At 62.3% G+C, this 57,671-nt stretch carries 45 protein-coding genes, 4 tRNA genes and 1 pseudogene (2 of these 50 only partly in view); 23 read left to right on the forward strand and 27 right to left on the reverse strand.

Features of this window, described 5'->3' with window-relative positions; genetic code table 11:
- Both AC0IYS_RS14940 and AC0IYS_RS14945 read right to left on the reverse strand, forming a co-directional pair.
- Window positions 1-104, reverse strand: the start of a protein-coding gene (locus AC0IYS_RS14940) for a hypothetical protein (protein ID WP_229210457.1). The gene continues 124 nt to the left of window position 1, outside the view; the window shows 104 of its 228 coding nt (coding positions 1-104); its start codon is at window positions 102-104; its stop codon lies beyond the left edge, outside the window.
- 109 nt (window positions 105-213) lie between these two features.
- Window positions 214-2,190, reverse strand: a complete 1,977-nt coding sequence (locus AC0IYS_RS14945; protein ID WP_471705885.1) for a glycoside hydrolase family 97 protein — start codon at window positions 2,188-2,190, stop codon at window positions 214-216.
- Window positions 2,191-2,395: 205 nt separating this feature from the next.
- Between AC0IYS_RS14945 and AC0IYS_RS14950 the strand changes: the two genes are divergently transcribed.
- The gene (locus AC0IYS_RS14950) at window positions 2,396-2,719 is read left to right on the forward strand and encodes a hypothetical protein (RefSeq protein ID WP_471705886.1); all 324 of its coding nucleotides are present in this window, start codon (window positions 2,396-2,398) and stop codon (window positions 2,717-2,719) included.
- A 142-nt stretch (window positions 2,720-2,861) separates the two neighbouring features.
- Here AC0IYS_RS14950 and AC0IYS_RS14955 read toward each other — a convergent pair whose 3' ends face one another.
- From AC0IYS_RS14955 to hpnC, 3 genes are all read right to left on the reverse strand, one after another.
- Window positions 2,862-3,041 (reverse strand): hypothetical protein, encoded by a 180-nt coding sequence (locus tag AC0IYS_RS14955; protein WP_471708965.1) that lies wholly within the window; start codon window positions 3,039-3,041, stop codon window positions 2,862-2,864.
- A 140-nt stretch (window positions 3,042-3,181) separates the two neighbouring features.
- Window positions 3,182-3,673, reverse strand: coding sequence for a DUF1579 domain-containing protein (locus AC0IYS_RS14960; RefSeq protein WP_471705887.1), 492 nt, complete (start codon window positions 3,671-3,673; stop codon window positions 3,182-3,184).
- An 83-nt stretch (window positions 3,674-3,756) separates the two neighbouring features.
- A complete protein-coding gene (hpnC, locus tag AC0IYS_RS14965; protein ID WP_471705888.1) occupies window positions 3,757-4,599 on the reverse strand; it encodes a squalene synthase HpnC in 843 nt (280 codons plus the stop codon).
- A gap of 155 nt (window positions 4,600-4,754) precedes the next feature.
- Between hpnC and AC0IYS_RS14970 the strand changes: the two genes are divergently transcribed.
- The 12 genes from AC0IYS_RS14970 to AC0IYS_RS15025 all read left to right on the forward strand — a co-directional run bounded on the left by AC0IYS_RS14970 (window position 4,755) and on the right by AC0IYS_RS15025 (window position 18,648).
- Window positions 4,755-5,903 carry an efflux RND transporter periplasmic adaptor subunit gene (locus AC0IYS_RS14970; protein WP_471705889.1) on the forward strand — a complete coding sequence of 383 codons (1,149 nt, stop codon included), beginning with the start codon at window positions 4,755-4,757 and terminating at the stop codon, window positions 5,901-5,903.
- Window positions 5,900-9,001 (forward strand): efflux RND transporter permease subunit, encoded by a 3,102-nt coding sequence (locus AC0IYS_RS14975; protein WP_471705890.1) that lies wholly within the window; start codon window positions 5,900-5,902, stop codon window positions 8,999-9,001. The genes AC0IYS_RS14970 and AC0IYS_RS14975 overlap by 4 nt, the downstream gene beginning before the upstream one ends.
- Window positions 9,002-9,232: 231 nt before the next feature.
- Window positions 9,233-9,319, forward strand: a tRNA-Leu gene (locus tag AC0IYS_RS14980).
- Window positions 9,320-9,351: 32 nt separating this feature from the next.
- Window positions 9,352-10,692 (forward strand): trigger factor, encoded by a 1,341-nt coding sequence (gene tig / locus AC0IYS_RS14985; protein WP_471705891.1) that lies wholly within the window; start codon window positions 9,352-9,354, stop codon window positions 10,690-10,692.
- Between the two features lie 97 nt (window positions 10,693-10,789).
- Entirely contained in the window at window positions 10,790-11,416 is a 627-nt protein-coding gene (gene clpP / locus AC0IYS_RS14990) for an ATP-dependent Clp endopeptidase proteolytic subunit ClpP (protein WP_315219061.1), read from the forward strand.
- Between the two features lie 170 nt (window positions 11,417-11,586).
- Complete coding sequence (gene clpX, locus AC0IYS_RS14995) at window positions 11,587-12,855, forward strand: ATP-dependent Clp protease ATP-binding subunit ClpX (RefSeq protein WP_315393403.1); 1,269 nt, start codon at window positions 11,587-11,589, stop codon at window positions 12,853-12,855.
- A gap of 274 nt (window positions 12,856-13,129) precedes the next feature.
- Complete coding sequence (gene lon / locus AC0IYS_RS15000) at window positions 13,130-15,541, forward strand: endopeptidase La (RefSeq protein WP_471705892.1); 2,412 nt, start codon at window positions 13,130-13,132, stop codon at window positions 15,539-15,541.
- Window positions 15,542-15,753: 212 nt separating this feature from the next.
- Window positions 15,754-16,026, forward strand: coding sequence for an HU family DNA-binding protein (locus tag AC0IYS_RS15005; RefSeq protein ID WP_090319067.1), 273 nt, complete (start codon window positions 15,754-15,756; stop codon window positions 16,024-16,026).
- Window positions 16,027-16,086: 60 nt separating this feature from the next.
- Window positions 16,087-16,162, forward strand: a tRNA-Val gene (locus tag AC0IYS_RS15010).
- A 44-nt stretch (window positions 16,163-16,206) separates the two neighbouring features.
- Window positions 16,207-16,283: transfer RNA gene (locus AC0IYS_RS15015), tRNA-Asp, on the forward strand.
- 40 nt (window positions 16,284-16,323) lie between these two features.
- Window positions 16,324-16,400, forward strand: a tRNA-Asp gene (locus AC0IYS_RS15020).
- Between the two features lie 337 nt (window positions 16,401-16,737).
- Entirely contained in the window at window positions 16,738-18,648 is a 1,911-nt protein-coding gene (locus tag AC0IYS_RS15025) for a SurA N-terminal domain-containing protein (protein WP_471705893.1), read from the forward strand.
- A 194-nt stretch (window positions 18,649-18,842) separates the two neighbouring features.
- On the opposite strand, the gene AC0IYS_RS15030 is transcribed toward AC0IYS_RS15025, so the two are convergent.
- The 3 genes from AC0IYS_RS15030 to AC0IYS_RS15040 form a co-directional block, all read right to left on the reverse strand.
- A complete protein-coding gene (locus tag AC0IYS_RS15030) occupies window positions 18,843-21,341 on the reverse strand; it encodes a TonB-dependent receptor plug domain-containing protein (RefSeq protein ID WP_471705894.1) in 2,499 nt (832 codons plus the stop codon).
- A gap of 298 nt (window positions 21,342-21,639) precedes the next feature.
- Window positions 21,640-22,701: a tRNA 2-selenouridine(34) synthase MnmH gene (gene mnmH, locus AC0IYS_RS15035; protein ID WP_471705896.1), complete on the reverse strand. Its 1,062-nt coding sequence runs from the start codon at window positions 22,699-22,701 to the stop codon at window positions 21,640-21,642.
- Window positions 22,698-23,360, reverse strand: a complete 663-nt coding sequence (locus tag AC0IYS_RS15040; RefSeq protein WP_471705897.1) for an arylesterase — start codon at window positions 23,358-23,360, stop codon at window positions 22,698-22,700. The genes mnmH and AC0IYS_RS15040 overlap by 4 nt, the downstream gene beginning before the upstream one ends.
- A gap of 31 nt (window positions 23,361-23,391) precedes the next feature.
- On the opposite strand from AC0IYS_RS15040, the gene AC0IYS_RS15045 reads away from it, so the two are divergent.
- On the forward strand, window positions 23,392-24,132 hold the full coding sequence (locus AC0IYS_RS15045; protein WP_471708877.1) for an ABC transporter ATP-binding protein: 741 nt from the start codon (window positions 23,392-23,394) through the stop codon (window positions 24,130-24,132).
- A gap of 5 nt (window positions 24,133-24,137) precedes the next feature.
- Here the strand turns inward: AC0IYS_RS15045 and AC0IYS_RS15050 are convergent, their stop codons facing one another.
- Window positions 24,138-25,688 carry an NAD(P)H-hydrate dehydratase gene (locus AC0IYS_RS15050; RefSeq protein WP_471705898.1) on the reverse strand — a complete coding sequence of 517 codons (1,551 nt, stop codon included), beginning with the start codon at window positions 25,686-25,688 and terminating at the stop codon, window positions 24,138-24,140.
- Between the two features lie 106 nt (window positions 25,689-25,794).
- Here AC0IYS_RS15050 and AC0IYS_RS15055 point away from each other — a divergent pair, with 106 nt between their 5' ends.
- Entirely contained in the window at window positions 25,795-29,403 is a 3,609-nt protein-coding gene (locus tag AC0IYS_RS15055) for a hydantoinase B/oxoprolinase family protein (protein ID WP_471705899.1), read from the forward strand.
- Entirely contained in the window at window positions 29,387-31,459 is a 2,073-nt protein-coding gene (locus tag AC0IYS_RS15060; RefSeq protein ID WP_471705900.1) for a hybrid sensor histidine kinase/response regulator, read from the forward strand. The genes AC0IYS_RS15055 and AC0IYS_RS15060 overlap by 17 nt, the downstream gene beginning before the upstream one ends.
- 333 nt (window positions 31,460-31,792) lie before the next feature.
- On the opposite strand, the gene AC0IYS_RS15065 is transcribed toward AC0IYS_RS15060, so the two are convergent.
- On the reverse strand, window positions 31,793-33,433 hold the full coding sequence (locus tag AC0IYS_RS15065) for a response regulator (RefSeq protein WP_471705901.1): 1,641 nt from the start codon (window positions 33,431-33,433) through the stop codon (window positions 31,793-31,795).
- A gap of 265 nt (window positions 33,434-33,698) precedes the next feature.
- Here AC0IYS_RS15065 and purL point away from each other — a divergent pair, with 265 nt between their 5' ends.
- Both purL and AC0IYS_RS15075 read left to right on the forward strand, forming a co-directional pair.
- Entirely contained in the window at window positions 33,699-37,763 is a 4,065-nt protein-coding gene (gene purL / locus AC0IYS_RS15070) for a phosphoribosylformylglycinamidine synthase (RefSeq protein ID WP_471705902.1), read from the forward strand.
- Window positions 37,764-37,908: 145 nt separating this feature from the next.
- Complete coding sequence (locus AC0IYS_RS15075) at window positions 37,909-38,979, forward strand: PEP-CTERM sorting domain-containing protein (protein ID WP_471705903.1); 1,071 nt, start codon at window positions 37,909-37,911, stop codon at window positions 38,977-38,979.
- 6 nt (window positions 38,980-38,985) lie between these two features.
- On the opposite strand, the gene AC0IYS_RS15080 is transcribed toward AC0IYS_RS15075, so the two are convergent.
- Entirely contained in the window at window positions 38,986-39,654 is a 669-nt protein-coding gene (locus AC0IYS_RS15080) for a DNA alkylation repair protein (RefSeq protein WP_471705904.1), read from the reverse strand.
- 238 nt (window positions 39,655-39,892) lie between these two features.
- Here AC0IYS_RS15080 and AC0IYS_RS15085 point away from each other — a divergent pair, with 238 nt between their 5' ends.
- Both AC0IYS_RS15085 and AC0IYS_RS15090 read left to right on the forward strand, forming a co-directional pair.
- A complete protein-coding gene (locus AC0IYS_RS15085) occupies window positions 39,893-40,324 on the forward strand; it encodes a YeeE/YedE family protein (RefSeq protein ID WP_471705905.1) in 432 nt (143 codons plus the stop codon).
- Between the two features lie 10 nt (window positions 40,325-40,334).
- Window positions 40,335-40,751 carry a DUF6691 family protein gene (locus AC0IYS_RS15090; protein ID WP_471705906.1) on the forward strand — a complete coding sequence of 139 codons (417 nt, stop codon included), beginning with the start codon at window positions 40,335-40,337 and terminating at the stop codon, window positions 40,749-40,751.
- Between the two features lie 79 nt (window positions 40,752-40,830).
- Here the strand turns inward: AC0IYS_RS15090 and AC0IYS_RS15095 are convergent, their stop codons facing one another.
- The 6 genes from AC0IYS_RS15095 to AC0IYS_RS15120 all read right to left on the reverse strand — a co-directional run bounded on the left by AC0IYS_RS15095 (window position 40,831) and on the right by AC0IYS_RS15120 (window position 45,410).
- Window positions 40,831-41,607, reverse strand: coding sequence for a peptidylprolyl isomerase (locus AC0IYS_RS15095; RefSeq protein WP_471705907.1), 777 nt, complete (start codon window positions 41,605-41,607; stop codon window positions 40,831-40,833).
- Between the two features lie 99 nt (window positions 41,608-41,706).
- Window positions 41,707-42,483, reverse strand: a complete 777-nt coding sequence (locus AC0IYS_RS15100) for a peptidylprolyl isomerase (protein ID WP_471705908.1) — start codon at window positions 42,481-42,483, stop codon at window positions 41,707-41,709.
- 120 nt (window positions 42,484-42,603) lie between these two features.
- Complete coding sequence (locus AC0IYS_RS15105) at window positions 42,604-42,876, reverse strand: BolA family protein (RefSeq protein ID WP_315219041.1); 273 nt, start codon at window positions 42,874-42,876, stop codon at window positions 42,604-42,606.
- Window positions 42,873-43,502: a septation protein A gene (locus AC0IYS_RS15110; protein WP_471705909.1), complete on the reverse strand. Its 630-nt coding sequence runs from the start codon at window positions 43,500-43,502 to the stop codon at window positions 42,873-42,875. Before AC0IYS_RS15110 ends, AC0IYS_RS15105 begins: the two co-directional genes overlap by 4 nt.
- 18 nt (window positions 43,503-43,520) lie before the next feature.
- Window positions 43,521-43,919: a peptide-methionine (R)-S-oxide reductase MsrB gene (msrB, locus tag AC0IYS_RS15115; RefSeq protein ID WP_315219039.1), complete on the reverse strand. Its 399-nt coding sequence runs from the start codon at window positions 43,917-43,919 to the stop codon at window positions 43,521-43,523.
- A 12-nt stretch (window positions 43,920-43,931) separates the two neighbouring features.
- Complete coding sequence (locus AC0IYS_RS15120; protein ID WP_471705910.1) at window positions 43,932-45,410, reverse strand: protein adenylyltransferase SelO; 1,479 nt, start codon at window positions 45,408-45,410, stop codon at window positions 43,932-43,934.
- Between the two features lie 148 nt (window positions 45,411-45,558).
- Here AC0IYS_RS15120 and AC0IYS_RS15125 point away from each other — a divergent pair, with 148 nt between their 5' ends.
- Window positions 45,559-47,232 (forward strand): 3-(methylthio)propionyl-CoA ligase, encoded by a 1,674-nt coding sequence (locus AC0IYS_RS15125; RefSeq protein ID WP_471705911.1) that lies wholly within the window; start codon window positions 45,559-45,561, stop codon window positions 47,230-47,232.
- A gap of 60 nt (window positions 47,233-47,292) precedes the next feature.
- Here the strand turns inward: AC0IYS_RS15125 and AC0IYS_RS15130 are convergent, their stop codons facing one another.
- The 9 genes and pseudogenes from AC0IYS_RS15130 to AC0IYS_RS15170 all read right to left on the reverse strand — a co-directional run bounded on the left by AC0IYS_RS15130 (window position 47,293) and on the right by AC0IYS_RS15170 (window position 54,154).
- The gene (locus tag AC0IYS_RS15130) at window positions 47,293-47,586 is read right to left on the reverse strand and encodes a hypothetical protein (protein WP_471705913.1); all 294 of its coding nucleotides are present in this window, start codon (window positions 47,584-47,586) and stop codon (window positions 47,293-47,295) included.
- Window positions 47,583-47,837 (reverse strand): hypothetical protein, encoded by a 255-nt coding sequence (locus AC0IYS_RS15135; RefSeq protein WP_471705914.1) that lies wholly within the window; start codon window positions 47,835-47,837, stop codon window positions 47,583-47,585. The genes AC0IYS_RS15130 and AC0IYS_RS15135 overlap by 4 nt, the downstream gene beginning before the upstream one ends.
- 57 nt (window positions 47,838-47,894) lie before the next feature.
- Window positions 47,895-48,134 (reverse strand): hypothetical protein, encoded by a 240-nt coding sequence (locus AC0IYS_RS15140; protein WP_471705915.1) that lies wholly within the window; start codon window positions 48,132-48,134, stop codon window positions 47,895-47,897.
- A 614-nt stretch (window positions 48,135-48,748) separates the two neighbouring features.
- On the reverse strand, window positions 48,749-49,444 hold the full coding sequence (locus tag AC0IYS_RS15145) for a DUF4197 domain-containing protein (protein WP_471705916.1): 696 nt from the start codon (window positions 49,442-49,444) through the stop codon (window positions 48,749-48,751).
- A 60-nt stretch (window positions 49,445-49,504) separates the two neighbouring features.
- Window positions 49,505-50,044: a chemotaxis protein CheW gene (locus AC0IYS_RS15150; protein WP_471708878.1), complete on the reverse strand. Its 540-nt coding sequence runs from the start codon at window positions 50,042-50,044 to the stop codon at window positions 49,505-49,507.
- 45 nt (window positions 50,045-50,089) lie between these two features.
- Window positions 50,090-51,046: pseudogene (locus tag AC0IYS_RS15155) on the reverse strand (chemotaxis protein CheW); the annotation flags it as partial.
- The gene (locus AC0IYS_RS15160; protein WP_471705917.1) at window positions 51,033-51,608 is read right to left on the reverse strand and encodes a chemotaxis protein CheD; all 576 of its coding nucleotides are present in this window, start codon (window positions 51,606-51,608) and stop codon (window positions 51,033-51,035) included. The pseudogene AC0IYS_RS15155 and the gene AC0IYS_RS15160, both read right to left, overlap by 14 nt.
- A complete protein-coding gene (locus AC0IYS_RS15165) occupies window positions 51,605-52,447 on the reverse strand; it encodes a CheR family methyltransferase (protein WP_471705918.1) in 843 nt (280 codons plus the stop codon). The genes AC0IYS_RS15160 and AC0IYS_RS15165 overlap by 4 nt, the downstream gene beginning before the upstream one ends.
- Before the next feature lie 9 nt (window positions 52,448-52,456).
- Window positions 52,457-54,154 carry a methyl-accepting chemotaxis protein gene (locus AC0IYS_RS15170; protein ID WP_471705919.1) on the reverse strand — a complete coding sequence of 566 codons (1,698 nt, stop codon included), beginning with the start codon at window positions 54,152-54,154 and terminating at the stop codon, window positions 52,457-52,459.
- A gap of 291 nt (window positions 54,155-54,445) precedes the next feature.
- Between AC0IYS_RS15170 and AC0IYS_RS15175 the strand changes: the two genes are divergently transcribed.
- Both AC0IYS_RS15175 and AC0IYS_RS15180 read left to right on the forward strand, forming a co-directional pair.
- Complete coding sequence (locus AC0IYS_RS15175; protein ID WP_471705920.1) at window positions 54,446-56,533, forward strand: 3-hydroxyacyl-CoA dehydrogenase NAD-binding domain-containing protein; 2,088 nt, start codon at window positions 54,446-54,448, stop codon at window positions 56,531-56,533.
- Window positions 56,534-56,738: 205 nt separating this feature from the next.
- Window positions 56,739-57,386, forward strand: a complete 648-nt coding sequence (locus AC0IYS_RS15180; RefSeq protein ID WP_471705921.1) for a PEPxxWA-CTERM sorting domain-containing protein — start codon at window positions 56,739-56,741, stop codon at window positions 57,384-57,386.
- Between the two features lie 67 nt (window positions 57,387-57,453).
- On the opposite strand, the gene AC0IYS_RS15185 is transcribed toward AC0IYS_RS15180, so the two are convergent.
- Window positions 57,454-57,671 carry the end of a lipase family protein gene (locus AC0IYS_RS15185; RefSeq protein ID WP_471705922.1) on the reverse strand. Its footprint extends 1,015 nt past the window's final position, so only the last 218 of its 1,233 coding nucleotides appear in the window; its start codon lies beyond the right edge, outside the window — the gene reads right to left on this strand; the stop codon is at window positions 57,454-57,456.

Consider the following 57,671-nt stretch of genomic DNA (forward strand, 5'->3'; position numbering starts at 1 on the left):
CTTTGCTGCAAGCGAACGCCCAGTTCCACAATCTTGGATGTTTCAGTATCCGGGCGCTGCGACTGGCCCATCGCCATGCCGAAGTAGGAATTATGTGACAACATGATGACACCTCGTAGTTTTTTCCGAACATACCACGAGATGCCATTATTGTGCAGTGGCAACGATCTAATTGCGCGCGGCTTGCAGCTTACTGTTGAGTTAGGCCCGGCCTCATGGCTTGATGACGGCCACGGCGCCACCCGACGGGGCCAGCTTCAGCGTCAAGCTTGTGCTCGCGGACACTTTGCTGTCGCTCGTCTTCAGGCGGGTCGGATCTGCGCCGTCCTGCAGCACCTGCGCGTTGAATGCGCCTTTGCCCAGGAACGACAGCGGCACCTTCAACGTACGGCCCGCCTCGTTGGTCATGGCGCCGATGTACCAGGTGTCGCCCTTGCGCCGTGCCGAGACGATGTACTGGCCGATGTCGCCGGACAGGATGCGGGTCTCGTCCCATGACGTCGGCACCGTCTGGATGAACTCCGCGCCATCTGCGTTGGCGTAGGCGGCCGGGGCGTCCGACACCATCTGGAACGGGCTGTCATAAACCACGTACATGGCGACGGCCTGGCCGCGCGTGGTCATCACCATCGGCTCGTGGTTGCGGTGCTTGAAGTTGGCCGGCGTGGTGTTGCGGAAGCCGCCTGGCGTGTAATCCATCGGCCCCAGGATCATGCGGGTGAACGGTAAGGTGACGTTGTGGCCCGCCGTGATGCGCGCGCTCCACTTGTTGTTCTCGGCGCCCAGCACGCCTTCTTGCGTGATGTAGTTCGGCCAGGTGCGGTTCAGGCCGGTCGGAGGATAGGCGCCGTGCAGGTTGACCATCAGGTGGTGCTTGGCGGCCTTTTCCAGCACTTTGTGATACCAGTCGACCATTTCCTGGTCGTTGCGGTTCATGAAGTCCACCTTGACGCCCTTGATGCCCCAGGCTTCATACTGCTTGAAGGCCGCGTCCATCTGGTTGTCGAGTTGCTGCCATTGCAGCCACAGCCACACGCCCACGCCTTGCGACTTCGCGTACTGGAGCAGGGCGGGCATGTCCATTTCCGGCTTGCCGCGCGTGACGTCGGCGTCCGCGTTCGGTTCGATATCGCTGCCCACCGACCATCCCTCGTCGATCAGGATATCGTCCAGCTTCATGCGCTTCGAAAAGTCGATGAATGCCTTGTAGGTGGCGGTGTTGACGCCCGCGTTCGGCACGTCGACGGCCCAGTCGTTCCACCAGTCCCACGACGTTTTGGCCGGCTTGATCCAGCTGGTGTCCTGGATTTGCGACGGCGCGGCCAAGGTGGGAATCAGCGACGAGGCGGCCAGGTCGCCCGGCGCGTCGGCCAGCATCACCACGCGCCACGGCGTCTGGAAGCCCTGGCCCTTCAACTGCACGCTGGCGGAGATGGTTTTGCGGGAGCGGAAGTTGCGGTCGTTGTCGAAGCGCGGCGGCAGCGTCACCGCCACGCCCAGGCCGGCGTCGCCGCGTCCGGACAGGAAGAAGCCGGGATAGTCCTTGACGTCCGACTCGGCGATCGCGAAGGTGGTCTGGCCGGCGCCCGTCTTGCAGACTAGCGGCGAGATGTAGTGGTGGAAGTTGCGCAGTTTGGACGCCTTGGTCTGGTCGTACTCGGCCTCGAAGCTGGTATCGAAGCGGCCCATGTTGGCGCCCCAGCAATCGTAGTCCTTGGCGAAGTTGAACTGCGTGCTCTCGCTTTTCACCTTGACCGCCTTCAGGCCGGGTTGTTCGGGCAAGGTGTAGCGGAAGGCGACGCCGTCGTCGTAAGCCCGCACCAACAGGTGGAAGTTGAACGGTTTGTCGGCGGCAGCGAACGCCAGGTCGGCGTGGGTATAGCGGTCGGGCGCGCTGCGCGCCTTGCCGACCACGATGTCATACGTCTCGTTGACGTTGCCGCCGGTGCGGCCGGTCAGCTTGGCGCCGGGGCCGATGGTGCCCATGTCCAGGTTGAGCCCGAGCGGCGAAGGCTCGATGATGACCTTGCCGTTGCGGCTGACCGAATAGGTCAGTTTATCGCTGTCGATGGTCACCACGTTGCTGCCGGCGGGTGACTTGACGGTGATGGTTTCGGCGTTGGCGCTCGCCACGGCGGCAACAACGGCGGTCATCGCGATGAATGTGGCCGCGCGGACGTGATCTGTCATGTTGGGGGTCTCCGATTTTTATGATGGATGGTCTAATTGCCTCTCATTCTCCAAGAAACTTGCCACTACGGCAATTGCGAATTTCACCAAGCGACGGCATGGAAAACCGCAAATGTCGGACATGGCTTGCTGTTTGGCGATTGGGCTGCGACGCGTGGTCGACGAAATTCGATAAAATGCTGCTTTATCCTTACTAGATGAAGTCATGCCAGACATTAAAGAATCCGATTGGAGACATGTGCGGGATCTGAAGCCGGTTCTGCTGGATCGTTATTGCAGGCGGATACTGTCAGAATTTGAAAAGATAGCCTCCAAGCACGACGAGCCGGCGCACCCGCGCTACCTTGCCTTGTTCAAATTAGTGGACGAGCGCGACCGCGAGCTCGGCGACATGTTTAACGATTTAAAACGCTCAAACGCCATTTTCAAGATCTTATTTTTGCGACAGAATGGCGTGTTTACTGAGGCGGAATTTGCGGGCTTCAGCGAAGAGACCCAGAGTCGGATTACGCTTCTGCAAGGCGACTAACCAGCGGGGCCGGGGCCGACATTCATTCGGACATTCACTGTGGGCGGCGGAACTTTTTTGCGCGCGAAAGTTCGTAAATGTCCGAATGTCGGGCCTGACCCCTCGGGGGGGCGTTGATCCTGCGGTTTGCGGCCGGTAGTATTTATGAAGACGCACGCAGAAATTTTCCGGCCTTTGCTTCCAGTAACTTGATTAGCTCAGGCTGCATGTATTCGTAGTCGTCTGGAATATCCAGCCAGCCAGCGAATATTTGTTCAGCGGTAGGGCTGCGCAAGCGATTCTGGCTGCATATAAATAGTGCTTTTTTCATTTTTGCGTTCATGTTCGAGTGCCGCGAATCAGGACCATGTCCAGCGTTAGTCGAGCTCATGTCCGAATGACAGACTTGACCCCGCAGCGAGTTTGGTAAACCTTCGAGAATGGCGTTGTGAAAATTCGATGTGTGGACATCGCTGTTCTCCTCTACGTGCCGATCCTGAAGAATTCCATCTTCCAATTGGTTTCCCAGGTGCGTCCGGCGTCGTTCGAAAATGCTTGTTCCCAGCGCGGATTTTCGCCCGGCGTCGCGGTCCAGGTAAAACGGACCTTGATCGCTTTCCCGTCCAGCATATCGTCGGCGAAGAATAAGCCGATGTGCTTGTCGAACTTGCCCACAACCGGCGTGTCGAGTTGCGTGGGATTGCGGCCGTCCAGCCACCAGATCGACCACTGCCCGGATTTGCGGCAATACGAACGCATCGCCACCGCGCGTACCGAGCCTTGGGGGAAGTGCAGGATGTTGTCTTCCAGATTGCCGAAGCCGCCAAGTATCTTGCTCGTCGAGGACAAGCCTTCAAAATCCGTCCATTCGGCGCAGTCGCACAAGCGCACATTGAGACGGTGGTGTTCGACGCGCCAATCGCCGATGATGAAATCGAAATCGGCGGGCGCATCGGAATCTGGCGGCAGAGGCATCTTGCTGGCTTTCTCAACTTTTGGTCAAGACGCAGTATAGAAGCACCGTTATCCTTCTGGCAAGCCCGCGCGGGCGGCGGTTTTTACGCCGCGCTCAGTACTCGCTTCAGTTGCCTTTTCATGCGCACCGACGCCCAGAACACGCTCAGCCAATCCCGCTTGGTCAGCTTTGGACGATGCAGGAAGACATCGTATTCCGCCTGTTCAATGGCATCCAGAATGCGCAGGCCGCCTTGCACCATCATCCGCAGCTCGAAGCCGATCCGCCCCTTCAGCCGCAGCGCCAGCGGCGCGCCGCTCAGCATCAGGGCGCGCGCGCGCTCGACCTCGAACTTCATCATCGAGCGCCAGCGGGGGCGGGCGCTGGCCTGGTCCAGCGCTCCGGGCAGGATGGCGTAGCGGTTCAGGTCCTCCAGCGGTATATAAATACGCTCCTTTTGCAGGTCGATCGCCACGTCCTGCAGGAAGTTGATCAGTTGCAGCGCGCTGCAGATCGCGTCCGAGTCGCGCAGGTTTTGTTCGTCGGCCGCGCCATATAAATGCAGCATCAGGTGGCCAACGGGATTCGCCGAGCGCGAGCAATAGTCCAGCACCGCCTCATAGGTCTGGTAGCGGCTGACCACTACATCCTGCTTGAAGGCCGACAGCAAAGCGTACATCGGCTTGAGCGGCAGTTCGTACTCGCGCACCACCTGCGCCAGCCGTTCGAACATCGGCGCGTGGCCGCTGTCGCCGGCGGCGATGCGGTCGAGCGCGGCTTCGTAGGCGCTCAGCGCGGCCAGCCGCTGCTCCGGCGTGGCGTCGCCCTCGTCGGCGAGATCGTCGGCGCTACGGGCGAAGGCGTAGATCGCTTCCACCGCCGGACGTAGACGACTTGGTAACAAAATGGAAGCAACAGGGAAATTCTCGTAGTGATCGACAGACATAAACACCCAGCCTAAAGCAATATTTTAGATTAATGACGCAAAAGTCATTTGCAAACGGATTTGCTCGGCTTATAATTAATTAACGGAAAGTCATTTATTTCCAACCCGTAATAGTAGTGCCAACTACCCTCCAGAGCAAGAAAAAGGAAAGTACTGTGGTCGCCCCAAAAATCCCGCGTCAGATTTCCCCTCTTTTAATGGCGTTGCTGATGGCCGCCACCGTGGCCGCCTGCTCCAAGCCGCCCGAGAAAACCGAGGACATCCGTCCGGTGCGGGCCATCGTGCTCACTAGCAGCGACGTCGATGTCAACGCCGAGTTCTCCGGCGAGGTCCGGGCCCGCGTGGAATCGCGCCTGGGCTTCCGGGTCGCCGGCAAGATCGTCAGTCGCAAGGTCGATGTCGGCACCCTGGTCAAGAAAGGCCAGGTGCTGATGCAGCTCGATCCGCAGGATTTGCAATTATCGCAGGCGCAGTCGCTGGCGGCGCTGCGCTCGGCTGAAACCAGCCGCGACCTGGCCAAGGCCGAGTTGAAGCGGTATCAGGAGCTGCGCACCAAGAACTTCGTCAGCCAGGCTGTGCTCGACGAGAAGGAGTCCACCTTCAAGTCGGCGCAGTCCAATGTCGAGGCGTCCCAGGCGGCTTATCGCGGGCAATCGAACCAGGCTGGCTACTCGTCGCTGGTGTCGGATGTCGATGGCGTCGTGACGGCGGTGTCGGCCGAGGCGGGGCAGGTGGTCCAGCCCGGCACCGAGGTGGTGCGGGTGGCCAAGTCCGGCGACAAGGAAATCGTCATCGGCTTGCCGGAGGATAAAGTCGATTCGCTGCGTAAGATTTCGGACGTGCATGTGCGGCTGTGGGCCGATCCGACCAAATCGGTGGTCGGCAAGATCCGCGAGATTTCGCCGGTGGCCGATCCGGCCACCCGCACCTACACGGCCAAGGTGACCATTCCGGACAGCCTGGCCGAAGCCAAACTGGGCATGACGGCCGTCGTTCAGTTCGCGTCGAAAACGGCGACGCCTCAGATCAAGGTGCCGCTGACGGCCTTGTTCAACGAGAAATCGGTGACGTCGGTGTGGGTGGTGGAGGGCGGCGTCGCCAAGCTGGTGCCGGTCACGGTCACCGGCGCGGCCGGCAACGACTTGATCATCGGCAGCGGGGTCAAGCCGGGCCAGACCATCGTCACGGCGGGCGTGCATCTGCTCAAGCCGGGCCAGAAGGTCAAGATCCTCGGTAACGATGTGCCGGTGGCGGCACCGGCACCCGCCGCTCCTGCCGCGCCCGCAGCCGGGGCCGCCAAATGAAGGGCTTCAACCTCTCACGCTGGGCGCTCGAACATATTCCGCTGACCCGCTACCTGATCGCGGTCTTGCTCATTGGCGGCGCCCTCAGTTATAGCAACCTGGGCCAGGATGAGGACCCGCCGTTCACCTTCCGGGCGATGGTGGTGCGCGCCAACTGGCCGGGCGCGACTGCATTGCAGGTGGCCGAACAGGTCACCGACAAGCTGGAAAAGAAGTTGCAGGAAACGCCAGGCATCGATGAGATCAGCAGCTATTCGAAGCCGGGCGAGACCCTGATCATTCTTAAACTGCTCGAATCGACGCCGCCGAAAGAGGTCGCGCAATCCTGGTACCAGGTGCGCAAGAAGATCGGCGACATGCGCGGCACCTTGCCGCCCGGCGTGCAGGGGCCGTTCTTCAACGATGAGTTCGGCGATACCTACGGGTCGATCTTCGCGCTGTCCGGCGACGGTTTCACCTATGCCGAGATGAAGGACTACGCCGATTTCGTGCGGCAGCAATTGCTGGGCGTGAAGATGGTGTCCAAGGTCGAGTTGTTCGGCGTGCAGGACGAGAAGATCAACATCGAGTTCTCGCACAAGAAGTTTTCCCAGCTGGGCATCCCGATCGAGACCATCGCCAACCAGATCGCCACGCAAAACAGCGTCGAGTCGACCGGCGTGCTGGTCACGCCGACCGACAACCTGCAGGTGCGCGTGACCGGGGCATTGAAAACGGTCAAGGATCTGGAAGAACTGGAACTGCGCGCCAACGGCACCACGTTCCGCCTGGGCGACTTCGCCACCATCAAGCGCCAGTACCAGGACCCGCCGGGCGACAAGATGCGCTTCAACGGCAAGGAAGTGATCGGCTTGGGCGTGTCGATGGAGAAGGGCGGCAATATCATCGAACTCGGCAAGCACATGGAGAAGACCGTGGCCGAGATGAAGGCCAAGCTACCGGTCGGTATCGAGCTCGAGCGCGTCTCCGACCAGCCCGAGGCGGTCAAGGCGTCCGTGGGTGAGTTCGTCCATACGCTGATCGAGGCCGTGCTGATCGTGCTGGCCGTCAGTTTTGTCGCGCTCGGCCTGCACACCAAGCCGTTCCGGCTGGACGTCCGTCCGGGTCTGGTGGTGGCGCTGAGCATCCCGCTGGTGCTGGCCGTGACCTTCCTGTTCATGCGCGTGCTCGACATCGACCTGCACAAGATTTCGCTGGGCGCGCTGATCATCGCGCTGGGCCTGCTGGTGGACGACGCCATCATCGCCGTCGAAATGATGGTGCGCAAGATGGAGGAGGGCATGTCGCGCTTCGACGCGGCCACCTTCGCCTACACCTCGACCGCTATTCCGATGCTGACCGGCACCCTGATCACCGTCGCCGGCTTCCTGCCGATCGGCCTGGCCAAGTCGGCCGCCGGCGAGTACACGTTCTCGCTGTTCTCGGTCAACGCGTTGGCGTTGATCATTTCATGGGTGGTGGCCGTGACGTTCACGCCTTACCTCGGCTTCATCTTGCTGAAGGTCAAGCCGCATGCGGACGGCGCCAGCGAGCACGACCTGTTCGACACGCCCGGTTTCCGCCGCTTCCGCGCGGTGGTCAACTGGTGCGTGGAGTTCCGCAAGACCACCATCGTGCTGTCGCTGGCGGTGTTCGCGCTGGGGGTGTATGGCTTCAACTTTATCGAAAAGCAGTTCTTCCCGGATTCCAGCCGCCCCGAATTGATGGTCGAGATGTGGAGCCCGGAGGGTACGACCTTTGCCGCCAACGAAGCGCAGGTGAAAAAATTCGAGGCCTTCATTCGCAAGCAGCCCGGCGTGGTCAGCGTGACCAGCTATGTCGGCACCGGCAGCCCGCGCTTCTATTTGCCGCTGGACCAGATTTTCCCGCAGACCAACGTCTCGCAGATTGTCGTGTTGCCGAAGGATTTGAAGGCCCGCGCCGAGTTGCGCCAGAAGATCGTCGATGTGTTCAAGGTCGATTTCCCCGAGGTGCGCGGCAGGGTCAAGCTGCTGCCGAACGGACCGCCGGTGCCGTATCCGGTGCAGTTCCGCGTGACGGGCACGGAAGTGGCGAAAGTGCGCGCCATCGCCGACCAGGTCAAGGACATCATGCGTGACAATCCGAACACCCTGGGCGTCAATGACAACTGGAACGAATCGATCAAGGTGCTGCGTTTGGACCTGGATCAGGACAAGATGCGTGCCGTTGGCGTCACATCGCAAACCGTCATGCGCGCTGCCAACACGATTCTGTCCGGAACCACCGTCGGGCAGTTCCGCGAGGACATCAAGCTGGTCGATATCCAGATCCGCCAGCCCATCGACGAGCGCAACACGATCTCGATCCTGAACGACACGAATATCCCGACCGCGAGCGGCAAGTTCGTGACGATCAGCCAGCTTGCGCGGGCACACTTCGTGTGGGAACCGGGCGTGGTGTGGCGGGAAGGGCGCGAATGGGCGATCACCGTGCAGGCCGACGTCGGGGACCATATTCAGGGGCCGACCGTGTCCGGCCAGATCGATCCGAAGCTCAAGGCACTGCGCGACGCGCTGCCGGCCGGCTACAAGATCACCGTCAAGGGGGCGGCGGCAGACAGCGGCTCTGCCGAGGCGTCGATCGCGGCCAACCTGCCGCTGGCGATCTTTATCATCTTCACCTTGCTGATGTTGCAGCTGCACAGCTTCTCGCGGGCGCTGCTGGTGTTCCTGACCGGCCCGCTGGGCGTGGCAGGGGCAGCGATGGCGTTACTGTTGCTGGGGCGTCCGCTGGGCTTTGTCGCCAACCTGGGCATCATCGCGCTGTTCGGCATGATCATCCGCAACTCGGTGATCCTGGTCGACCAGATCGAGCAGGACATCAAGGCCGGCCACGATCCGTGGACGGCGATCGTCGAATCGGCGGTGCGTCGTTGCCGTCCGATTATCCTGACGGCGGCCGCGGCGGCGCTGGCGATGATCCCGCTGTCGCGCTCGGTGTTCTGGGGGCCGATGGCGGTGGCGATCATGGGCGGCCTGATCGTGGCGACCGCGCTGACCTTATTGTTCCTGCCGGCGCTGTATGCGGCGTGGTTCAGGGTGAAAAAGCCGACCGGCGACGCTGTTAAAACCCATTAACAGCGGGGTCGTACCCCAGGGGTACGACCCCAAAACCGGCCGGTTTGCGGGTTAAATAGGCAAAAATGGACGAAAAACAGCCGAATGCCGGGGTTAGTTTAAAAATCACCACATTTCGCTAAAAAACCCGTTAGAATACCGCGTTGAAGTTGAAAGCTCCCACGGAGAATAGTGGGGCCGGGGCGACCGTTTTCACTTACGAGTCGCCCTTTGCTTTTGTGCAAACATGCCGCGAGGATGGCGAAATTGGTAGACGCACCAGGTTTAGGTCCTGACGCCAGCAATGGTGTGGGGGTTCGAGTCCCCCTCCTCGCACCAACTGTATCACTATTTTTTTGGACGATTTTTACATGGCAACTGCAGTCGAAACCTTGGGCAAACTCGAACGTCGTATCACGATCTCCTTCCCGCTGACCGAAGTCCGCAGCGAAGTTGAGAAGCGCCTGAAAGTGCAAGCCAAAACGGCTAAGGCACCAGGCTTCCGTCCGGGTAAAGTTCCTCTGAAAATGGTCGCAGCACAGTACGGTTATCAGATCGAGACCGAAGTGTTGAACGACAAAGTTGGCCGCGCTTTCAACGACGCCGCAAACGAAGCCCAGCTGCGCGTAGCTGGCTACCCGAACATCCAGCCTAAGGAAGACTCGCCAGAAGGCGTGCTGACCTTCGACGCGACGTTCGAAGTCTACCCGGAAGTCGTCGTTGGCGACCTGACCACGGTGGAAATCGAAACCGTCAAGGCCGACGTCTCCGAAGCCGAGATCGACAAGACCATTGAAATCCTGCGCAAACAGCGCGTGCACTTCCACACCAAGGGCGAAGCCGGCGAACACGGCGACGGCGGCGACCCGGTCGCAGCCAACGGCGACCGCGTGACCGTCGACTTCGTCGGCTCGATCGACGGCGTTGAGTTCCCAGGCGGCAAAGCTGAAGACTATCCGTTCGTGCTGGGCGAAGGCCGCATGCTGCCGGAATTCGAAGCCGCGACCGTCGGCCTGAAGGTTGGCGAAGCCAAGACCTTCCCACTGGCTTTCCCAGAGGACTACCATGGTAAAGACGTCGCCGGCAAAACCGCGTCGTTCACCATCACCCTGAAAAAGCTGGAATGGGCGCACCTGCCGGAAGTCGATGCCGAATTCGCCAAGTCGCTGGGCGTGGCCGATGGCGACGTCGCCAAAATGCGCGAAGATATCAAAGTGAACCTGGAACGCGAAGTCGCCGGCCGTGTCAAAGCCCGCAACAAGGAAGCCGTCATGGATGCGCTGGTGAAAACCGCCACCCTGGACGTGCCGCAGTCGCTGATCGCCCAAGACAGCGAGCGCCTGGCCGAAATGACCCGCCAGGACATGGAACAGCGCGGCATGAACGTCAAGGACGTTCCATTCCCGCAAGAACTGTTCGCGGAAAAAGCCGAGCGTCGCGTACGCCTGGGCCTGATCCTGTCGCAACTGGTCGGCGAGAACAAGCTGCAAGCCCAGCCTGAGCAGGTCAAAGCGCAAGTCGAAGACTTCGCCCAGAGCTACGAAGACCCGCGCGAAGTGCTGAAGTACTACTACAGCGACCGTCGCCGTCTGGCCGAGGTGGAAGCTCTTGTATTGGAAGAAAACGTCGTCAACTACGTCCTGGGCCTGTCGAAGACTTCGTCCAAGGTTGTGGCCTTTGACGAACTGATGGGAAGCAACGCTCAAGCGTAATTCAGCACGGCCGAAGTGTTAATGGTGCTGACAAGTTTGCTGTAACGATTTGTAGTAGTATTGTCACTCCGGCCTAGCTGCTTCACAAGGAAATAGAATGACTGGTTTTAACCGTAATCCGGCGCTGGACACTGAAATGCTCGGCCTGGTGCCGATGGTGGTCGAACAAAGCGGTCGCGGCGAGCGTTCGTACGATATTTACTCGCGCCTGCTCAAGGAACGCATCATCTTCATGGTCGGTCCCGTCAACGACCAGATGGCGAACCTGGTGGTCGCCCAGCTGTTGTTCCTGGAAAGCGAAAATCCGGACAAGGATATCTCGCTGTACATCAATTCTCCCGGTGGTTCGGTCTCGGCCGGTCTGGCGATCTTCGATACGATGCAGTTCATCAAGCCTGACGTGTCGACACTGTGCACCGGCATGGCCGCCTCGATGGGCGCCTTCCTGCTGGCCGCCGGCGCCAAGGGCAAGCGCTTCTCGCTGCCGAACTCGCGCATCATGATTCACCAGCCGTCGGGCGGCTCGCAAGGCATGGCGTCGGACATCGAGATCCAGGCCAAGGAAATCTTGTATCTGCGCCATCGCTTGAACGCCATCATGGCCGAACGCACCGGCCAAACCGTCGAGCAGATCGCCAAAGACACCGATCGTGACCGTTTCATGTCCGCGGAAGAGGCTGTAGAGTACGGATTGATCGACAAAATGTTGTCCAACCGGGCTTGATGCTTTCATTGCAGCATTGCTGCGCAGCATAGCTGAGTAACGCCCGGGCGATCAATCGTTCGGGCGTTTCGTTTTTATTTCGGGTAGCATGTCGTGGTAGGCGGACTTTTCCGGAACGCCACGCACGCTGCAACAGCAAAGCCATTCTGTAACTCAAAGAAAACTGCCCCATGTCAGACAAAAAATCCTCCAGCGGCGAAAAATTACTGTACTGCTCGTTTTGCGGCAAGAGCCAGCACGAGGTAAAGAAACTCATCGCCGGCCCGTCGGTCTTCATCTGCGACGAGTGTATTGACCTGTGCAATGACATCATCCGCGACGAGACCTCCGCGATCGAATCCGTCGCCGGTGCCAAGTCGGACCTGCCGACCCCGCATGAAATCAAGGACTTGCTGGACCAGTACGTCATCGGCCAGCAAACCGCCAAGCGCATCCTGTCGGTGGCCGTGTACAACCACTACAAGCGTCTGAAGCACCTGGGCAAGAAAGACGACATCGAACTGGCCAAGAGCAACATCTTGCTGGTCGGTCCGACCGGCTCGGGCAAGACCCTGCTGGCGCAGACCCTGGCGCGCATGCTGAACGTGCCGTTCGTCATCGCCGACGCCACCACGTTGACCGAAGCGGGCTATGTGGGCGAAGATGTTGAGAATATCATCCAGAAACTGTTGCAGAGCTGCAACTATGACGTTGAGAAAGCGCAACGCGGCATCGTCTATATCGATGAGATCGACAAGATCTCGCGCAAGTCCGACAACCCGTCCATCACGCGCGACGTGTCGGGCGAGGGCGTGCAGCAGGCGCTGTTGAAGCTGATCGAGGGCACGATGGCGTCGGTGCCGCCACAAGGCGGGCGCAAGCATCCTAACCAGGACTTCGTGCAGATCGACACCACCAACATCATGTTCATCTGCGGCGGCGCGTTCGACGGCCTGGCCAAGGTCATCGCCAACCGTTCGGAAAAGTCCGGCATCGGCTTCTCGGCCAGCGTCAAGAGCAAGAAGGAACGCAACGCCAGCGAAGTGCTGTTGGAAGCGGAACCGGAAGACCTGATCAAGTTCGGCCTGATTCCGGAATTGGTCGGCCGCCTGCCGGTCGTCGCCACCCTGTCGGAACTGACCGAAGAGGCGCTGATCCAGATCCTGATCGAGCCGAAGAACGCGCTGGTCAAACAGTACTCGAAGCTGCTGGACATGGAAGGCGCCGAGCTGGAGATTCGTCCGGCCGCGCTGCACGCCATCGCCAAGAAAGCGCTGGCGCGCAAGACCGGCGCGCGCGGCCTGCGTTCGATCCTGGAACACGCTTTGCTGGACACGATGTACGAGCTGCCAAATGAAACCAATGTCACCAAAGTGGTGATCGATGAGAATACGATCACCAGTGGCGCGAAACCTTTATTGATTTACCAGGACCAGGCCAAAGCCTCTGGTGAGAATTAAATAACTTGTGCACACTTGCCGCACGCCGACGCAAAATTCATTTCGCATCCGTGGGGCAAGGCGGTACAATTTAAATCAATAAAAGAGCAGGCTTCATTCGAAAAGCCACACGTGACAGCCGCTGTCGCGCGTGGCTTTTTTATTGGATGGTTCTTTTAGAATGGGCTGGCTACATTGAAAAGACTCTTTTTAAGAGAATTATTTCTGTCGTCCGGTCTTGTGATTCGGCATATCAGCGCCCACATCATAATCACGCTTTCACATAAGGTACGCCATGACAACTTCCAAATTAACAGAGCAAACTCAACTGCCGTTATTGCCCCTGCGGGACGTTGTAGTTTTCCCGCATATGGTGATACCGCTGTTCGTAGGTCGCCCGAAATCGATCAAGGCGCTGGAAGCCGCAATGGAGCAGGGCAAGAGCATCATGCTTGCCGCGCAAAAAGCTGCGGCCAAGGACGAACCTTCTGCGTCCGATATCTATGAGATCGGCTGCGTGGCCAATATTCTGCAAATGCTGAAGCTGCCCGACGGTACCGTGAAGGTGCTGGTCGAGGGCTCGCAGCGCGCGCGCATCAACCGCATCACCGACGCGCCGACGCACTTCGTTGCCGACCTGACGCCGCTCGATTCCGAGCTGGGCGACGATTCGGAAATCGAAGCGATGCGCCGCGCCATCGTTCAGCAGTTCGACCAGTACGTCAAACTGAACAAAAAGATCCCGCCTGAAATCCTCGCTTCGCTGTCGGGCATCGACGACGCCGGCCGCCTGGCCGACACCGTCGCCGCGCACCTGCCGCTGAAGCTCGAGCAGAAACAGGTGATCCTGGAAATCTTCAGCGTCGCCAAGCGTCTGGAACATCTGCTGGGCCAACTGGAAGGCGAACTCGACATTCTGCAGGTCGAGAAGCGCATCCGTGGCCGCGTCAAGCGCCAGATGGAAAAATCGCAGCGCGAGTACTACCTGAACGAGCAAGTCAAGGCCATCCAGAAGGAACTGGGCGAGGGCGAGGACGGCGCCGACCTGGACGAGCTGGAGAAAAAGGTCGCGCTGGCCAAGATGCCGAAAGAGGCATTGGACAAGGCCACCGCCGAACTCAAAAAACTCAAACTGATGTCGCCGATGTCGGCCGAAGCCACTGTCGTGCGCAACTACATCGACACCCTGGTCAGCCTGCCTTGGAAGAAAAAATCCAAGGTCAACAACGACCTGACCAACGCTGAAAAAGTGCTCGAGGGCGATCACTACGGCCTGGATAAGGTTAAAGAACGCATCCTGGAATATCTTGCAGTGCAACAGCGCGTCGACAAACTGAAAGCGCCGATCCTGTGCTTCGTCGGTCCTCCTGGTGTGGGTAAAACCTCGCTGGGCCAGTCGATCGCCCGCGCCACGAACCGCAAGTTCGTGCGCATGGCGCTCGGCGGCGTGCGCGACGAGGCCGAGATCCGCGGCCACCGCCGTACCTACATCGGCTCGATGCCGGGCAAGGTGCTGCAGTCGCTGGCGAAAGTCGGCGTGCGCAATCCGCTGTTCCTGCTGGACGAGATCGACAAGATGGGCGCGGACTTCCGCGGCGATCCGTCGTCGGCCCTGCTCGAGGTGCTGGACCCTGAACAGAACCACACGTTCTCGGACCACTACATCGAAGTCGACTTCGATCTGTCCGACGTGATGTTCGTGGCGACGTCGAACTCGTACAACATCCCGCCGGCGCTGCTGGACCGCATGGAAGTCATCCGCCTGTCCGGTTACACGGAAGACGAGAAGACCAGCATCGCCCAGCGCTACCTGTTGCCTAAGCAGATCAAGAACAACGGTCTGAAGGAAGACGAGATCGCCGTCAGCGAAGCCGCCTTGCGCGACATCATTCGCTATTACACCCGCGAAGCCGGCGTACGTTCGCTGGAACGCGAAGTGTCGAAGATCTGCCGCAAGGTCGTCAAGATGCTGCTGCTGAAGAAGTCGGAGAAGAAAGTCGCCGTCACGCCGAAAAACCTGGACAAGTTCCTGGGCGTGCGCCGCTACGACTTCGGCGTCGCGGAGAAAGAGAATCAGATCGGTCAGGTCGTCGGTCTGGCATGGACCGAAGTGGGCGGCGATCTGCTGACCATCGAGGCGGTGCAGATGCCGGGCAAGGGCGGCGTGATCCGCACGGGTACGTTGGGCGACGTGATGAAAGAGTCGATCGAAGCGGCCCGCACCGTGGTGCGCAGCCGTGCCAACCGCCTCGGCATCAAGAACGAAGTGTTCGAGAAGAGCGACATCCACATCCACGTGCCGGAAGGCGCGACGCCGAAGGACGGTCCTTCGGCCGGCGCGGCGATGACGGTGGCGATGGTGTCGGTATTCACGGGCATTCCGGTGCGCGCCGACGTGGCCATGACGGGCGAGATTACGCTGCGCGGCGAAGTGTTGCCGATCGGCGGCCTCAAAGAGAAGCTGCTGGCGGCCCAGCGCGGTGGCATCAAGACCGTGCTGATCCCGGAGCAGAACGTCAAGGACCTGGCCGACATCCCGGACAATGTCAAAAACAAACTGGAAATCGTGCCGGTGCGTTGGATCGACAAAGTGCTGGAAATCGCGCTGGAACGCCTGCCGGATCCGTTGACGGAAACCGCGCCGGTGGAAGCGGTGGCCGCTGCGGCCGCCAAAGCCGACGGCCAAACAGAAGTGGTAAAACACTAACTTTTGTTCAGCATTAGTATCTGGTATTGCAAAAACAGGCGCTTTTATAGCGCCTGTTTTTTATTTTGGCCCACTTTTCTACAGTGCAGCGCTTGACACGACACGGGGCTGGCTTGTTTAATACGGCCTGAGATTTTTCTCGGCCGGCGCTGCGGTTTTAAATACCGGAGTTTAGCGGCTAAACGATATAACCTTTGTGACGGGGAATTGCTTTGAATAAGACTGAATTGATCGACCATATTGCCACTTCCGCTGACATCTCGAAAGCTGCCGCTGCGCGCGCGCTGGACGCGGTGATCGACGGCGTGACCACGACCCTGCAAAACAACGACAGCGTGACCCTGGTCGGCTTTGGTACCTTCTCCGTGAGCGAACGCGCTGCCCGTACCGGCCGCAATCCGCGCACCAAGGAAGAGATCACCATCGAAGCAGCAAAAGTTCCTAAATTTAAAGCTGGCAAAGCTTTGAAAGATGCTGTAAACTAACGGACTTCGGTGAGCGGCTCATGTAAATGCGTGGCTCACTAGATGAAAAAGCGGCAAAACGGGCGGTTAGCTCAGTTGGTAGAGCGGAGCCCTTACAAGGCTTAGGTCGGGAGTTCGAGCCTCTCACCGCCCACCAGTTTTGCGGCAGTAGCAGTAAAGTGTTGTACCCAGTGTTTTGTTGGAGCGGTAGTTCAGTTGGTTAGAATACCGGCCTGTCACGCCGGGGGTCGCGGGTTCGAGTCCCGTCCGCTCCGCCAACAAAATGCTAATGAGTTTGAGTAATACGCAAGACCCAAAGGAGCGGTAGTTCAGTTGGTTAGAATACCGGCCTGTCACGCCGGGGGTCGCGGGTTCGAGTCCCGTCCGCTCCGCCAAGAACAAGATACCCCGCAGCTTATAATGAGCTGCGGGGTTTTTCTTTTGTGCGCCGGGTTTATTCGGCCACCCCAACTTGAATATCGCAACGCCGGCTTTATATTAGCCGCATCGTGCGCATATATTAACTTTGTGGTGAATATGTTCACGTCCCCGCTCCGGCCCGGAGCGGGGCGAGCGGTGGCGCTGTTGCGGCTCGCCCGGGAGGTGCCGTTCTGTCATGATTTACCCTTGCTATAGAGGGTGCCTCACTGTAAAATCCGCCAACCGGAATTGGCGAACGCGAGTTCGCCTTTTTTGTATGTGCAAGTTCCACTCAATCCGAATTGGCTGACCATGTTTGAATTTATTCGTACCCATCAACGCTTGATGCAGATTCTCCTGGCGATCATCATCGTACCTTCGTTCGCGTTAGTCGGTCTCGAGGGCTACAAAGGCTTCGGCGATGACGCCACCACGATCGCCAAAGTCGCCGGTCAACCGGTGAGCCAGCAAGAGTTCGACAACGCGCTGCGCAACCAGCTCGACAGCTATCGCCAGCGCATGGGCGAGCAGTTCGACCAGAAGATGTTCGACACGCCTGAATTCAAGCAAAACCTGCTCGACCAGCTGATCGCCGAACGCGCGATCGCCGCCGAAGTGACGCGCGCGAACCTGAGCGTCAGCGACGTCCAGCTGCAAAAGGCCATCACCGAGCTGTTCGGCGGTCCGGGCACCTTCGACATGGAGCGCTACAAGCAGATCCTGGCATCCCAGGGCCTGACCCCGGCCATGAACGACGCCCGCATGCGCCGCGACCTGGCCCTGCAGCAGCTGGCCGGCTCGGTGCAAAGCACCGGTTTCGCCCCGCGCACCGTCGCCAAGACGTTGTCCGACATTGGCGCGCAGGAACGCGAAGTGCAGGAACTGCTGCTGCCGGTCGCCGATTTCGTGCCGCAGGTCAAAGTCACCGACGCGATGGTCAAGGCCTACTACGACAAGAACGGCAAGTTCTTCGAAGTGCCTGAACAGGCCAAGATCGAATACGTGGTCCTCAACAGCGACGCCGTGATGAGCCAGATCGCCGTCACCGACACCGAAGTCGCCACCTACTACAACGCCAACCAGGCCGCTTTCACGACGCCGGAAACGCGCCGCGCCGCGCACGTGTTGATCGGCCTGAAGAAGGGCGCCAGCGCCGCCGAGACCGCCGCCGCCAAGGCCAAGGCCGACGCCATCGTCGCCGAATTGCGCAAGAACCCGGCCGACTTCGCCAAGGTCGCCAAGGCCAAGTCGGAAGATCCGGTCTCGGCCGAGCAGGGCGGCGATCTGGACATCGTCACCAAGGGCGTGCTGCCGGCGCCGGTCGAAGCTGCCGTCATGAAGCTCAAGCAGGGCGAGATCAGCGACGCGGTGCAATCGGAGTTCGGCTTCCACGTGCTGACCGTCAGCGCGCTGACCCCGGCCGTCGTCAAGCCGCTCGACGCGGTCAAGACCGAGGTGGCCGAGGCGCTGAAAAAGCAGAAAGCCGCCAAGAAGTATTCGGAAATGGCTGAGGCGTTCACCAACACCGTCTACGAGCAGTCCGACAGCCTGAAACCGGTCGCCGACAAGCTGGGCCTGAAAATCGAAAGCGCCGCCAACGTCTCGCGCAATCCATCGCCGATGGCCGGCCCGGCGCCGTACAACAACGCCAAGTTCCTGGCCGCGCTGTTCTCGAACGACTCGATCAGCAGCAAGCGCAACACCGAAGCGGTGGAAGCCGCGCCGAGCACCTTGATCGCCGGTCGCATTGTCGAATTCAAGCCTGCGTCGAAGCGTCCGTTGGCCGAAGTCGATGCCGCAATCCGTCAGCGCGTGACGATGGAAGAAGCCGGCAAGCTGGCCACCAAGGCCGGTGCCGACAAACTGGCGGCCTTCAAGAAATCGGGCGACGCCGCCGGCTTCGGCGCGGCCAAGCTGGTCTCGCGCGCCAAGGCCGAAGGCATCAACGGCCTGGCCATGCAGGAAGTCATGAAAGCCGACACCAGCAAGCTGCCGGCCTACGTCGGCGTGGACGTGCCGGGCATGGGCTACGGCATCTACCGCATCGGCAAGGTGCAGCAGCCTGCCGAGCAGGACGCCGAGCGCCGCAAATCGGAAGCCGAGCAGATCAACAGCATCGTCGCGCAGCAAGAGATGTACGAATACATCCAGTTGCTCAAGCAGCGCGCCAAGGTCAAGATCCTCAAGCCGATCCAGACTGCGGTGGTCACCGAAGTGAAATAAGCCTGAGCTAGCAAGACAAAAAAAGCCCCGAACGCCAAAAACGTTCGGGGCTTTTTCATTAGCCAAAGCATGAATTAACGAGGTGACACGTAGGGCGGATTAGCGAAGCGTAATCCGCCTAGCTCCGCCGGTAGCCCATGCCGCAGACGGCCCAGCCCGTGTAGAAATGGTGGACCTGACCCCGGAGTGCCAGATCAGAAGGTGTAACCGACCCGCGCGTAGTAGTAGCCACCATTGATGCCGATCGGCGAGAACGATGGATACTGCGTTACCGCCGCCGTGTTCAGCGCCGCGCGCGCCGCCGCCACATACGCCTGGTTGACCTTGTCCGGATACTTGTTGAACAGGTTGTTGGCGCCGGCCGACACCGTCACCGCTTTCGTTACCCGGTACGATACCTCCAGGTCCGTCGTGAACAAGGTGTCGATCTTGGTCTCGAAGTAGGTGACGTTGTTGAGCGAGCTATAGCCCGACGACGGCCCGTAAATCGATTCCCGCAGATTGACGGTCCAGTCTCCCTTCTTCCACAGCCCGCCCAGGTTGATGCGCACCTTCGGCGACGAGTTCTCCAGGGACGCGATGGCCGACTGGTCGAGCAAACGCTGCGGCAGCAACTGCGACGGCGCCTGGTTGACCTTGGTCACCGTGACCTTGTTGTAGTTGGCCGCCGCCGACCAGTCCACCCGGCCCAGGTCGCCGAAATTGCTGCCGTACGACAGCACCGCCTCGATGCCCTTGTTGCGGGTGTTGGCCGCGTTCGAGAACACGCTGATGCCGGTGCGCGTGACGGTCGGGTCGAGGATGTTGCCGTTGGCGCGGATGGCGGCCACCACGGCCGGCGAATTGACCGTGTTGCCCGAGCCGAACAAGGTGCCGCTGCCGACGATGCGGTCGTGGATGCTGATGCTGTAGGCGTCCACCGTCACGGTGGCTTTGGGCACCGGATGGAACACCATGCCCAGGCTGTAGTTCTGCGACTTTTCTGGTTTTAAGCCATTGATGCCCACCAGCGCGGCGGCCGGCGAGTTCGGCGCGAGCTGCACCGAGGCCTGCGTCGGCGAGACGTTGGTGGCCGAGTAGTACTGCTCGGCCATGGTCGGCGCGCGGAAGCCGTTGCTGACCGTGCCGCGCAGCGCGAACGCCGGCGTGAAGTCGTAGCGGGCCGTGAACTTGCCCACGCGCGCGCTGCCGAAGTCGCTGTAGTCCTCGAAGCGGGCGGCGACGTCGATCTTCAGGTTGGCGACCGGCGAACCGGCAACGTCGATGTAGACCGATTTGTTGTTGCGGTCATGCTTGCCCGCGTCGGTCAGCGAGAAGCCGGGATACGATTGCGAGCCTTCCTTGTAGCGCGAGGCGGCGTCGCCGGCGCCGATCTCGTAACCGTCGCGGCGGTACTCGACGCCGCCGGCCACCGACAGCGGAGAGGCCCAGCCGACGGCGAATTCGCGGTTGACCTCCAGCGAGGTGGTCCACTGGGTGGCGGTGAACGTGCCCGCATGGAACAAGGTCGGCGAGGCGCCGGTGTCGTTGAACAGCGAGATGTTGCCGGAGTTTTTGACGCCGATCTTGGCCTCGTCCTTGCCGTAGGTGCTGCTCAGGTCCCAGTTCCAGCCGGCCAGCTCGCCCTTGGCGCCGCCGGTGAAGCCGTAGTCGGTCTCGTCCAGCGTCTGTTTGGGATTGAAGCCGTTCGGGTACATGCGCGGAATGCGGTTCGGCACGCGGTAGTTCTGGAACGAGTCGGCTTCCTTCTTGCCGTAGGTGGCGATGGTGTAGAGCTCGGTGCCGCCCAGGTCGACGCCGCCGTTCAGCGACAGCAGGTTGAGATGGTAGGCGGCGTCGCCGGAAATCTTGTTGGCGTACGGGTAGCCGTCGGCCTGGGTCAAGGTCGGCATCGACGCCAGGTTGGCCGCGTTGGTCACGCGCGGATCGATGTCCGAGCGCATGCTGTGGCCGTGGTACTTGGTTTCGCCGGTCAGGTTCAGGTAGCTGTTGGCGCTCGGCTCGAAGCCGATGTTGAAGCTGGCGTCGCCGGTCTTGCCGCCCTCGTCGAAGTAGCGGCCGGCGGTGCCCGTCAGCGAGCCGCCCGAGCTGTCCTTTTTGAGGATGATGTTGATCACGCCGGCGATCGCGTCGGTGCCGTACTGGGCGGCGGCGCCGTCCTGCAGCACCTCGATGTGGTCGATAGCGGCCACCGGGATGAAGTTCAGATCGGTGGCGGCGCCGCCCTGGAACGGGCCGGCCAGCACGGCCAGGTTGGCGGTGGTGTGGCGGCGCTTGCCGTTGACCAGCACCAGCGTGTTGTTCGGGCTCAGGCCGCGCAGGCGGGCCGACAGGGTCATGTTGGCGGTGTCGCCGCCGAAGGCCTGGGCGGTGAAGGAGGGCAGGTTCTGCGCCAGCGCCTGGATCAGGTCGGGCTGGCCGGTGCGTTCCAGCGAGCCGGAATCGAGCACCTGGATCGGCGATGCGCTGTCGACGGCCTTCAGGCCGCCCCGGCGGGTGCCGGTGACGATGACGGCGGAGATGTTGTCGCCGGCGGCGGCGGGGGCTGGCGCTGCGGCTTCTGCAGCCTCGGCGGCAGCGATAACGTCGGCGTCGGCGTCGGCGGCCATGACGTTCGCGGTCGCGCCGGCGGTCAGTGCCAGCAGTACGGCCTGGGTCAACAGGCGTTTTTTCGTGTGCATCGGATGCTTCATTGGTGCCGCTCCTTCAGGTTTAAAAATTTAGGCGCAAGTGTCCCCAGACCCCGTCGCGGGGTTTTCTTTTGGGTTCGTGGTTGTGGGGCGCCGGCATGAAACTGGCGTAAGGGACAATTACCTTATCGCAAGATGTGTGCCAAGATAGCAAACTGAAAGCTGCGTAAGCACTTTAGCGGATTGGCGGGGCGGCCGCCCGGGAGGAGGATTTTTTGTGCAGAAATCCGCATGCGCCGCTTTGTAACAAAGTTGTTACAAGCGGCGTTGGGGGATGCACTGTTTTGGTGTGGCGTGGCGGTTACTGCGTCGTGGCGATCAAATTCGCCGCCGCCTTGTCGAAGGCGGTTGTGTCGATATCGTCAAGCTCAAGCACTGTGGCCTCGCCGAATTTGACGAAGTTGCGGTCGATCGAGCGCAAATATGCCGGGTCGTAGTGCCGCTCCAGCAATTCCTCGACCAGCGGCGCCATTTTTCCGCCATCGGACATGGATTGCCAGCGGTTGATCGTCTCGCGCCCGTGCAGCGCCGTCAGATGTTCCAGCTGCTCGTTCAGCGACGCCGGACTGACCAGGAAATGCTGGTAATCCTCCATCAGCAAGCGTACGCGATTGGCGCGCGACAACGTCAGCGAGATGCAGTCCGACGCCCGCATCGTCTCCATCAGCGCCGTCGGCACGCGCAGGTTGCCGACCTTCTTGCTCTCCGATTCCACAAACACGGGCAGCGCCGGGTCGAAGCGGCGCACGGTATCCCAGATGGCGGTCTCGAAGGCCTTCTGGCTCGGCTGCGGCTGGCTGGGCAGGTTGCCCAGCACCGAGCCCCGGTGCGCGGCCAGCTGTTCCAGGTCCAGCACTTGCGCGCCATGCGCGTGCAACACCTCCAGCAAACGGCTCTTGCCGCTGCCCGTGGTCCCGCACACGACCTTGAAGCGCAGCGGCGGCGCCACTTCCAGCGCGGCGTTGACGTGCGCGCGGAAGGCCTTGTAGCCGCCGTCGAGCTGCACCACCGGCCAGCCGACCTTGGCCAGGATGTGCGCCATCGAGCCGCTGCGGTTGCCGCCGCGCCAGCAATAGACCAGCGGCCGCCATTCGCGCGGCTTGTCGAGCCATAGCCGCTCGAGGTGGTTGGCGATATTGGCCGCCACCAGCGCCGCGCCGACTTTCTTGGCCTCGAAGGAGTTGATTTGCTTGTACATGGTGCCGACGCGGATGCGTTGCTCGTCGTCGAGCACCGGCGCGTTGATGGCGCCGGGCAGGTGGTCGAGCGCGTATTCGGACGGGCTGCGCGCGTCGATGATGGCGTCGAAACTGCTCAATTGATGCAGCACCTCGTCGATGCCGAGAATTTCCGGATACTTCATTTTGCCTTGATGGTTTTTTGCAGCACCGGCCAGATATTGGCCAGGATGATCGGGTGGGCCTGGGCCAGCGGGTGCAGCCGGTCGGGCTGGAACAGCTGGGTCTTGTCGGCGACGCCTTCGAGCATGAAGGGCACCAGCGGCGCCTTGAATTCCTTGCTCAACTTGCCATACATGGCGAAGAATTGCTCTGAATAGTCGCGTCCGTAGTTGGGCGGGATGCGCATGCCGACCAGCATGACCTTGGCGCCGGCCTTGGTGGCGGCCTCGTTCATGGCGCGCAGGTTGGCTTCGGCGGCCTTGACCGGCAGCCCGCGCAGCCCGTCGTTGGCGCCCAGTTCGATGACGACCAGCGCCGGTTTGTACTTGGCCAGCAGGGCCGGCAGGCGGGTGCGGCCGCCGCTGGTGGTCTCGCCGCTGACGCTGGCGTTGACCAGCACGGCGTCGATGTTCTCGTCCTTGAGCTTTTTCTCGGCCAGCGCCACCCAGCCTGCGCCGCGCGCCAGGCCGTATTCGGCCGACAGGCTGTCCCCGAGCACAAGCACGGTTTTTGGTGCAGAATAGGCGCTCGCCGCTGCCGACAACATGAGCAGGGCGGCCAGTGCGTGTACACTTAGTTTCTTCGATAAATCTGTTACCAACTTACTCAATACATTTCGCATGCCCGATTTCCCTAAAGCGTCTTCCAATTTCGTGCCGGATGGTCCCGGCGGCGGTGGTTATAACACGGCGGGCACGGCGCCCGCCGCGCAGCCGGCCTCGCTGCTCGCTAGTCCCGCCATCGCCGTCAGCGGCCTGGCCAAGCGGGTCGCCGATGCCAGTGGCGAACTGACGATTTTGCACGAGGTGGATTTTACCGTGCAAAAAGCCGAGACGCTTGCCATTGTAGGCGCTTCCGGATCGGGCAAGTCCACTTTGCTCGGTTTGCTGGCCGGCCTGGATACCCCGAGTTCCGGCAAGGTGGTGCTCGACGGCGTGGACATCTACGCGCTCGACGAGGACGGCCGCGCCGCGCTGCGCAAGGAAAAGCTGGGCTTCGTGTTCCAGTCGTTCCAGTTGCTGGCGCATTTGACGGCGGTCGAAAATGTCATGTTGCCATTGGAATTGAGCGGCGCCACGCATGCGCGCGAAAAGGCCGAGGCGATGCTGGACCGGGTTGGCCTTGGCAGCCGCTTGAAGCACTATCCCAAGTACCTGTCCGGCGGCGAGCAGCAGCGGGTGGCGCTGGCGCGCGCGTTCGTCACCGAGCCGCCGCTGTTGTTCGCCGACGAGCCGACCGGCAGCCTGGACGCGGCCACCGGCGAGTCGGTCATCAAGTTGATGTTCGAATTGAACCGCCAGCATGGTTCGACCTTGGTGTTGGTCACCCACGACCAGTCGATGGCCGCGCGTTGCGGCCGCACCATCACCATCGCCGCCGGGCGCTTGGTGTGACGGGGTTACCTGCCGTGGTGCTGCACCATCCGGTTCAACGCCACGCGGATCGCCGGTATCAATTCGCCGGCGGTGAGGCCGATCGGCCCGGCGCCGTCGGCCACCAGCACATCGGCCGCCATGCCGTGCAGCCAGGCCGCGCCCAGCGCCGCCTCCCACTGCGGCCAGCCCTGCGCCATCAAACTACCGCATAAACCGGCCAACACATCGCCGGTTCCGGCTGTCGCCAGCGCCGGATTGCCGGTCGTATTGATGACCACCGCGCCGGTGGGCGCCGCGATCACCGTCCCCGAGCCTTTCAACACCACCACCGCGTTCAACGCCGCCGCCAGCTTGCGCGCCGCCAGCACCCGGTCGGCCTGCACCTCTCCAACGGAACACTCCAGCAACCGCGCCGCCTCCAGCGGATGCGGCGTCAGCACGGCCGGGTGCTTGCGCTGGCCCAGCGCCGCGCGCAACGGTGGCGTGGCCGCGATCAGATTGAGCGCGTCGGCATCGGCCAGCAAGGCGCCGTCGCAGGCGATGGCGCGCGCCAGCAAATCGGCCGCCGCCGACGACGCCCCCAGCCCGGGCCCGATCACCAGGGTGGCTGTCTCCAGATCGAAATCTTCCGCGCCACGGCACATCAACTCCGGCTGGCCGGCGTCGCAGGGCAGCGGCTCGCCGACAAACAAGGCGTACACCCGGCCGGCGCCACTGTGCAGCGCCGCGCGCGCGGCCAGCAACGGCGCGCCGGCCATGCCGCGCGCGCCGCCGATCACCGCCACGTTGCCGTAGCTGCCTTTGTGCGAATTGTGCTGGCGCGGGCGCAGGTGGCGCGCGAACAGCTTGACGTCGTTCACATGCATGCTGGCCGGCGGGAACAGGGCGGCATCGATTTCCAGCCGCGAGACATCCACCAGGCCGGCATAATCGCGGCCCTCGGCGGTGTGCAGGCCCGGCTTGTCGGCGATGAAGGTGATCGTGTGCGTGGCGCGCACGGCCACGCCGTCCGGCCCGACGATGGCGCCGGTGTCGGCGTCCAGGCCGCTGGGCACGTCCAGCGCCAGCACCTGGCACTTGAGCAGGTTGACCGCGTCCACCAGCGCCCGCATCGCGCCGCTCAGCGGCCGTTTCAGGCCGATGCCGAACAAGCCGTCGACCACCAGGTTCCAGTCGGTGCCGGCCACCAGCGCCTCGGCGCCGCCGGCCGTTTCCGCCGCCTCGGCGGAACCATCGGTATCGGTGACATCGGCAAAGCGCACGTCGCTCACGCGCGCCCGTTGCAGCGCGGCCTGGCGCTCGACCGAAGGTTCGCCGGTGGGCGGGTAGTGCAGCACGGTGACGTTGGCGCCGGCGTGGGCCAGGTGCGCGGCCGCCTCCAGCGCGTCGCCGCCGTTATTGCCGGGACCGGCAAGCACCAGCACCCTGGCATGGTTGGTGGAGAACGGCAGCATGTCGAGCGCCGCGTTGGCGCCGGACTGGCCGGCGCGCTGCATCAGCGCGCCGTCGGGGAGTACCGCTGCCGCGGCGTGTTCGATGGCGCGGATTTCGGCCACGGAGTAGAGTCTATTCATGCTGTTATCTTAGCATCAAAATTTGTCCTGCACCGCAGGAACGACGCTTCCACCCGTGCCGCCCACACACTACAATAGGCGCTTCACTTGGCGTTTTGAGGCATGCATGGATTGGCAATTCTGGATCGACCGCGGCGGCACGTTCACCGACATCGTGGCGCGTCCGCCCGATGGCCGCCTGCGCACGTTGAAGTTGTTGTCCGAGAATCCGGAACACTACGCCGACGCCGCCATTGCCGGCATCCGCCAGATGATGGACATTGCAAAAGGCAAGCCTATCCCCGTGGCGCAGATCGGCGCCGTCAAGATGGGCACCACGGTGGCCACCAACGCGCTGCTCGAGCGCAAGGGCGAGCCGACCGCGCTGGCCGTCACGCGCGGCTTCCGCGACGCGCTGCGCATCGCCTACCAGAACCGTCCGCGCCTGTTCGACCGCCACATCGTGCTGCCGGAACTGCTGTATCAACACGTGATCGAGATCGACGAGCGCGTCGGCGCCCATGGCGACATCGTCACCGCGCTCGACCTCGACGCCGCCCGCGCCGGCCTGCAAGCGGCCTACGACCAGGGCCTGCGCTCGCTGGCGGTGGTGTTCATGCACGGCTACCGTTACCACGAGCACGAACACCAGGTGGCCGAGGCGGCGCGCGCGATCGGTTTTACGCAGGTGTCGGTGTCGCACGAGGCGAGCCCGATGATGAAGCTGGTCGCGCGCGGCGACACCACCGTTGTCGACGCCTATCTGTCGCCCATCCTGCGCCGTTACGTCGACCAGGTGGCCGGCGAGATGCCGGGCGTGAACCTGCAGTTCATGCAGTCGAGCGGCGGCCTGACCGACGCGCGCGCCTTCCAGGGCAAGGACAGCATCCTCAGCGGCCCGGCCGGCGGCATCGTCGGCATGGTGCGCGCCAGCCAGCTGGCCGGTTTCGACAAGGTGATCGGCTTCGACATGGGCGGCACCTCGACCGACGTGTCGCATTACTCGGGCGAGTTCGAGCGCGTGTTCGACACCCAGGTGGCCGGCGTGCGCATGCGCGCGCCGATGATGAGCATCCACACGGTGGCCGCCGGCGGCGGCTCGATCCTGCATTTCGACGGCAGCCGCTACCGCGTCGGCCCGGACAGCGCCGGCGCCAAGCCCGGCCCGGCCAGCTACCGGCGCGGCGGGCCGCTGGCGGTCACCGACTGCAACGTCATGCTCGGCAAAATCCAGCCGCAGCATTTTCCGCAGCTGTTCGGCGCCGACGGCCGCCAGGCGCTCGACGCCGACACGGTGCGCGCCGGTTTCGGCGAACTGGCGGCGCAGATCACCGCCACCACCGGCCTGGAGACGAGCGCCGAGCAGGTGGCCGAGGGCTTTATCGAGATCGCCGTCGGCAACATGGCCAACGCCATCAAGCAGATCTCGGTGCAGCGCGGCCACGACGTGACCGACTACACGCTCACCAGCTTTGGCGGCGCCGGCGGGCAGCACGCCTGCCTGGTGGCCGACGCGCTGGGCATGAAGACGGTGTTCGTCCATTCGCTGGCCGGCGTGATGTCGGCCTACGGCATGGGCCTGGCCGACCAGACCGCGATGCGCGAGGCGGCCGTCGAGGCGCGCCTGACGGAGCAATCGCAACCCGGGCTGGCCGCGCGCCTGGACGCGCTGGGCGAGCAGGCCCGCGCCGAGCTGCACCGCCAGGGCGTGGCCGACGAGCGCATCGCCCTGATCCGCCGCGCGCACCTGCGCTACGAAGGCACCGATTCGGCGCTGATCGTGCTGTTCGATACCAACGACAGCATGCAGGCCCAGTTCGAAGCGGCCTACCGCAAGCGCTATTCTTTCCTGATGGAGGCCAAGGCGCTGATCGTCGAGGCGGTGTCGGTGGAGGCGGTCGGCAAGTCGGACGCGCCGGCCGAGCATGTCGAAGCGGCGCCGCGCCGCGCCGCCGGCCTGGCGCCGGACGCCATCGTGCCGATGTACTCGGGCGGGCGCTGGCGCCAGACCAGCCTGTACCAGCGTTCGGCCACCCGCATCGGCGACATCGTCAACGGCCCGGCCATCATCGCCGAGGCCAACGCCACCACCATCGTCGAGCCGGGCTGGCAGGCCGAGGTCTCGCCGCACGACCACCTGGTGCTGCGGCGCGTGGCGGCGCTGCCGGAACGGCGCGCCATCGGCACCAGCGCCGATCCGGTGATGCTGGAGATCTTCAACAACCTGTTCATGTCGATCGCCGAGCAGATGGGGCTGCGGCTGCAGAACACCGCGTACTCGGTCAACATCAAGGAGCGGCTCGACTTCAGCTGCGCCATCTTCGACGCCGACGGCAACCTGATCGCCAACGCGCCGCACATGCCGGTGCACCTGGGCTCGATGGGCGAGAGCATCAAAACGGTCATGCGCGAGAACGCGGGCAAGATGCGCGCCGGCGACGTCTTCATGCTCAACGATCCGTACAACGGCGGCACCCACCTGCCCGACGTCACCGTGATCTCGCCGGTGTTCGACCAGGCGGGGCGCGACATCCTGTTCTATGTCGGCTCGCGCGGCCACCACGCCGACATCGGCGGCACCACGCCCGGCTCGATGCCGCCGGACTCGCGGATCATCGAGGAAGAGGGCGTGTTGATCAATAATTTCAAATTGGTCGACGGCGCCGATGGCGGCCGCCTGCGCGACGCCGAAACGCGCGCCCTGCTGGCCGGCGCCCGCTACCCGGCCCGCAATCCGGACCAGAACATGGCCGACCTGCGCGCGCAGGTGGCCGCCAACCAAAAGGGCGTCGACGAGCTGCGCAAGATGGTCGCGCACTTCGGCCTGGACGTGGTGCAAGCTTACATGGGCCACGTGCAGGACAACGCCGAGGAGGCGGTGCGCCGCGTGATCGGCTCGCTCAAGGACGGCGCCTACACGCTGCCGCTCGATAACGGCGCGCAGATCCAGGTGGCGGTGCGGGTCGACCAGGCCAGCCGCAGCGCCGAGATCGATTTCGCCGGCACCTCGGCCCAGCTGGACAACAACTTCAACGCGCCGTCGGCGGTGTGCATGGCGGCGGTGCTGTACGTGTTCCGCACCCTGGTCAACGACGAGATCCCGCTCAACGCCGGCTGCCTCAAGCCGCTGAAGGTGATCATCCCGCCGGGCTCCATGCTCAATCCGCATTATCCGGCGTCTGTCGTCTCGGGCAACGTCGAGACCTCGACCTGCATCACCAACGCCTTGTACGGCGCGCTGGGCGTGATGGCGGCGGCGCAAGGCACGATGAACAATTTCACCTTCGGCAACGCCAAATACCAGTACTACGAAACCATCAGCGGCGGCTCCGGCGCCGGGCCGGGCTTCGACGGCACCAGCGTGGTGCAGACCAATATGACCAACTCGCGCCTGACCGATCCCGAGATCCTCGAGTTCCGCTTCCCGGTGCGGCTGGACAGCTACGAAATCCGCGACGGCAGCGGTGGCGCCGGGCGCTGGCGCGGCGGCGACGGCGGCGTGCGCAAGGTGCGCTTCCTCGAGCCGATGACGGCGGCCATCCTGTCGAACAACCGCATCCACGCGCCGTTCGGCATGGCAGGCGGCGCACCGGGCGCGCTCGGGCGCAACACCGTGCTGCGCGCCGACGGCGGCGTCGAGCGGCTGGGCCACATCGGCAAGGTCGACATGCATGCCGGCGACCTGTTCGTGATCGAAACGCCGGGCGGCGGCGGCTATGGTGAACCGCTTGACTGACGCGCGCGACAGCCCCGTCAGCTCGCCCGGGTTCGCGCCCGGCGGCGTGATGGCCGCACGCGTGGCCGCGCACGACTGGGGCGCCACGCCGCTGGGGCCGATCGAAGGCTGGCCGCCGGCGTTGCGCATCACCGCCAACCTGGTACTGGCCTCCCATTTCCCGTCCTGTCTGGTGTGGGGCGAGCACAAGGTCATGATCTACAACGACGCCTTTTGCCCGATCCTGGGCCGGAAGCCGGACGCGCTGGGGCGCTCGTTCCAGCAGGTGTGGGAAGAGGTGTGGGACAGCCTGGACCCGATCTGGGCGCTGACCAGGCAGGGCCGCTCGACCTTCATCGAAGACTATCCGCTGGTGGTCAACCGCAGCGGCGCCAGCGAGCAGGCCTATTTCACATTTTGCTACAGCCCCGTTTTCGACGAGCACGGCCACATTGTCGGCATGCTCGACACCGTCATCGAAACCACCGAAAAAGTCCAGGCCATGCGCGAGGCCGCCCGCTTCTCGGTCGCGCTGGAGGACGAGCTGAACGCGCTGACGCAGGACCGCGACCGCATCTGGCAGCTCTCGAGCGATCTGATGCTGTTGCTGGATGCCGACGACGCGGTGGCGGCCGTCAACCCGGCGTTCACGCGCACCCTGGGCTGGAAGGAGGGCGAGCTGTCGGGCCGCCCGTTCATCACGCTGGTGCATCCCGCCGAGCGCGATCAGGTCGCCGCGCGCGTGGCGTTGATACGGGCGGCGGCCGCCTCGTCGCGTCTGGAGATCCAGCTGCGCCACAAGGACGGCCATTTCGTCTACATCGTCTGGACCAGCGCCCTCAACGGCAACTATCTGCTCGGCATCGGCCGCGACAGCACCGCCGAGCGCGCGGCCGCCGCCGTGCTCAAGCGCACCGAGGCCGCCCTGCAGCACGCGCAGAAAATGGAGGCGATCGGCAAGCTGACCGGCGGCGTCGCCCACGACTTCAATAATCTGCTGCAGATCATCTCCGGCAACCTGCAGTTGCTGTCGGCGGTGCTGGGCGCCGGCCACGGCGCGCTGCGCTATGTCGAGCGGGCGCTGACCGGCGTCACGCGCGGCGCCAAGCTGGCCAGCTATCTGCTGGCGTTCAGCCGGCGCCAAGCCCTCGAGCCGGAGGTGGCCAGGATCGACGGCCTGCTCGCCGGGATGGACGACATGCTGCGCCGCACGCTCGACGGCCAGGTCGACATCGAAACGCGCATCGGCGACGGCTTGTGGCTCACCTTCGTCGACACCGCGCAACTGGAAAACGCCGTGCTCAACCTGTGCATCAACGCGCGCGACGCCATGGACGGCAGCGGCAAGCTGACCATCGTGATCGACAACGCGGTGCTCGACGACGACTATGCCCGCGCCCACGTCGAGGTGGCGGCGGGCGAGTATGTGATGATCGCCGTCGGCGACACCGGCAGCGGCATGCCGCCCGAGGTGCTGCAACGGGCCTTCGATCCCTTCTTTTCCACCAAGGCCGAGGGCAAGGGCACCGGGCTGGGGCTGTCGATGGTGTTCGGCTTCGTCAAGCAATCGGGCGGCCATGTCAGCATCGCCAGCGAGGTCGGCGCCGGTACCACGGTGCGGCTGTATCTGCCGCGCTGCCCGGAAGCCGCAGCCGAGGCCGCGCCGGCGGCGGGGGAGGTCGAGGGCGAGCCGACGCTGGCCGGCGGCGGCGAGACCGTGCTGGTGGTCGAGGACAACGACGCGGTGCGCGACATCGCCGTCGAGATGCTGGGCGAACTGGGTTACACGGTGCTGGAGGCCCCCGACGCCGTCGGCGCAATGGAGATCGTCGACAGCGGCGTGCCGATCGACCTGCTGTTCACCGACGTCATCATGCCGGGGCCGCTGCGCAGTCCGGAACTGGCGCGCCGCGCCCGCAGCAAATTGCCCGGGCTGGCGGTGCTGTTCACCTCCGGCTACGCCGAAAACGCCATCGTCCACGACGGTCGGCTCGATCCGGGCCTGGAGTTGCTGGGCAAACCGTACACGCGCCAGTCGCTGGCGCGCAAGATCCGCCAGGTGCTCGACCGGCGTTGATGTCAGGCCGGCGTCGCGCCGCATTCACGCAGGCAGGGGGCGGTCGCCGGGCGCGTCAGGCGATACCGCGGGCACCACGATGCGATACCACCGATTCGCCGCTTGTTGACGGGGCGACAAGGGACGTAACCTGCGCTTTTGATTGGTTAACGGGGGGATAGAGTGCGAACGCTCATCAGGATTCTGCGCGAGGGCAAATCGCCGAATGCGGCGGTATTTTCCGCTTTCGTGCTCTGCGGACTATATTTTGTCTCGTGGTTTCTGATCACCCATTGGTCCAACTTCCCTGGAACGATGATTTTCTATCGCTAGGCGCGCGCCGCCCCGGCGGCGTCACGCCGTGGTGGCGATACCGTACTTGCGTTGGGTGTGATAGTACTGCGCCTGCAGCGCCTCCAGCGACGGATGGGCCGGGTCGATCTTGCGCATGCGCTCGAGCAGCCAGGCGCATTGCTCGGCCAGCGGCACTTCCCAGCCCAGATCGTCCAACTGCTTCAACATCGCCGAGGCCGCCGCCGGCAACAGCGACATGTTGGCCGGCGCCTTGCGCAGGCCGGCGTTGAGCGTGTCGACGGCGCCGCGCAGGTCGCCCTGGCCGCGCATCGCGGCCGCGTCGGACAGCAATTCGCCAACCTGCATCTTGATCTGTTCGCCCATGCCCTCTGCCAGGTCGTGGCGGCCGGCTTGTTCAAACACCTGCACGGCGTCGTCCATCGTCACGCCGCTGTCGGTATCGTTCATCAGGTTGAGCATGACGTTCGACGCCTGCTGGTCGAGTTTAATATTCAGGCAGCTGTGCACAAGGCCGATCTTCAGCCCGGTCGACAGGCCGCGCGCGCTTTCGATGGCGTTGACCGCAGTCGTCAGCTCGGTCGCGGCGCCCACCAGGTTGCCCGTCATTTCCTGCACCATGCCGGCGGCGATGGCGCGGCAGGCCTCGGTGTTGGCGTTGCCGCGCAGTGAGCGCTCCATGTCGCGGATCACGCCGCTGGCCTGGTTGGCGTCGCCCTTCTTGACCAGCGTCTTGACCAGCTTGACGTGGTCCTCGGGGTCGCGGAACTCCGAGTACTTGGCCTTGGCGACGACCTGCTTGAAGGCCTTCTCGGCCACGCCGACGTCGCCCGTCTCCAGCGCCACCTCGCCCAGGTGGCGCAGCCGGCGCACCATGTTGGGGGAGATGCCGACCGCGTCCTCCAGCACCTTCTTGGCCGACTCCTGCTGGCCCAGCGCCTCGTGGGTGCGCGCCAGCAGATCGTAGGCGGCCATGAACTTCGGATGCTCCTCCAGCAGGTTGACCAGCGTTTGCTGCGCCTCGACGAATTTCTGCAAGCCGAACTGGCAGCGCGCCATGCCCAAGTGGGCCCAGGCGGTGGGGCGGGTCATCAGGATGGTTTGATAGACGAATTCGGCCTCCACCAGGTCGTCGATCGACACCAGCAGCTCGGCGCGCAGCCGGGCGTAATCGTTGGCGTAGCGGGGATGCTTGTCCTCGCCTTCCTTGCAACTGGTGATGGCCTTGCGGATGCTGCCGGCGGCAAGCTGCTGGTACACCGGCCAGAACACCTCGCGCCGGTCGACGGCGCGGCCGATGCGCTGGAGCAGCGAATCGACGGTGAATGGCTTGAGGATGTAATCGGTCGGCGCCAGCTCGACGGCGCCGATGACCTTGCTGTAGACGCCCTCGGAGGTGAGCATGATGAAGATGGTCCACTGCGCGATCAGCTTGTGGTGGCGCAGGTCTTCGAGCAGTTGCTGGCCGTCCTGGCCATTGGCTTCGCCGCTGCCGTTGCCCAGGTCGTACTCGCACAGCACGATGTCGTATGGCTTTTTGGACAACTGCCGGATCGCGGTGCCGGAACTGACCGCATATTCGATCTTGGTGATCGACGATTGGTTCAGCATATTGTGCAGGCTGCCGCGCATACCCGGGTTCGGGTCGACGATGAGCACCGACAAATCGCTATATTCCGCCATGATGAAACCCCTGCTTATAGTGGGTCAAGCATACCCCAAGGCAAGTAAAAATGTTACAGAAACCCGGTGTTTGGCCAGGAAACAGGAAGTTTTCTGGGGCAAAGGGGCCTTGAATGTTGCTTCGGAGGCAGTTTTTGGGTGGAAATGGCGCTGTATGGAGAAGCTGCTAACGGGTATAATGCGCGCAAAGGAACACTGCAAGAATTAGCCTCATGCCTCATCGCCCTTTAATCCGCAGCCTTGCTGCATCAACCATCCTCCAAATATGTTGATTCTGCCGGGCTCCAACGCCCTGTCCGCATTCCGTAGCCAACGCCTGTTGACCCAACTGCAAGCCGCGCTGCCGTCCGTCGCCGCCGTCCAGGCGCGCTATGTCCACTTCATCGATGCCGCCCAGCCGCTGTCGGCCGACGACACCAGCCGCCTTGGCGGCCTGCTGACCTACGGCGAGCCGGCCCACGCCGACAACACCGAAGGCGCGGTCGAAGAGTTCTTCGTCATCCCGCGTTTCGGCACGATCTCGCCGTGGGCCTCCAAGGCCACCGACATCGTCCACAACTGCGGCATGACGCACGTCAAGCGCGTCGAGCGCGGCATCGCCTTCCGCATCAACCTGAAGACCGGCATTTTGGGCAGCAGCATCGGCGCGCCGAAGAAGCTGTCGGACGCGGAAGTGCAAACCGTCGCGGCCCTGCTGCACGACCGCATGACCGAATCGGTGCTGCGCTCGTCGGAGGAGGCGGCAGGCCTGTTCCGCAGCCTGGACGCCAAGCCGCTGGAGTCGGTCGATGTGATCGGCATGGGCAAGAACGCGCTGGAGAAGGCCAATACGGACCTGGGCCTGGCGATGTCGGACGACGAGATCGAGTACCTGGACGCCGCCTTCACCAAGGCCGGCCGCAATCCGACCGACGTCGAACTGATGATGTTCGCACAGGCCAACAGCGAGCATTGCCGCCACAAGATCTTCAACGCCGACTGGACCATCGACGGCGTGGCGCAGCCCAAGTCGCTGTTCGGCATGATCAAGAACACCCACCAGTTGCAGCCGAAGGGCACCATCGTCGCCTACAGCGACAACTCGTCGATCATGGAAGGCGCCGAAGTGATGCGCTTCTTCCCGCAGGGCGAGGCGCAGCAGTACGCGCCGATGACGGAGTTGACGCACACCCTGATGAAGGTGGAAACCCACAATCACCCGACCGCCATTTCGCCGTTCCCGGGCGCCTCCACCGGCGCCGGCGGCGAGATCCGCGACGAGGGCGCGACCGGCCGCGGCGCCAAGCCGAAGGCCGGCCTGACCGGCTTCACGGTCTCGAACCTGCTGCTGCCTGGTGCCGTGCAGGCCTGGGAAAACGATATCGACGTGACCGCGCCGCTTAGTGGTCAAAGCGGTTACCGCGACAGCGCGTCCGCCAAGGCCTACGGCAAGCCTGACCGCATCGCCTCGGCGCTGCAGATCATGATCGAAGGTCCACTCGGCGGCGCCGCGTTCAGCAATGAATTCGGCCGTCCGGTGCTGGGTGGGTACTTCCGCACCTACGAACAGAATATCGGCAAGCAGTTCGCCGGCGCCCAGGACACCGTGTTCGGCTACCACAAGCCGATCATGATCGCCGGCGGCATTGGCAATATCTCCGGCCAGCACACGCACAAGAACGACATCCCGGTCGGCAGCCTGCTGGTGCAGCTGGGCGGCCCCGGCATGCGCATCGGCATGGGCGGCTCGGCCGCGTCGTCGATGGCGACCGGCACCAACACGGCCGACCTGGACTTCGATTCGGTCCAGCGCGGCAATCCGGAAATGGAACGGCGCGCCCAGGAAGTGATCAACGGCTGCTGGCAGTTGGGCGCGAACAATCCGATCATCTCGATCCACGACGTTGGCGCCGGCGGCTTGTCGAACGCCTTCCCGGAGATCACCAACGACGCCAAGCGCGGCGCGATTTTCGACCTGCGCAAGATCCCGCTGGAAGAAAGCGGCATGGCGCCGAAAGAAATCTGGTCCAACGAATCGCAGGAACGCTATGTGCTGGCCATCGCGCCGGAGAGCCTGCCGATGTTCAAGGCGCTGTGCGAGCGTGAGCGCTGCCTGTTCGCTGTCGTCGGCACCGCCACCGAAGAGCGTCAATTGAAGCTGATCGATCCGGAGCTGGGCAACGAGCCGGTCGACATGCCGATGGACGTCCTGCTAGGCAAACCGCCGAAGATGCAGCGCGACGCGCATCACGTGCAAAACGACTTCCCGGCCATCGACCTGACCGGCATCGAACTGGAAGAAGCGGCCAAACGCGTGCTGCTGCTGCCGACCGTGGGCGACAAATCCTTCCTGATCACCATTGGCGACCGCACCGTGGGCGGCATGTCCGTGCGCGACCAGATGGTCGGCCCGTGGCAGGTGCCGGTGGCCGATTGCGCCGTCACGGCGATGAGCTTTAAAGGTTATCTGGGCGAGGCGATGGCGATGGGCGAGCGTACGCCGCTGGCCGTCATCAACGCCGCCGCGTCGGGCCGCATGGCCGTCGCCGAGTCGATCACCAACATCGCCGCCGCGCCGATCAAGGACATCTCCGACATCAAACTGTCGGCCAACTGGATGGCCGCCTGCGGCCAGCCGGGCCAGGACGCGGCGCTGTTCGACACCGTCAAGGCGGTCGGCATGGAACTGTGCCCGGCGCTGGGTATCAGCATCCCGGTGGGCAAGGATTCGCTGTCGATGCGCACCACGTGGAAAGACGATGGCGATTCTAAAGCCGTCACTTCGCCGGTCTCGCTGATCGTCTCGGCCTTCGCGCCGGTGTACGACGTACGCAAATCGCTGACGCCACAGATCAAGACGGACGCCGGCGACACCGCCATCATTCTGATCGATCTGGGTCGCGGCAAGAACCGCCTGGGCGCCTCCGCGCTGTCGCTGGTCATGGGCCAGCTGGGTAACGAGACGCCGGACGTCGACAGCCCGGAAGACCTGAAGGCCTTCTTCGCAGCGATCCAGCAATTGAACGCCGACGGCAAGCTGCTGGCCTACCACGATCGCTCCGACGGCGGCCTGTATGGCACCCTGACCGAGATGGCCTTCGCCGGCCGCGCGGGCCTGTCGATCAACCTCGACATCCTGACCCTGGAAGAGGGCCACGGCGCCGACCAGGGCGACGCCAAGAACTGGACCGGCCAGATCGCCGAGCGCCGCAACGAGCAAACCTTGCGCGCGTTGTTCTCCGAGGAGCTGGGCGCGGTGATCCAGGTGCGCGCCGACGAGAAGTCGCTGGTCATGGACGTGCTGCGCTCCTTCAACCTGGGTGCGTGCAGCCATATCATCGGCAAGCCGAACGACCGTGGCGTGATCGAATTCACCCGCGACGCCAAGATCATCTACAACCAGCCGCGCGCCGCGCTGCACCGTTTGTGGAGCGAAACCAGCTGGCGCATCGCCCGCCTGCGCGACAATCCGGCCTGCGCCGACGCCGAATACGACCGCATCCTGGACGAAGCAGAACCGGGCATGACGCCGAAGATCACCTTCGACCTGACCGAGAACGTCGCCGCGCCGTTCATCGCGACCGGCGTGCGTCCGCGCGTGGCGATCCTGCGCGAGCAGGGCGTCAACTCGCACATCGAGACCGCGTACGTGATGCACCAGGCGGGCTTCAACGCCGTCGACGTGCACATGAGCGATCTGATCGCCGGCCGCGTCAAGCTGGACGACTTCCAGGGCGTCATCGCCGTCGGCGGTTTCTCGTACGGCGACGTGCTGGGCGCCGGCGAGGGCTGGGCCAAGACGATCCTGTTCAACGCCGCCTTGTCCGAGCAGTTCGCCCGCTTCTTCGCGCGCGCCGACAGCTTTGGCCTCGGCGTCTGCAACGGTTGCCAGATGATGAGCAATCTGAAGTCCATCATCCCGGGCGCGCATGCGTGGCCGAAGTTCACCACCAACAAATCGGAGAAATTCGAAGCGCGCTTCGCGATGGTGGAAGTGCTGGATTCGCCGTCGATCTTCTTCAACGGCATGGCGGGCACGCAGACGCCGATCGCCATCGCCCACGGCGAAGGCTACGCGGACTTTAGCCAGACCGGCAACATTGCCGAAGCCGTGGCGGCGATGCGTTTCGTCGACCAGCGCGGCGCGGCCACCGAGGCTTATCCGTTCAACCCGAACGGCTCGCCGCAGGGAATGACGTCGGTGACCACGGCCGATGGCCGCTTCACCGTGATGATGCCGCACGCCGAACGGGTGTTCCGCTCGGTGCAGCAGTCTTGGCATCCGGAAGCGTGGGGCGAGGATTCGCCCTGGATGCGCATGTTCCGTAACGCGCGCAAGTTCGTCGGCTGATCGGGTCGCGATGAAAAAAACCGGAGCGATCCGGTTTTTTTTGGTTTTAATATGGTTGGGCAGTAGCAAACCGTTAATTATATTAAATTCAATGTTATTATTTTGAATGGCGCTTTTGCCAACTAAGTTAATCATTGGAGATTCTATGAAACTGCGCGTTCTCGCATCGCTGTTGAGCGTTCTTGCCTGTTCTGCCCAAGCGGCGGCACCGGCGCACTATTCGGTTACCTCGCTGGGGGACCTTTACGCCAGCGATCTGAATAATCTAGGGCAGGTGGTCGGTGGCTTCATCTCGGGCCAATATGCCGGTCAAGCGGGCATTTACAGCAACGGCGTGGCATCCACCCTTGCCGGCCTTTCCGGTGTGCGTACGCTGTCCGGCATCAACGATAGCGGCCAAATTGTCGGCAATGCGGGTACGTATGAGGATGAAGGCTTCATCTACTCGGGCGGTACGATGACCATGCTGACCCCGTCTGGAAATGGCGTCTTTTCAGCCGTAGATATCAATAACGCCGGCCAGGTCGGCGGCACCCACTACGGGAGTGGGGAGAGTGGCGAGTACACCCAGGACGCAGCGATATATTCGAACGGCGCGATCAGCCACGCGAATTTCGGTGGACTAGTTACCCGGGTAAGCGGCATCAGCGAAAATGGGGCCGTCTACGGTTCCGCTGGCACAGCCGATGGCTTGGTCGCTTTCACCTACCAGAACGGTGTGATGACCGATTACTCCTCCCAGCTCGGCAATTTCAGCGTCATTGCAGACGTTAACGATAAAAACCAGCTCGTTGGCACGAATATGGGAGGCACTTTCCCCAGCTATTTCATCTCGGGCGGTGTCGCGCGCTACGCCGGCGACAACGTCGGCCTGAGTTCCTTGAATAACGCCGGTTTGGCAGTTGGCAGTCGCTATGCCTTCGCCCCAGACGGCAGCGGCGGCGTGGTTGGCGGGCTGCTGTGGATCGATGGCACCTCCTACGATCTGAACTCGCTGATCGATCCAGCGGCCGGGTGGACCATCACGACGGCGAACAAGATCAACGATCGCAATCAGATTCTGGCGGAAGGTTGCAACGCCAGCGGCTGCGGTTCATTGTTGCTGTCGCCGCTGGCCGCGGTGCCGGAAGCTGACACCTATGCCATGATGCTGTTGGGCATCGGCACCATTGGCGCGGTTGCGCGCCGTCGTCGCAAACAAGCGGCGACCGTATAACACCGATCATGTATCGGAGGCGATATGCTTATTCGCCTCCCGATAACTGAGCGGAGAAAGTCTGCCTTTCTCCGCCGAGGTGAATTCCCTCACGGCCTGCGGCGCGTGCCGCGCATAATCGCGTAATGCCCATCCTATTGCTTTTTGGATAAAGAATTCTTTTTCATGCGCCCGCATAAGCGCGTAGGAAAACAGCCGATTCCGGTCGGTTTGATCGCCCCATCCCAACTGGTGTAATAACGCGATCCGCCGCACCCACATATTCTCATGCGCGATTGCCTGATCCATTCCGTCGTGTCGGGGACGTAAAACTTTGCCGACCACCGATGCAATCGCATCGACCGTATCCCAACAGGATTTCGATTGCGCCAATCCCATCAAAGAAGGTAAATGCCCGACATCGAGTTTATCGGCATGCATGGCGAGTAAATCGATTGCCGCATATTGATATTCCCGCTCAGGGTAATCCCACAGCGCACGCGCCATTGCAATAAACTGGTCCGCGCTGTGTGATTTCATTCCTTTGTAAATCTGCTTGGTCGCCGCGCGCCGCGCCGGCGTTCCAATGCCCAGAAACTCAAACTGATCGCGCATATAAGCGGCCATGGGTGCACGACGAGCCGGGTCGGCAACATCTTGAAGGGCGAGCGCAATAGCGCCAATATCCGGTTTCATGGGCACACAAGAGTTACCAGTGATAGATTCGAGCCAGATACTAGCACGTAACCACCAAAATCTGGCACATCTTGCATGGGCAGGTGATACAAGTACCCATCTAAACCACGTAGGGCGGATTAGCGCAGCGTAATCCGCCGAGCTCCTTCGACTGCCCCAAAAACCAACACCGAGGACAGATGCTATAGTTCAAATCAGCGCAACACTAACCCATCCTTCGATCGCAAAAAGGAACACAATGTCAATTGACTGGCAATCCTTCACTCCATGGGCGTCGCTGGCTGGCGGCCTGTTAATCGGCACAGCAGCTAGTCTGCTGATTTTATTCAATGGAAGAATAGCCGGAATCAGCGGAATAATCGGCGGTTTATTCCACCCGCAAAAAGGTGATGCAAGCTGGCGCGCAGCATTTATTGCCGGGCTGCTTCTCTCGCCTTTAATCTATCGGCTATTCACCGAACTACCCACCATTCAAATCGACGCCGGTTACGGCATTTTGCTCGCCGCAGGCCTGATCGTGGGCTTGGGAACACGCTACGGTTCCGGCTGCACAAGCGGCCATGGCGTCTGCGGTTTATCCCGGCTATCGCCACGTTCTCTGGTCGCGACTATAACCTTCATGGCAGCGGGATTCGCCGCGACTTACGTGGTCCGCCATTTAATCAACTAGAGGAGGCCATATGCCGATACTCACCGCATTACTGGCCGGAGTGATTTTCGGCCTCGGCCTGATATTGTCCGGAATGGCCAATCCCGCCAAGGTGCTGGGGTTTCTCGACCTGGCTGGCGCCTGGGACCCGTCCCTGATCTTCGTCATGGGCGGCGCGATCGGCGTGGCCTTGGTCGGCTTCGCGACGGCCGCGCGGCGCAAATTGACGCCGACCGGCGAGCCGATCAACCTGCCCACCGCACGCCAGATCGACCGCCCGCTGGCGATCGGAGCGCTGCTGTTCGGCATCGGCTGGGGCATCGCCGGCTTCTGCCCGGGCCCGGCGCTGGTCGGCGTGGGCATGCTGGAACCCAAGGCGCTGCTGTTCGTCGTGGCCATGCTCGCTGGCATGGGCCTGTTCGAATGGCGCCGTCGCACCAAGGCCTGAAAAGCAAAACGCCCGATAAACTTCATCGGGCGTTCCTTCAGGGCAGGCGGCCGGGCCGCACTGCTTGAGCCTGCCAGTATTACTGGACCTTGGCTTTCTTGATCAGTTCGTCGCGGTAAGCGGCGATCTTCTTCTGTTGCAGCGCCTCGGAAACCTGGCCCTTGACTTCGGCCAGCGCCGGCAGCTTGGTCGCGCGCGACTCTTCCAGCTTGATGACGTGGTAGCCGAATTCGGTCTTGACCGGGGTTTCGGTGATCGCGCCTGGTTTCAGGGCGACCATGGCGTCAGCGAAAGGCTTGACCAGCTTGGCAGGAGTCATCCAGCCCAGATCGCCGTCGTTGTTGGCCGAACCATCCTTCGAGACTTTGGCCAGTTCTTCGAACTTGCCGCCGGCTTTCAGCTTGGCGATGATGTCCTTGGCTTCCTGTTCGGTCGCGACCAGGATGTGGCGCGAGTGGTATTCCTTGTCGCCGACGGCAGCTTTGTACTTGTCGTACTCGGCCTGGATTTCAGCATCCTTGACCGGGTTCTTCTTGACGTAGTCCGCCAGCATGGCGTTGATGGTGATGCTCTGCGCGGCGTTGTCGATGGCCGACTTCACTTCCGGCTTGGCGCCATAGCCTTGCTTGCTGGCTTCCTGCAGCAGCACTTCGCGGCCGATCAGTTCCTTCTTGACCATTTCGCGCAGTTGCGGGCTGTCAGGCTGCTGGCCTTGGGCGACCACTTGCTTGACCATCTGGTCTACCTTGGCGGCAGGAATAGCCTTTCCATTGACGGTCGCGGCGTTTTGCGCGAAAACCGGGGCTGCAACGACAGCGATCAGTGCTAACAACAGACGGGCTGGCTTCAACATCATTATTAAATCCTATAAAAAAACAAGAAATCGCACTCGGCGGTGCATTGTACCAACGCAGAATCAAAAACGGCGCCCCGCAGGGCGCCGCTATCTATAACATTACTGCACTTTTGCTTTCTTGACCAGTTCTTCCTGATACGCCTGCAGCTTCTTCTGCGCCAGCGCTTCGGAGATCTGCGGCTTGACTTCTTCCAGGGTCGGCAGCTTGGCCGGACGGATGTCGTCGACCTTGATGACGTGGAAACCGTTCGGGGTCTGCACCGGCTTCTCGGTCACGCCACCTTTTTGCAGGGCCACGAAGGCGGCCGAGAACGCTGGTGGGAAGGACGAAGGCGAGGCCCAGTCCAGATCGCCGCCGTTGGCAGCCGAACCGGTGTCTTTCGACGTCTTGGCCAGATCTTCGAACTTGGCGCCGGCCTTGAGCTTGGCGATCACGTCGTTGGCTTCGGCTTCGGTCGTGGTCAGGATGTGACGCACGTGGTATTCCTTGTCGCCGGCCTGTTTCGTGAAGCGGTCGTACTCGGCCTTGACGTCGGCGTCGGCGATCGGGTTCTTCTTGATGTAGTCGGCGATCATCGCGTTGATGATGATGGCCTGGCGGGCGTTGTCGATCTGCGCCTTGACAGCCGCATCCTTGCCGAAGCCTTGTTTTTCCGCTTCCTGCATCATCACTTCACGGCCGATCAAGTCTTTCTTGATCAGTTCGCGCAGTTGCGGCGAGTCCGGCTGCTGGCCCTGGGCGACGACTTGCTTGACGACCGCTTCGACGCGCGAGGTTGGGATGGCTTTGCCATTAACAACGGCAACGTTCTGTGCGAATGCAGGCACGGCGACAACGAGAAGTGCGATCAGCAAACTGGCTGGCTTGAAAGTCATTATTAATTCCTGTAAGGGGAAAGTTTTAGCGAAATTGCCTGGAAGGAGTTCGGTCAGCTATCTGTCTTTGTGTTCAGTTATTCTTGAAACCGATAGGACCGCTCCTCACCGGGCGCTACATCATACTTCGGACGGAGCCAATGCGGTAATGGCCAATGCATGTATTTCACTATGCATCATATCGTGCACGGAATCATACACGAGTCGATGTCTTGTGACGAGTTTCAGGCCCTCGAATTGTAACGAAACGATTCTGACATTGTAGTGACCACCTCCGGAGGCCGCGCCGGCGTGGCCGGCGTGCATTGCGGAATCGTCTTCCAGCACCAATTCCACCGGCGACAAAGCAGCCTGGAAGCGGCCGCGCATGCGGTCCATGCGGGTATCGCTCATGTCGGATCCTTCATATGGCGCGACAAATAAATTGTCTGCGCAACGATAAACACAAACATGATGGCGGTCGATCCAAACGCCTTGAAGCTGACCCAGGCGCTGGTATCGCCCTTATAAAGAACGAAGGCGACATACCAGTTGAGGATGCCCATGGCGGTGAAGAAACCGATCCACGCCAGATTGAGGCGCGACCAGATCACATCCGGCAGCTCGATGATTTCGCCCATCGATTTGCGCATCAGATTCTTTTTAAAGACGAATTCGCTGACCAGCAAACCGACGGCAAAGAACCAATAGACGATACTCAGTTTCCATTTGATGAATACTTCATCGTGCAAGTAAATCGTCAGGCCGCCGAAAAACACAAACATGCCCAGCGAGAACCACATGAGGAATTCGACTTTCTGTCCGCGCAGCTTCAGATAGGCGATCTGGGCGATGGTGCCGATGATGCCGACCAGGGTGGCCAGCACGATCGGCGACTGGTCCGCGGTGACCGAACCGCCGGAGATGATGCCGCTCAGATAAGTGTTGATGAAGTGCTGCGAGGCCTCGGCATTGGCGCCGGACAGCTTATAGGCGCCGAAAAACAGCAGGACCGGCAAAAAGTCGAACAGAAATTTCATGGTGTCTTATAGCGTTTATTAGTCTTGTGGATCAAATCGCAAGGAGGCCGAATTGATGCAGTAGCGCAGGCCGGTCGGCGGCGGGCCGTCCGGGAACACGTGGCCCAGGTGGGCATCGCATACCGCGCAAATGATTTCGGTGCGCAGCATACCATGGGTTCGGTCGGTTTTCTCGATCACGTTGGCCGGGTCCAGTGCTTCGAAATAGCTCGGCCAGCCGCAGCCGGAATCAAACTTGGCGTCGGAACGGAACAGCGGCGTGTCGCAGCACACGCAGGTGTAGATGCCGTGCTCGTGATGATCCCAGAATTTACCGGTAAATGCACGCTCGGTGGCGGCATGCCGCGTCACCTGGTATTCCATCGGGTCCAGCATGTCGCGCCATTCGGCATCGGATTTGGTTACTTTTGTGGTCATGGATTGGCTCGCTTAAGAAGAACAGCTGACTTCGAGATGGCTTGCCCAGTCCGGCGGCAAAGCGGCGTAGTGGTCGTGCTCGGGCTGTTCGTCGTAGGGGCGCTGCAAGACCTTCAGCAGGCGCTCCACCTCGGAAAAGTCCTTGTTTTGCGCTTTCTCGATGGCCACTTGGGCCAAATAGTTACGCAGCACATATTTGGGGTTGATTTTGTTCATCGCAAGCTGACGTCGGGCATCGTCGCTGGCCTCGGCGTGCAGGCGCTCGCGGTATTGGATGGCCCAAGCGTCGAAGGCTGGGCGGTCGATGAACAGGTCGCGCAGTGGTTCGTCGCCGCTGGCGTCGGCCGCCTTGAGGCCACCCAGTTCGCGGAAGAAGAGAGTGAAATCGACGCCGTTGGCTTGCATAAGCGCGAACATGGCGTCGAACAGCGCTCGGTCGGCGTCTGCATGCTGCTCCAGCTGGGTCAGACCCAGCTTGGCGTGCAGCAGCTCGTCCAGCTTGGCGGCGAATGCCGGTTGATACACATCAAGCGCCGCCTGTGCGGCCTCGACCTCGCCGATCAGCGGCAGCAGCGCCTGGCCCAGCGCGTAGCAGTTCCAGTGGCCGACCTGCGGCTGGTTGCTGTACGAGTAGCGGCCCTGCTGATCGGTGTGGTTGCAGATATGGCCGGGATCGAAGGCTTCCATGAAGCCGAACGGGCCGTAATCGATCGTCAAGCCCAGGATCGACATATTGTCGGTGTTCATCACGCCATGCATGAAGCCGACCGCCTGCCAGTGCGCGATCATGTGGGCGGTGCGGATGCTGACTTCGCGCAGCAGGCCGACGTACGGGTTGTCTTCGGCGCGCAGCTCCGGGTAAGACCGGTCGATGACGTAGTCGGCCAGGATTTTCAGCTCGTCCGGCTTGTTGCGGTAGAACCAGTGCTCGAAGGAGCCGAAGCGCACGAAGCTGGGCGCCATGCGCACCACGACGGCCGACGTTTCGACCGTTTCGCGCATCACGCCCTGGTCCGAGCCGGCAACCGACAACGCGCGCGAGGTCGGAATGCCGAGCGCGTGCATCGCTTCCGAGCACAGGAACTCGCGGATCGACGAGCGCAAGACGGCGCGGCCATCGCCCATGCGGGAATAGGGCGTCATGCCGGCGCCTTTCCACTGCAGTTCCATCGGGCCGTCGGCTGTGTCCACTTCGCCGAACAGGATGGCGCGCCCGTCGCCGAGCTGGCCGGCCCAGACGCCGAACTGATGGCCGGAATAGACGGCCGCCAGCGGCAGAGAGCGCTCCGGCACGGCGTTGCCGATCAAAATGTCGACGTTATCGGCCAGTTGCGCGGGCATCAGACCGATCAGCGCGGCGGCCGGCTCGCTGACGGCGACCAGATACGGTGCGGGCAGCGGGGTAGGCATGAGCCGCGTATAAAAAGCGGGCGGCAAGGACGCAAATGAATTGTCCAGCGGCAAATTGGAAGCAGTAATAGTCGTGTCCATTCAAGTAGGCTCGGCGGGGCTACCGCCGATGATTTGGTGATTTTACCGCAGGCTTTAGGTGCTGCATTGCAGCATCGAAAACCGTTGACGGTGCTTGTTCCGCCCCTCCACACTTGTTTGCATAAATAACCATGTTGCGGAGCGTGTCATGCAATTCCCGAGTTCGGAGAATACGGCGGCTACACCGGCGCCGTTGATGGGCCAGATGATGAGCCAGCCCTTGCTGATCTCCAGCATTATCGAGTTCGCCGCCCGGCACTACGGTGGCAGCGAAATCGTCTCGCGCCGGGTGGAAGGCGACCTGCACCGCTACACCTTCCGCGAATGCCACCAGCGCGCCAAGCGGCTGGCGAACGCGCTGCACGGACTCGGCGTAGGGCAGGGCGAGCGGGTGGCTACCTTGGCGTGGAACGGCTACCGTCACCTGGAAGCGTACTACGGCGTGTCCGGTTCCGGCGCCGTCTTGCACACGATCAACCCACGCCTGCATCCCGAGCAACTGGCCTATATCTGCAACCATGCCGAGGACCAGTATCTGCTGTTCGATTTCTGTTTCCTGCCACTAGTTGAGGCCATCGCTGCCCATTGCAAGACGGTCAAGGGCTTCATCCTGATGGGCGCCGCCGACCGCATGCCGGCCGAAACCAGGATCCCCAATCTGCTGTGCTACGAAGACCTGATCAGCGCCCACTCGGACGACTACGTCTGGCCGCAGTTCGACGAGAACACGGCCGCCACCTTGTGCTATACCTCCGGCACCACCGGCAATCCCAAGGGCGCGCTGTATTCGCACCGCTCGACGGTGCTGCATGCCTATGCGTCGGCCATGCCGAACGCGCTCAACGTCTCCTCGCGCGACGTCGTGATGCCGGTCGTGCCCATGTTCCACGTCAACGCTTGGGGGCTGCCGTACTCGGTGCCGCTGTCGGGCGCCAAGATGGTGTTCCCCGGCGCCGCGCTGGACGGCAAATCGGTCTACGAGCTGTTCGAGAGCGAGCGCGTGACGTTCTCGGCGGGCGTGCCGACCGTCTGGCTGGGGCTGATCAACTACGCGCTGCAGAACAAGCTGAAGTTTTCGACCTTCCGCCGCACGGTGATCGGCGGCTCTGCCTGTCCGCCGGCGATGATGAATACCTTGATCGACGAATTCGGCGTCGAGGTCATTCACGGCTGGGGCATGACGGAAATGTCGCCGCTGGGCACGACCGGCGGCTTGCTCAGCAAGCACACCGAGCTGCCAAAGGAGCAGCAGCGCGCCATCCTGCAAAAGCAGGGGCATGCGATTTTTGGTGTCGACATGAAGATCGTCGACGACGATGGCAAGGAATTGCCGTGGGATGGCGTCAGTTACGGTCACTTGCTGGTGAAAGGGCCGTGGGTGCTGGCGAGCTACTTCAAGGACGAGGGCGGCGATGTGCTGGAGGACGGATGGTTCCCGACCGGCGACGTCGCCACCATCGACGCGGACGGCTTCATGCAGATCACCGACCGCAGCAAGGACGTGATCAAGTCCGGCGGCGAATGGATCGGCACCATCGACCTGGAAAACGTCGCCATGGCGCATCCGGCGGTGATGCAGGCGGCGTGCATCGGCGTGGCGCATCCGAAGTGGGACGAGCGGCCGTTGTTGGTGGTGGTGCTGAAGCCGGACAAGCACGTCAGCCGCGAAGAACTGCTCGCGCATTTCACCGGCAAGGTTGCCAAGTGGTGGTTGCCGGATGACGTGATCTTCGCTGAGGCCTTGCCGGTCGGCGGCACTGGAAAGATCCAGAAAAATAAACTACGCGAGCAGTATCGGGACTACCAATTGCCGACAGTTTAGAAACCCTATGCCAGGACACAAATTTTCAACCGACCATATCCGCGACTGCACGCGGCCACTTCAATCGATGCGGTACTTCTTTACAACAGGCGCCGCTACTTCTTCGATACGAAACATCCCCGGGCGCGTCCAGGTAACTGCTTTGAAAGACCGATTGAGAATACCTTTCTCATTGAGCTCTCGCAGCAGTTCAGCCGGGGGCCAGCCAGCCGGTTCATCAACGAAGGCGAAGCCGTCATCAATGAGTCGCGCCACCATCGATGCGAGTTCGACATCGTTGGTGAACTCCAACCGGGAGACCTGTTCACCAGACGTATGCACGCGGCCATTTTGAATTAGTGACACGTATTTCATAAGGCATTCTCAACCAGGTCAGCTAACTTGCTGAAAAAACTAATCGCCAGGTGGATGTCGTCTTGCGTGTCCCCATCCCACTCTTCGATAGTCGCCAGCTCTTCTCTCAGACCGTCGATGCGCGCACGAATCTCGGCCAACTCGGCAACGCCGCACTGCGCCACGATGATCGGGAGTTTCGCATCAGGAATGCGCTCCCAAGGCTGCAGTCCTTCTTTCGCCTGAAGTAAAAGATTTTGTAAGTGGCTCATATGATATCAGCCGTTGTCAGCGCTGCCTGATTGAATAAATTGTCGTAAAAATTGGGCTCATTGGAAAGTGAGTACGCAAGCTGCTGCTTCAGAACCCAATAAGACATTGACTTGGATGGAAGCAGCAGGCATCAAGTCCGCGTACTCGTCCGACAGATACGCGATTACCGCCTCATCCTCCCAAGGACCGAGCGAGGTCTTGAAGCCGGCGTAGCGGTACTGTATCTCACGCCATGAACTGAAACGTTCCTTGGAAACCAGCATCGCAGATTCAGTGTAAATAATATGTAGTTCCATAAACCGAGGCTGAGGTCATCGCTACGCGACATGAATAGGACCCACGATTGCGTGGCCTGATGAATTAAAGAAACTACCGCCAGCGAATCCATGAGGCTGGCGCTCGATATACGCTCGCGCGCTGGCAACAGAAACTTCAGCCATGCTCTCAGGGACAACCTGAACGCGCCACCAGCGTCCGGAGCGGCTGTACTGTGGCTCTTCAATCAGATACGTCAGCCACACAGCACCGCACCGTTTGCATGTCGACAGAGAGACCTCTGCGCCGCGTGCATCCTCACCAATCTCGACGGTATCGTAATCCGTAAAATAAAATGGTGGACGCTGACATTTACATGAGATCTGCACCACGGTTCCTAACTTGAAAACAAGCGACAGCTGAAACCTCCAGCATACACGTTTGGCTGCGTTTTCAGGGCAACGATCGCAAAGGCGATTCCAGTCTAATCGAGCGGGCGCCACTGCCTCTTTTGGACTCAATTAGACCGCAAACGCGCGATTTAGACCGAAATAGACTGAGTCACGAAAAAAGAGACCGGGGTCCGTGCACTTAAATATGGCAGACTGGGCGCAATCATGCACGTTGTACGAGAGCAGGGCTGCGCTTGTCAGCATTACTTAATCGCCCCAAACACCTTGCCAATCAACTTGCTACCAGCGCCCAGCGGATCGGCACGGATGGCTTTCTCCTCCTCGCCGATCATCGTGTACAGCCCATCCAGCGCGCGCTTGGTGACATAGCCCTCGACCGTCCGCTGGTCTTCCGACACCAGCCCCATCGTCGGCGCCATCGCCATCGTGGAATTGTATTGGGTCGACAGCTTTGAGCGGTCAGTGACCTTTTTGACGATCGGCAGGAACTGCACCGCCAGCTTGGCCGACGTTTTCTCGCGGAAGAAATCGGTCACCGACGTCTCGCCGCCGGTCAGGATATTCTTGGCATCGGTCACGCTCATCGACTTGACCGCATCCATCAACAACGGCTTGGCCATCGGCACGGCCGCTTCGGCGGCATGGTTCATCTGTACCACCAGGTCGTCGAGTTTTTGAGCCTTGCCGGTCATTTGCAGCAACGGACGCGCTTGTTCCAGGATCTTCGGCAGCTTGATACGCACCTTCTCATTATTCAAAAAACCGTTTTCGGCGCCCAGCTTCGCTACCGCCAGGCTAGAGCCTTGCTCCAGCGCCGCCTTCAAGCCGCCGGTGGCGTCCTTGTTGGTGAGGTCGGACAGGGAGAGGGCGAAGGCGCTGGCGGCAACCAGCCCGAGCGGGAGCAGCGCAAAGGCGCGAAGGGAAGTAACGGCGGACATGATGAACCTCGATAAAAAACCGGCGGCCGCCGGCACCCCGCCACTGTACCCGAGGCCGTATCAAGCCGCCAGTGCGGGCATTTCGCGGGCCAGACGCTGTAGCAGGCGGTCGCATTCGAACACGCTGAGCGTCTTGTGGCTGTCGCCTTCGCCTTCGATGTCGATCACTTCCTCCATCTCGCCGCGCGGGCCGTCGTTGACGCTGCTGTTGCGCATCATCTTCGGCGCGGTGAAGCGGCGGTTGTCGTTGACGGTCATGATGTTTTCGACCGCGTCGACGAGCAGCCCATAGCGGTCCCGACCGCGCTCGATGACCAGGATCTTGGCCTGTCCGGTCTGCGGGGCAGGCGCCATCTGGTACAGGCTGCGCAGGTCGATCACGCTGATCATCTGCTGGCGCAGGTTGAGCATGCCGCGCATGAACGGCGGCATGCCGGGCGCGTGGGTGACGGCGTCGGAATAGTCGATGATCTCGCGCACCTGCTTGATCTCGACCGCATAAGTGTTCTCCAGCGCGAAAGTGATGTAGACCTGGCGCTGGTTGCGGCGCGCGCGGCCGTCTTCCTTCGCTGCGGCACCCGACTCGTCCTTCGGATACAGGTTGGCGTGGCCGGTGCGCATCGCCACGATCTCGGCGCTCGACAGGATCTGGCGATGGTCCAGCAGGATGATGTCGCCCAGCTCCGGCTTGGAGATGCAGCCGCCGAACATGCCGGCGCGCGCCTTGCCGAGCATCGGGATCGGCATGATCTCCTCGCTGAAGAAGTTGACGATGTTGTCGACCGAGTCGACCAGGAAGCCGATGGTGGCGTCGTCGATGCGGGCGATCACCACCCGCTGGTCCGGGTGGACCACGCGCTCGGCCGGCGGCGAGGAGGTGGCGCCAGGCGTCAGCAAGGTGTGGAAGCACACCACCGCCACCGGGCTGCCACGGAAGTTGATGCGGCCCAGGCACAGCGCGCTGTTGAGCACCGAGGCCTGGATCTCGGGCACGCGGATGATTTCCTGGATCGCGCCCATCTCCAGCGCGAACGACGAGCTGCCGACGCGGAAGCTGACGCATTGGCGCCGCTCGCCCTGGTGCCGGCGCGCCGCCTGGCGGCCCGCGCCTTGCAGCGCCAGCACCTGCGGCACATTTTCGATGCGCGCCAGCGCGGCCGGGTCGAGCACTTGCAGCAGCCGGGCGCCGTCCTCGAGCAGGATGGTGCCGGCCACCACGCCGTGGCTTTCGCCGGACGCGTAGCTCAGCGTGCTGCGCTGCTCCGGGCGCACGCGCAGGATTTCGCCGGTGGCGTGGAACAGCAGGCCGACCAGCACGCCGTCGTAATCGAGGATGGCGATCTTGTGCGTCGGCTCGGCGGCCGGCGCGGTAGGGTTGAACACGCGGCCCAGGTTGACCACCGGGATCACGCTGCCGCGCAACGTGAACATGCCTTCCAAAAACGGCGGCGACAGCGGCAGCGCGGTCATCTTGTCAGGGAAATTGACCACTTCGCGGATGCACAGCGCGGGCAGGGCGAATTCGTCGGGGCCGAGCACGAAGGAGCCGAACAGTTCGGTCGGCCCGGCGGCGGCCGGCGTTTTTTGTTCAAGCATGTGCATGGTGGCGTTCCCGGGACTGGGGGGCGATGTCTTCGATCTGGTAACTGCACGTGGCGCAATCGACGGCCAGGGTGCGGCCGGTCTTGCCGCCGACGCGGCAGTCCAGCACGTTCAGGCCGTACAGCTTGAGGTATTTGCGGGCGGCGTCGGCGTTTTGCTGGCCGATCTGGAAGCGCGACGAGCAGGCGTCGAGCATCATGCCGCCGCCGGCCACCACCACCACGATGTCGGCGTAGTCGGCCGTGGTGGCGCCCATCAGGCGCAGCAGCGATGGCACCGCATGGCTGACGTAGCGCGCGCCCGGTTCCGTTTGCGGCATGGCCGCCTCGGCCAGCAGGCAATGGGCCAGGCCGCAGCGGCCACGTTTTTTCCACAGGAAGGCGATGCCGACGCAGGAACCCAGCAGCACCTTGAGTTGGTCGGTGCGGCCGCCGATTTTCAGTTCGCCGATGCCAACGTGGCGGAACGGACCGGCGATGCGGCCGGCCGCGTCTTCCGGAGCGTCCCAGGTCAAGGCTGGAAGGACGGCGGCGCCGCCGAGGGTGGAATGGAGTGAGATCATGGTTGGCTACCCAGCGTATAAATCAACGGCCGCTCGAACTGCCAGGCGGTATCGAGGCCTGTCATCGATTCGGATTCGCCCAGGATCAACCTGGCTTGGGGCGCCATACTGTGGCGGACTTGCTGGAGCACGGCCTGTTGGTGTTCCTGGTCGAAATAGAACAGGACGTTACGCAGGAACACGAGGTCGAACTTCTGGTTTGTGAACGGCGACGGCGGCCGCAGCGGCTTGAGCAGATTGTGCTGGGCCAGCGTGACATGCCGTTTGAGCACGTCGACCACTTGCAGGCCATCGGCGCGCGCCGTGAAATATTTAGCGACCCAATCCGGGTGCGAGGCCAGCAGGCGCTCCACCGAGCGCCCCGCGTAGTCGCCGGCGCGTGCCTGCGCCAGGATCTGGCGCGAGATGTCGGTGCCCAGTATCCGGTAGCGGAAGCCCGGCGCCAGCGCCGCGAACTGGTCGCACAGCATGGCGATCGAGTACAGCTCCTCGCCGCTGCTGGCCGCCGCCGACCACACCGTCAGCGTCTGGCCCGGATGCTCGCGCCACCAGCGCGGCAGGAATTCGCTTTCAACGTAGTCCCACACGTGCTGCGTGCGGAAAAACAGCGTGTCGTTGGTGGTGACCAGGTCGATGAAGTGCGGCACCTCGGCGTGGTCGTCGCGTACCTTTTGAACGTACGCCTGGTAGCTGCCGATGTCGAGCGCCAGCATCCGCGGCCGCAGGCGCCGCTCCAGCAGCACGCTTTTGCGGTCGCTCATGGCGATGCCGGTGTGCTCGCGCACCAGCGCGATCAGCGCCGACAAGGTCGCCGGTTGGATGCCCGCGCTGTTGTCCACGGGCGCGCCTTAGACCACGAAGCCGGAAACGGTTTTGTTCAGGTCGCCCGCGCGCTCGTTCAAGCCCTCGGTCGAGCGGGCGATGCTGTCGCAGGCGGCGGCGGTCTTCTCGGCCTCCTCGGCGATGTATTGCACCGCCGTGCTCACCTCGCGCGCCGTGAGCAGCTGCTCGTTGGTGGCCTTGGAGATGTCCGAGATGGCCATGGTCGTCTTGGCCACGCCGGCGACAATCTTGTCGAAGGCGTCGCTGGCCTGGCGCGAGATCTCGCTGCCGGCCGAGACGCGCTTGACCGATTCGTTGATCAGCTTGGAGATTTCCTTGGTCGCCTGCGAGGAGCGCTCGGCCAGCTTGCGCACCTCGTCGGCCACCACCGAGAAGCCCAGGCCGTGCTCGCCGGCGCGGGCGGCCTCGATGGCGGCGTTGAAGGCCAGCATATTGGTCTGGTTGGCGATCTCGCTGATAACCTTGACGATCTCGCCGATGTCCTCCGACGAGCGGTTGATCAGGTCCATCGCCTCGATCGACTTGGCCACCGCCTTGGCGCCGGCCTCGGCCTCGCGCTGGGTGTCCTTGGCCAAGGTGTCGGCGTTGGAGGTGTTGCCGGCGATGATGTCGATCGAATTGGTCAGGCCATCGATCGAGGCGTTCATCTCCTCGACGGTGGCGCCCAGCGCCTGGGTGCCGTTGGCCACGCTGCCGGAACGGTCGGCGATGGTGGTCGAGGCGTCGGCGAAGCCGTTGGCCGAGGCCACCACCTCGCCGATGACCTTGCGCAGGTCGGCGATCATCTTGCTGATGCCTTCGGCCAGATGGTCGAGCGGCTCGTCGCCCTCGACCGCGATGGTGCTGGTCAGGTCGCCTGAGGCGGCGCGCTCGACCGACGCGAGCAGGCGCTTGATCTTGGCGCCGTCGGAGGCCGCCTGCGCGGCGACCGAATTCTCCAGGTCCACCTGCGCGGTAATATCGCTGGCGAACTTCACCACCTTATAGGGCTTGCCATTCAAATCGAGAATGGGATTATAAGTAGCCTGTATCCATACTGTTTTGCCATTATTGCCGATCCGTTTATAACGGCCCGCATCGAATTCGCCGCGATTGAGTTTTTGCCAGAAACGTTTATAGTCCGACCCCGTCGCATATTCCGGTTCGCAGAACATGCGGTGATGCTCGCCGCGAATATCGTCGATGGTGTAGCCCATCGTGCTGAGGAAGTTGTCGTTGGCGCACAGCACGTGGCCGGTCATGTCGAATTCGATCACCGCCTGCGCCTTGGACATGGCGGCGACCTTGCTCTCGTACTCGGCGTTCTTGATCTTGCTGTCGGTGATGACGGTGGCGAACTTGATGATCTTGTAGGCCTTGCCGTGGGCGTCGATGATCGGGTTGTAGGACGCGTTGATCCACACTTCGCGCCCGCCTTTGCCCATGCGCTTGTAGTCGCCGCGGTCGTATTCGCCGCGTCCGAGGCGCGCCCAGAAGTCCTTGTACTCGGCCGTTTTGACGTAGTCGGGGTCGCAGAACATCGCGTGGTGGCGGCCCTGGACTTCGGCCAGCGTGTAGCCGACGGTGGCCAGGAAATTCTCGTTGGCATGCAGGATAATGCCTTCGAGATCGAATTCGATCAACGCCTGCACCCGGTTCAGCGCGGTATTAATCGCCGCCAAATCCTGATCGCCCGATTGAATCGCCTGTGTATGCGCATCCATAGAAATCCTATATATAAGGTAATAATAATGGGTAGATAATGTTGTGCGCTGATGGCATCGGCGGCGCGGCTTTATATTATTTGTCCTATTCAAGTTGGAAGACAAGCTGAGCCTTAAGTTTGCGTCGCGCCGTGTCACATATTTTCCACTCGGGACGACGGTTTCTCCGCGTTTAAAAGCGTGGCCGCCGCATTCAAAAGCGGGCGCCCGTCGAAGCGAAATTCCGGTACGATCGTTCTTTTTTGCGGTATAGTTGGTTCGTTCCGTTTCACACAACAATAAGGAAGAGACATGACCGCTGAATATCACGTCCACGGCGCCGTCGCCGTTGTCACCCTCAACAATCCGCCGGTCAACGGCCTGGGCCTGGCCACCCGCACCGCCGCCGTCAAGGGCATCCAGCAAGCGCTGGCGGATTACGCGGTCAAGGCGATCGTCATCACCGGCGCCGGCAAGGCGTTCTCGGGCGGCGCCGACATCAAGGAATTCAATTCGCCCAAGGCGCTCGCCGAGCCCAGCCTGCACACCCTGATCGCCACCGCCGAAGGCGCGACCAAGCCGGTGGTGGCCGCCATCCACACGGTGTGCATGGGCGGCGGCCTGGAGCTGTCGCTCGGCTGCCATTACCGGGTCGCCATGCCGGACGCGCAGATCGCGCTGCCGGAGGTCAAGCTCGGCCTGCTGCCGGGCGCCGGCGGCACGCAGCGCCTGCCGCGCGTGCTGGGCCTGGAGATGGCGCTCAACATGATCGTCTCGGGCACGCCGGTGGCGTCCGAAAAGCTGGCCGGCACCGCGCTGTTCGACGAGGTGTTCGCGGCCGACGCCGACCTGCTGGCCTCGGCGATCGCCTTCGCCGAGAAGATCGCCGACGCGCGTCCGCTGCCGAAGGTGCGCGAGCGCAAGGTCGACTACCCGAACCACGAAGCATTCCTGCAGTTCTCGCGCAACACGGTCAAGGCCATGGCCGGCCCGTTCCCGGCGCCGCTCGAGTGCGTGGAGACGGTGGCCGCTTCGGTGACGATGAAGTTCGACGTCGGCATGAAGTTCGAGCGCGAGCGCTTCATGCACCTGATCGGCACCACCGAATCGAAGGCGCTGCGTCACGCCTTCTTCGCCGAGCGGGTCGCCAGCAAGGTGCCGGACGTGCCGGCCGACACCCCGACGCGCGCGATCAAGCAGGCGGCCGTGATCGGCGCCGGCATGATGGGCGGCGGCATCGCCATGAACTTCCTCAACGCCGGCATCCCCGTCAAGCTGCTGGAGACCAAACAGGAGGCGCTGGACAAGGGCCTGGCCACCATCCGCAAGAATTACGAAAGCACGATGAAGAAGGGCAAGCTGACGCAGGAGAAGTTCGACCAGCGCATGGCCCTGGTCAGCGGCACCCTGGCCTACGAGGACATCGCCGAGGCCGATATCGTGGTCGAAGCCGTGTTCGAGGAGATGGGCGTCAAGGAGGCGGTGTTCCGCCGGCTCGACGACGTCATGAAGCCGGGCGCGATCCTGGCCACCAACACCTCGACCCTGGATGTCGACCAGATCGCCGGCTTCACCAAACGGCCGCAGGACGTCGTCGGCACCCACTTTTTCAGCCCGGCCAACGTGATGAAGCTGCTGGAGATCGTGCGCGGCGCGCAGACCGGCAAGGACGTGCTGGCGACGGCGCTGGCGCTGTCGAAAAAGCTCAAGAAAACCGGGGTCGTCTCCGGCGTGTGCGACGGCTTCATCGGCAACCGCATGATCGAGCAGTACAGCCGCCAGGCCGGCTTCCTGCTGGAGGAGGGGGCCTTGCCGGAGCAGGTCGACAAGGCCGCCGAGAAGTTCGGCTGGGCGATGGGGCCGTTCCGCATGGCCGACCTGGCCGGCAACGATATCGGCTGGGCCATCCGCAAGCGCCGCTATGTCGAAAAGCCGGAGATCAGCTACTCGAAGACCGCCGACCTGCTGTGCGAGATGGGCCGTTACGGCCAGAAGACCGGCGGCGGCTGGTATGACTACAAGCCGGGCGACCGCAAGGCCTACCCGAACGCCGAGGTCGACGCGATGATCGTCGCCCACTCGGCCGAGCTGGGCATCACCCGGCGCAAGATCGGCGACCAGGAAATCGTCGAGCGGCTGGTGTATGCGCTGGTCAACGAGGCGGCGAATATCCTGGAGGAGGGTATCGCCCTGCGCGCGTCCGACATCGACATGGTGTATCTGACCGGCTACGGCTTCCCGCTGTTCCGTGGCGGGCCGATGTTCTACGCCGATACCGTGGGACTGCCAAACGTGCTGGCGGCCATCGACAAGTATGCGCAAGGGCGCCGCGGCGAGGCGTGGCAGCCGGCGCCGCTGCTGGTTCGGCTGGCCGGCGAGGGCAAGGGTTTCAATAGCTGATCACCGCGCAGTTGTTGTCAGATGCTCACATGCAATAAGGAAAATTTAATAGCCTGTGAGCATTTTCGTTAAAAGCTGGGTATAATTCTCGAAAGCACAATTTCATCGAAGCCCTAAAAAACGGTTCGAGTCGCAGCGTGAACAGCTTGGCATCCCCATCGATGCCCCACGTTACCACCCAACCATCCACTATTTAGAGGCATAAATGAAACGCACCATCATCTTCGCAGTACTCGCCATCAGCGCATTCTCGACCGCCCAGGCGGCCAACATCAACGGTCTGTTCAACACCGGCATTGGCGCCAACGGCACGGCCGACGCGCACTACACCTTGAGCGCGGCCAGCAGCGACACCGCGATCGCCAACACCGTCCCGGTCATCACCTACGACAACCAATGGCCGATCAGCCCTTGGATGGCCAACGACAGCACCTCCAAGTGGATCACGCCGACCAGCAACCAGGCGCAAAGTTTCGACGCCTGGAGCGCCGGCACCTACACCTACTCGCTGTCGTTCGACCTGAGCGGCTACAAGGCTGGTAGCGCCGGCTTCAGCGCCCGCATGGCCGCCGACAATTCGGTAGTGGTGCTGCTCAATAACCAGCAGATTTCCAGCGCCAGCGGCTTCATGGGCTGGAGCGACTTCGCCTCGAACGGCGGCTTCGTCGACGGCGTCAACAAACTGGACTTCGTGGTCACCAACTGGGCGCAAAACAGCGGCAACCCGACCGGCCTGCGCGTCGAATTCACCAACAGCACCGTCGCGCCGGTGCCGGAGCCGGAAACCTACGCCATGATGTTGGGCGGCCTGGCACTGGTGGGCGCCATCGCGCGCCGCCGCAAGTCAAAATAATAACAAGTGGGTTCAGCCTTGGGGCCGCCAGCGATGGCGGCCTTTTTTTCGTCTGGCGGCGCGTTGCTTATAGCGCGCCGCAATTGCTGGCTGCGGCGCGTCCGCTGAAGCGCTCCTCGAACCATGCCAGCAAACCCTTGGCCGCCTCCCCGACCACCGCCCCGTGGTCCAGTCCGGGGAACTCCTGGTAGTCGACCGCCGATCCGGCGTTGCACAATGCGGCGCGCTCGCGCTTGGTCAGCGACACCGGGGTGGTGGTGTCCGCCGAGCCTTGGTAGATCTTGA

Source organism: Duganella sp. AC237 (assembly GCF_979254035.1).

Coding starts and splice junctions, on each gene's coding strand:
- AC0IYS_RS14945 (WP_471705885.1), bottom strand. CDS start 2,190: ATGACAGATCACGTCCGCGCGGCCACATTCATCGCGATGACCGCCGTT.
- AC0IYS_RS14950 (WP_471705886.1), top strand. CDS start 2,396: ATGCCAGACATTAAAGAATCCGATTGGAGACATGTGCGGGATCTGAAG.
- AC0IYS_RS14955 (WP_471708965.1), bottom strand. CDS start 3,041: ATGAACGCAAAAATGAAAAAAGCACTATTTATATGCAGCCAGAATCGC.
- AC0IYS_RS14960 (WP_471705887.1), bottom strand. CDS start 3,673: ATGCCTCTGCCGCCAGATTCCGATGCGCCCGCCGATTTCGATTTCATC.
- hpnC (WP_471705888.1), bottom strand. CDS start 4,599: ATGTCTGTCGATCACTACGAGAATTTCCCTGTTGCTTCCATTTTGTTA.
- AC0IYS_RS14975 (WP_471705890.1), top strand. CDS start 5,900: ATGAAGGGCTTCAACCTCTCACGCTGGGCGCTCGAACATATTCCGCTG.
- tig (WP_471705891.1), top strand. CDS start 9,352: ATGGCAACTGCAGTCGAAACCTTGGGCAAACTCGAACGTCGTATCACG.
- clpP (WP_315219061.1), top strand. CDS start 10,790: ATGACTGGTTTTAACCGTAATCCGGCGCTGGACACTGAAATGCTCGGC.
- clpX (WP_315393403.1), top strand. CDS start 11,587: ATGTCAGACAAAAAATCCTCCAGCGGCGAAAAATTACTGTACTGCTCG.
- lon (WP_471705892.1), top strand. CDS start 13,130: ATGACAACTTCCAAATTAACAGAGCAAACTCAACTGCCGTTATTGCCC.
- AC0IYS_RS15025 (WP_471705893.1), top strand. CDS start 16,738: ATGTTTGAATTTATTCGTACCCATCAACGCTTGATGCAGATTCTCCTG.
- AC0IYS_RS15030 (WP_471705894.1), bottom strand. CDS start 21,341: ATGAAGCATCCGATGCACACGAAAAAACGCCTGTTGACCCAGGCCGTA.
- mnmH (WP_471705896.1), bottom strand. CDS start 22,701: ATGAAGTATCCGGAAATTCTCGGCATCGACGAGGTGCTGCATCAATTG.
- AC0IYS_RS15040 (WP_471705897.1), bottom strand. CDS start 23,360: ATGCGAAATGTATTGAGTAAGTTGGTAACAGATTTATCGAAGAAACTA.
- AC0IYS_RS15050 (WP_471705898.1), bottom strand. CDS start 25,688: ATGAATAGACTCTACTCCGTGGCCGAAATCCGCGCCATCGAACACGCC.
- AC0IYS_RS15055 (WP_471705899.1), top strand. CDS start 25,795: ATGGATTGGCAATTCTGGATCGACCGCGGCGGCACGTTCACCGACATC.
- AC0IYS_RS15065 (WP_471705901.1), bottom strand. CDS start 33,433: ATGGCGGAATATAGCGATTTGTCGGTGCTCATCGTCGACCCGAACCCG.
- purL (WP_471705902.1), top strand. CDS start 33,699: ATGTTGATTCTGCCGGGCTCCAACGCCCTGTCCGCATTCCGTAGCCAA.
- AC0IYS_RS15075 (WP_471705903.1), top strand. CDS start 37,909: ATGAAACTGCGCGTTCTCGCATCGCTGTTGAGCGTTCTTGCCTGTTCT.
- AC0IYS_RS15080 (WP_471705904.1), bottom strand. CDS start 39,654: ATGAAACCGGATATTGGCGCTATTGCGCTCGCCCTTCAAGATGTTGCC.
- AC0IYS_RS15085 (WP_471705905.1), top strand. CDS start 39,893: ATGTCAATTGACTGGCAATCCTTCACTCCATGGGCGTCGCTGGCTGGC.
- AC0IYS_RS15090 (WP_471705906.1), top strand. CDS start 40,335: ATGCCGATACTCACCGCATTACTGGCCGGAGTGATTTTCGGCCTCGGC.
- AC0IYS_RS15095 (WP_471705907.1), bottom strand. CDS start 41,607: ATGATGTTGAAGCCAGCCCGTCTGTTGTTAGCACTGATCGCTGTCGTT.
- AC0IYS_RS15100 (WP_471705908.1), bottom strand. CDS start 42,483: ATGACTTTCAAGCCAGCCAGTTTGCTGATCGCACTTCTCGTTGTCGCC.
- AC0IYS_RS15105 (WP_315219041.1), bottom strand. CDS start 42,876: ATGAGCGATACCCGCATGGACCGCATGCGCGGCCGCTTCCAGGCTGCT.
- AC0IYS_RS15110 (WP_471705909.1), bottom strand. CDS start 43,502: ATGAAATTTCTGTTCGACTTTTTGCCGGTCCTGCTGTTTTTCGGCGCC.
- msrB (WP_315219039.1), bottom strand. CDS start 43,919: ATGACCACAAAAGTAACCAAATCCGATGCCGAATGGCGCGACATGCTG.
- AC0IYS_RS15120 (WP_471705910.1), bottom strand. CDS start 45,410: ATGGACACGACTATTACTGCTTCCAATTTGCCGCTGGACAATTCATTT.
- AC0IYS_RS15125 (WP_471705911.1), top strand. CDS start 45,559: ATGCAATTCCCGAGTTCGGAGAATACGGCGGCTACACCGGCGCCGTTG.
- AC0IYS_RS15130 (WP_471705913.1), bottom strand. CDS start 47,586: ATGAAATACGTGTCACTAATTCAAAATGGCCGCGTGCATACGTCTGGT.
- AC0IYS_RS15135 (WP_471705914.1), bottom strand. CDS start 47,837: ATGAGCCACTTACAAAATCTTTTACTTCAGGCGAAAGAAGGACTGCAG.
- AC0IYS_RS15140 (WP_471705915.1), bottom strand. CDS start 48,134: ATGGAACTACATATTATTTACACTGAATCTGCGATGCTGGTTTCCAAG.
- AC0IYS_RS15145 (WP_471705916.1), bottom strand. CDS start 49,444: ATGTCCGCCGTTACTTCCCTTCGCGCCTTTGCGCTGCTCCCGCTCGGG.
- AC0IYS_RS15160 (WP_471705917.1), bottom strand. CDS start 51,608: ATGATCTCACTCCATTCCACCCTCGGCGGCGCCGCCGTCCTTCCAGCC.
- AC0IYS_RS15170 (WP_471705919.1), bottom strand. CDS start 54,154: ATGGATGCGCATACACAGGCGATTCAATCGGGCGATCAGGATTTGGCG.
- AC0IYS_RS15175 (WP_471705920.1), top strand. CDS start 54,446: ATGACCGCTGAATATCACGTCCACGGCGCCGTCGCCGTTGTCACCCTC.
- AC0IYS_RS15180 (WP_471705921.1), top strand. CDS start 56,739: ATGAAACGCACCATCATCTTCGCAGTACTCGCCATCAGCGCATTCTCG.